A 57,671-nucleotide genomic window follows, 5' to 3' on the forward strand; every position below is an offset into this window, starting at 1 on the left:
GCTGCAGCCAAAGGCAAATACCGAGCTTAGCTACCTGGCGGTGATCGACCGGACGGACGAGATCACGCTGACGCAGGTGAACTGGACGGATGTCGATTATTACGTCTATCCGAAGAAGGAAACGCCGGTCATCGGGGTGCCGATCCAGGGCGAGGCTTGGAAGGGCAGCGACACCGCGATAACCGACCAAGCCGCCGTGAAGAAATGGTCCGAGTCCTTCAAGATCCCGGGGCTTGTCTCGCCGGTACAGTACACGCCTGTGACAATCAACAAGGAATCGACAGCGGAAGGCACCGTGTACGTCGTGCAGCTGCTGGCCTACAATCCGACGGATAAGCGCGAGAGCGTGCCGGAGTTCAGCCTCGACGGCAAAGGCGGCGGTAAAGTGTTCAGCGGCTCGAGAGTGGAGAAGGACGCGGTGGTGCTGGAGGGGAAAGCTGAGAAGTATATCCATTACGCGATCCCGACGGATCAGGATACCGTCCTGCAAAGCCTGAACCTGCTGACGCCGGAAACGTTCGCAGAGGCCGGCGCGGCCGGCGTCTCCGTGCTGAATTACAAGGTGGGCCGGCTCAATATCCTGCTGCCGGGAGAAGCGCCGGGCACCAGCTTTACGGCCTATACGCTAGGCGCTCCAATCCGCTTCGACGAGCGCAGCCAGCTGATCCATCCGGACTTGTCGGTATCGGTTATCGAATACTACCTGCACGAGAACACGGAGGACGGCAACAAAAACGTCACGGCTAAGTTCAAATTGACGAACAAGTCGTCGAAGCCGCTCGCAGTACCGGTCTTCCAGGCGGATCTGGTCAGCAAAGACGGCTATGAGTATGCGGGAAGCCGTCAGCAGATCCAGACGGCCTCGGTGCTGCCAAGCTCCTCGCTGACAGTGAGCTATTCCTTCACGCTGCCGGTGTCGGAGAAGGGCGAAGGGTTAGTGCTGAAGGTGCAGGATGCCGTCACGGCAGCGCCTTACAAAACGACGATCGCAGCGGTATCGACCGGCTTGCAGGAGGCGAATAAGGACGAGTGGAGCCTGTACCCGTTCACCGTGAAGGTCAAGAACTGGACGCTGAACTCGGATTATGGTCAAGCTACGCAGTATCAATACGTGTACCGGCTGAAGCTTGATCTGGACATCACCCGGGACGAGCAGGTGCAGCTGGATGCCTCCTTCCCGAACCTGCTGGTCGAGCTGTACGATTCCTACGACCGTCTGGTCGGAACCGGCCGCGCAAATCTGTACGGCTCAAGCCGGCTGGTGAACGGGGACAACATCATCTCGCTTACAGGGGCTTCCGACAACTTGGATGTCCATCATCAGGTTCGGATCTACGAAGTATTCGCAACCCCTACGGGCGAAGCGAAGCGTCTGCTTACGCAGTACAATCAATAGGCTGTCATATTCGCAGGCTGCTTGTGGCGGAATATAATTTTAGAGTATAATATTTCTACTTATGAGCAAGGGAGTTGATATAGATGGCAATGATCGATTGCCGGATTGGCACGGCCTCATGCAAAGCCTGCTTTAGAGGCGATACTTTGCATGGGCGTATCCAGAAGCACACCTAATCGCCCAACCGACTATATCGTTTCTAATAACATGGCTTTGCACCTTATAGCATGATAAAAAAATAAGGGGCTGAACGCCAATGTGTGTACCATTTATTAGAAACCATCAGTATAACTTAATCAAAAAGCAAGCCGACTCCCTGCTGCATGCGCTCCGGACGATTGCTGATCCGAAAGTGCTGGGGTCTGTCCGATCTAGTGTGGAGTCCAAGATCCAAGAGCTGTTTCCGGATGCTGCGGACAGTCAGAGGCAGCTGCTTCAAGGCGTTACTGTGTTGGAGACGGCCGATGACTTTCAGAAGTATCTGAAAGGATTAGAGGCATACCTGGTAGAATTCCCGGCTGTAACGCCTAAACAGCTCCAGAAGCTGTTTCCCAAGAACAAGAAGCTGAAGCTGCCCGATCTATCGAATGTTGACTTTCGCTATGTCACTTATCTGAGCTGGTACGATATAGCTGTCAATAAATTGTTCATGGTTTATTCCGTGAATGGGCAAATGATCGGTATAGAAGGCAGGATTACGCCTACCCATAAAAAAGGCTTTTGTTTTCTATGCAATCGGCACGAAGAGCTTGCTATGTTCTCGGCTATATCCAGAAAAAGAACGGCACATGCTTCGCCTGATTATTATAAGGCGATAGGAAACTATCTATGTTTGGATAGTGGGAAATGCAACAGAAATATTACGAATATTACCGCATTAGATACCTTTATCGGACATGTGCTTGGATAAGCTATAGCGCCAAAAAAACCATTGAACCTATGCGAGTAGGCTCAATGGTTTTTCTATGTTTGGATCGACCGCTCAGCGAAGCCGGATGATTCTCTGGCTCAGCTGCGAGCCAGCTCCTGGCGAACGATCGGTGCCACCCGGGTTCCAAGTAATTCGATGGCACGCAGCACTTCGCGATGCGGCATGGTGCCGACATTGACATGGAGAAAAAAGCGGGTAATTCCCAGATTTTTGCGGAGCAAAAGGATCTTCTCCGCTACATATTCGGGATCGCCCACATACAGGGCTCCGCGCAGACTGCGGGCGGCATCGAAGGTGGCGCGGCTGTAAGGCTGTCCCCAGCCCCGTTCCCGCCCGATAACGTTCATCTGAGCCTGAGTAGGGGGGAAGAACAGATCGGCAGCCTGCTCGGACGTATCGGCGACGAATCCGTGCGAATGTGTTGCAATTTCCAGCTTCTCGGGATCGTGTCCGGCGCGTGCGGCAGCCTCCTTGTACAGCTTGACCAGCGGAGCAAAGCTCTCAGGCATGCCGCCGATAATGGCGAAGGCAATGGGAAGGCCCAGAACTCCGGCTCTAATAGCCGATTGTGGATTCCCGCCGCTTGCCATCCAGACCGGCAGCGGCTCTTGGACAGATCGCGGATACACCGGAAGGTCATGGATAGGGGCGCGATGCCGTCCAGACCAGGTCACCTTCTCCGCTGCTCGGATGGCGAGCAGGAGGTCGAGCTTTTCTTCGAATAATTCATCATAATCCTCCAAGCTGTATCCGAACAGAGGGAATGATTCAATAAATGAACCGCGGCCTGCCATAATCTCGGCCCGGCCATTCGATAGACCGTCAAGCGTGGAGAAGGCTTGATACACACGAACCGGATCGTCCGAGGACAAGACGGTAACCGCACTCGTTAATCTTATCCGCTTGGTCATGGCTGCGGCCGCTGCCAATACGACAGCGGGCGATGAGCCTGCATAATCAGCCCGATGATGCTCCCCGATTCCATACACATCCAGGCCTACCTGATCGGCTAGGACGATCTCCTCAACCGCATGGCGCAGCCGCTCGGCATGGCTGATGACTTCTCCTGTTGCTGGATCTGCTGTAGTCTCCAGGAAGGTACTGATTCCGATTTCGATCTTGGCAGACTTGTTGGCCATTCTAATAACCCCTCCTTCATTACCTACATTCTACTCATTTTTTTATTGTTTCTCAACTTTAGTAAGCAAATATTAGGCATATGGGCACTTGATAACAGGCGATATGCTCCTTCGGTCATCGTTCTGGTCATTGCGAGATGGAGCATCGTGTTGTATACTTCGTTAAGCGAGAATCAATAGGAACGGATTCATCATGGAGGCAGCACGAACATGTCCAAAAACAAACGAAACGATATTCTTGAAGCTGCGCTGCACTTATTTGCCGACAGGGGCTATGATGGCACCACGGTGCCTGCTATTGCTGATGCAGCGCAAGTAGGGGCAGGTACGATTTACCGGTATTTCGAAACTAAAGAGGAACTGGTAAACTCCCTATTCCAGGAAAGCGTCCAGCAGTTATCCAATGCCCTGCTGACCGGCGCACCTGCGGATCCGGGGGCGATTCGCGAGCGTTACGATCATATCTTCAACCAAATGTGTGAGTTTGCTGCATACCGGGGAAGGACGCTTGCCTTTATCGATTCCCATTCGGGGGCTCCCTTCTTAAATACCGAGAGCCGGGAGTCATTTGATCGGTTTTTGAGCCTGATTCGGGAAGTTCTGGAGGAAGGTAAACGTCTAGGGATCATATGCCCATTACCGTCCGATGTACTGATTGCTATCGTTTACGGAGCGATGGTCAAGCTATTTAATGTCATGGGGCGGGGAGTAGTCGAACAGACGCCTGAATTATTCGCCCAAGTTCAGGAATGCTGCTGGAATGCTATTCGTGTTCACTAAGCCTTAATGCACAAAAAGGAAAGCTGCCTGGTTAAAGGTAGCTTTCTATTTTTATATGAATATACGTTGTAACTAACGTTTGTCGTTTTTTCTATCAAAAAAATAATTGATCAAGAACATTCCACCTAAACCTAAAGGGACAACAGTAATAAAGTAGTACATGTTTTTTGGAACACCGAGCTTATTACCAAAATAGGTAAGGATAAATAACCATAACGCAAGAGTAATGGTATTTGCCAAAGTTCTCATTTAGAAATCAAGCCACCTATTATTAGAATTAAAGTCCCTAGAGTCAAGTTATGGAGCAATTCTCAAACCGACTCATGAATTCCACTGGTTTATTATTCCTGCGTTGCGGATAACCTATATACAAGTATGCAATTTGGTATAGGGAGGCTTTGGCATGGAACATCTCGTTGTTTTAATCAGAAGTTTTTCGGCCTTTTTAATCCTACTGGTCATTGCGAGGGTATTGGGAAAGCAAACCCTCTCCAATATGAACTTCCACGAATTCGTAACGGCCGTCATATTAGGAGCTACGGCAGCTAACTTTGCATTTAACGAGAAAATAAAGGTTGTTCATCTATTAATAGCCCTGGCTGTCTTTACATTTACTTCTTATGTGTTATCCAAGCTTTTTTTGAAATTCAGAACATTTAAGATGTGGACCGAGGGAACGCCCACCGTTCTCATAGAAGGAGGGCTTATTCTGGAAAATAATTTGAAGAAAAATAATATGACACTGGATTCTTTGAACCAACAGCTTCGCCAGAGAGACATTTTTAATATAGAGGATGTGGAGTACGCCCTCCTAGAGATTAACGGAAAATTATCTGTTCAAAAGAAAAAGGAACTGCAAACCGTGACGTTAAAAGACCTGAAATTGAATGCAGGCAAAGCCATACAGTTCCCAATCGAGCTTGTAATCGACGGGCAGCTTTTGATCGAAAGTTTAAAGTCCAACCATATTTCCGAATCCTGGCTGATGTCCCAGCTCAAGGTGCGCGGCAAAAAGTTAGAGGACGTATTCTATGCCGTAAAAGGCAGCAATGGCCAGCTTTATGTGGATGATTATCGGGATAATATTCAGCATCCAATTGATGTAGAATAGCTTTGGTTTCCGCAAACAGCTACCTGAGATTCAACGTGATCAGCTTAGAAATGGCCGCGCTCATCGTTACACTCCCCTTAGGTACAAATTCGACCCGCATATAATATGAATTTCCCCAGTAAGAAGATACTTGATCCAAGTGTGTCTCCTCCCAACGTTAGTTAATAGAGTCGAGTTCCAATTGTATCTCAGATACAGCCGCACGGATGGAAGGTGGCAGAACCCCTGCCAGAAAAGGAGCCAAACAGCGTTTTCGTTATGGCTCTTTTTTAAACGTCGATACGGTCACATCGGAAGCCCCGGCAATCTCTATCAAATATTTACCGTACAAGCGTGTCATATCCTAATTTTCATGTTACATTTATATAGGTCATTATATCTTACATGCAAAAGGAGAAGTAGGCATCTTGAAGAAGAAACATATAGCAGCCCTTTCGTTGCTGCTGGGGACGCTTGCCGTCGGCTCTTCCGTCTCGGCGGTCGACGTATCGGGCACAACCGTACATATTCAATTCCAGGATCGGCAGTTATCCGCCGAGGTAGACAGCAGCGAGATTCCGCTTGGGGCGCCGGCTGAAATTGTGGATGGAAGCTTCTATGTTCCGATCCGCTGGCTTGCCGATCAGCTAGGAATGGAAGCAATTTGGCATGAGGGACGCCGGGCAGTCGGACTCACGACAGCTCAGGCTTATTTGGAGTGGGATCTGGAGCGCGGGAAAGCTTCGGTGAACGGTTCTTCGATAGACTTGGAGGAGGCGGCTATCGTGCGCGATGGGTCGCTGCTGGTCAAGCTCAGCTGGGCAGCCCCCTATATGGGCATCCGGTATGAGTATTTGCCGGGACCGAGCAGGGTTGTCTTAACGTATGAAACACCGACGGATTCAGCCTATCGCGAATCGACATACCCCGGGGATACGCAGCCTAATTCGCGTCCTATCACGATATTTGCAACCGACAAGGCTTCTTATCGAATAGGCGAGCCTATCCAGTATATCGATCTTAGCTATGACGCCGATGCCGAAGGCTTGCCGGAATACCGGTGGACCGGCAAGGAGGACGCTTTCTTCCGGCCGGGTACCTATGCGGTGACGCTGGAAGCAAGGGATCGGCATGGCAATTGGAGCAGTCCGTACACCCGCCATATTCAAGTGTCGGACGAAAGCTACTTGAGCGAAGCCGAGTATCCCTGGTACACAAGTCCAGTGGGAACTCTGATAAAGAGCACATCGGAAGCCTGGAAGGATGCTTCAGAGAAGGCCGTTCCGCTGACTTCGCTAGTCACCCGCTCCAGCTACCGTCAGCGGGTAGTCAGCGGTGAGAATCACAGGATTCTAGAGACGGGACTGCTGAAGAGGCAAACGGTGAACGGACATGCTCGATTGCTGTCCCATCATAGCAATGGGCTCGGGAAGCCTGTCGAGCTCAAGGTCATCGCCTATAATCCCTCAACCACGCAAAATCGGACCGTGCGCGTCACCGGAGCGGGGGAGCTTGAGCCGACTCTGCTCCACCGTACACTGGCGAAAGTGGCCGTGACGGACTTTATGACTCGACAAACGGACGAACCGGCCTTGGATATCGCGCCGGGACAGACGCTCGAGCTGGGCAGCTACAAGCTGGAGCCGGGACAAGGTATGGCAAGCTTCAAGGATATGACAACAGACGGAACGGTGGAAATCGGATTTGTCGCTGCTATCGAGGGGGAAGCCGGTGCTATTTTCCGCGATCTCTCGAAGCTTGTCTCCGAGCAGAAGGCGCCCGAGGAAGGGAGCCTGGATTCTGAGGTCCGACTGGATCTTATTACGGACGGGAACAACCTCAAGTCCGTATCTTCTTGGTCCCCTGAGAAAAAGGCCGCTACTGACTTCGGCTTGGGTCATACCATCCACTATAACGACCCTCGGCCCGTCGCAATCGCGCTGCATGTGAAGGACGGTCATGCCGATGGGATCGTCAAAGTGGACGGCATCGTCGTTCCGCTGCCGCAAGGAGGCTTGACGGACCAGGATGGCGCGTTCGTCGCTGCGCGGACGACCGGCCTGGAGTCCTCCGTCCACATCGAGTGGATGGCGGCCCCCGGAAACAGCAGCCCGGTTGAATGGATCATTTATCCTCTGCAGGATAAAAAGTAGACTCGGAGAACCACGTCAAGCAAAGACAGAAAGGACCTGCTTACATGAAGCTATATGTACGACCTTTATTATCCGCATTTTGCGCCCTGTGCTTACTGGGAGCCTCGATCGGACAGGCTGCTGCCGCAGCCGTACCCGAAGCAACGAATCTGCTGCTTTATCCCGGATCGTCGTCCGTTTATGTGGACGGCTTCAAGACGGAAGCAGCGCTTCCGCCAATTGAAAGAGAGAGTCGCGTTTACTTGCCGGCTGCGGAGCTGGAGCCATGGCTCGGACTTCCTGTGAACTGGGAGGAAGAGAAGGGAGCCGTGCAGATTACGACCCCCAAAGCATTTCTGGAGCTAACCCCGGCCGATCAGACCTTATATGTAAATGGTGCGGCACAGCCATGGGGAGAGGAGGCAATGCTTGAGAGCGACCGGCTATATATCGCATTGGCGTTTCTGGAACGCTACGTTTCCTTCCGCAGCCGCATCGATGAAGAATCCCGTCGTGTGGATCTGAGCTATATCCGTAGTTCAACGGATCCTTCGTTGTTTGCGAACGATACGATGCCGAACATGAAGCCGATCGCCAAGTTTGCCGTAGACCGCGAATATTATCGCATCGGCGAGCCTATCCGCTATATGGACCTTAGCTATGATCCGAAAGGCGGCAAGCTGGAGGATGTAAAATGGACGGGGAATGCCCAAGCTATTTTCGTTCCGGGGCTGTATAAAGTATCTCTTGAGGTAACCGACAGCCTGGGACAAGTCAGCGAGACGTTCTCCCGCAACATACTCGTGAAGGACCAGCCCTATCTGGATGAATTCGAGTACCACGTACATCATAAGCCCGTCGGCACTTATGTAAGGGAAGAGGAAGAAGTGCTGAGAGCCTACTTGCGTGGCATCCCTCAGCTCAATCGAAAAGAGAGGAAGCCGGAGGACCGCCCCTTGCTCGTCAGCGACAGTCCCGAAACCTTCACGGAAAAAGGAATGCTGTACCGGGACAAGGTCAATGGGAAAGGGCGGCTTTATGCCGATCATGTGAACGGCACCGACCGGAAGATGAAATTCGCCATCATCGCGCATAACCCGGACAATACGCGCAGCGTCACGATCAAGACGACTAATCAAGGCGAGGTTTATCCGTCGATCTATGCGAACCTTATCGGCAATGAAGCGACGATTGAATTTCTGCAGGGCGGACAACGCGAAGAGACGATGAGCCTTCAGCCAGGCGAGTCCGCTTACTACCGAACGATGCCTGACTTTTATCCCGGTCAAGGCGTCAATGTGATGTATGATGTCGAGACGAACGGGGAGGTCGTGTTCACGTTCGTAGCCATGGAGCAGAAGGATGGGCTGGAGGAGGCCGCTCTATATCCGGCTTTGCCTTACAGCGGCAATGTCCGGGGCACATTCACCGGCTCCGAGGTGTTGTGGGAGATGGTCGCTTCTTCTGTAAAGGTGCCGACTAGCTTTGCGATCGGCGACGGAACGTCGGATGTGTTTGTCTCAGGCCGAGACGCCTTCGAGAAGAAGTCATCGATTAATCTAGGCAATTATGGAGTCGTATACCAGATTCAGATCAAAGCCCCTCCGAGAATGTCCGTGCTCATCCTGCCGCGCGGCGGCGTGTTTAAAGGACCGTTTAAGGTTGACGGAAAAATCGTGCAAACTCCGCCATCGGGAGTCATGATGGACTATCAGGGCTACACGATTATTGCGCGGACGAACGGGACGGAGCCGTCGCTGAATTTAGAGTTTTCGCCCGCTGCGGGCTCGGCTTTTCCTATCGACGTTATTTTATACCCGCTAGAGTAGAGGGACTAGCCAGTCTATGATTAAAAGATACGCCAAGCCAGGATATAACCGGCTTGGCTTTTTTTGGATCTTCACGGTCGATGCGAGGTCAGTGAATACTTAACATAATAAAATTTATGTCTACTTATTGCATCTATAAAATAAGTAATGTCATTAATGATTAGCTACATTAATTATAAATCATATACAAGATTGCCGATCCAGCAACTGTATCTGCACCATAGCCACCCTACGGGAATAAGGTGATACTGGGCCCGTGTCAACCATCAGGGCTTAACGAAACGGCAGCGGGGGACGTGTGCGCTATGAAATGGAAGGATTGTGTCGGACGATATAACAGCATCATCAGCCTGGGAAACAACTGCCAAGTAGCCCACCAGCTAAACAGACTCGGACTGCGCCAAGCGGCAGGTCCCCTTGACTGGTTTTCATCGGATTCCACGCCAGGACTGATCCAACTGCTGCAGAATCGGTTTAGAGGGTTGATGGATTTCAAGAGTCTGCAGCTAGTTGACCGAACGTACGAATGCTACGTAATCAGAGATCAGGTTTACGATATCGTCTCCTACCACGATTTCCCACTCTATCTTGAACGTTGGTGGGAGGCTTACCCTGCCTTCAAGGAGAAGGTCGACAGGCGTATTCACCGCTTCTGGCATTTGATTCACAACAAACCCGTTCTCTTCATCCGGACCGAAACAAGTCTGGAGGAGGCCAAGCAGTTGAAGGCGGCGCTGGATACGCTGGTCAAGGGGGGATACCGGCTGCTGATCATGAACCCCTCTCATCCGATGGCCAGGGTTGTAGATGAAGAGTGGAGCTTGAGAGATGTTTGCTGCGTAACGGTGCCGCGGGGGCAGGACTGGAGAGGCTCAGATGATGCGTGGAACCTTGTCATGAGCGGCTTTTCTTTGCAGCGGTCGCAAGTTAAGACAAGCCAGTTTTACATGTGAATCCTTTCCTGTCGCCTTACAGCATATAGCGAATAGCGGATAACAGCATCAGCACAGCGATCCCGAAGCAAAGCCGCATCAGCCATTTGTCCTGACGGTCGAAGACACTCATGACGGTTCTCCTTTCACATAGCTGGCATTGAAGATAAAGGTTCGAAGCAGCAGCACAAGAGAAGGGATCAGCAGCAGCAGCCCAGCGACAAACGATACGACCAGCGCCCGACCCATGACGGGATTGGTGAGGCTTCCGGATAGCGTCAGATACGGGTAAAGCAAATAGGGCAGGTGGGAGGCTCCATACCCGAAGAAGGCAAAAGCAAACTGCAGCATTACCAGCACAAATGCGGTTCCATAATAGGTACGTCGGCTAATGAGCCAGATAGCCAGGATAAAGCTGAGAAGAGAGAGGCCGAACATCCACCATAACTCGAGCGTGTTCTGAAAATGTTCCCGGTTATGGTTGCGAAGCGCGATGAAGACAAAGAGACTGGAAATAATCGTGGGAATGGCTCCCCATATCGAGAAAGAGCGCAGCCATTCGCGCGCCTTGCTGTCCTTCGCACGATCCGCATAATACGTCAGGAAGGTCGAGCTGATGAACAGCACGCTCGATCCGGCTAGCAGAACGACCGCCCAGGAGTAGGCGCTAAAGAACAGCTCCTCCATCCGTAATTCCACGGTATTCCCCTGAACGGATAAAAATCCGCCCTCCGATATGGTGAATACGGTCGATAATGCGGCGGGTATCAGCAGGCCCGTGGCGCCATATGCGAACAGATACAGGCTGCTCGACCTGGAGCCGTAATTGGCGAAGGCGTAGAATGAGCCTCGGATGGCAAGCAGAATGAGCGCTATGCTTCCGGGGATTAGCAGAGCCGTTCCGTAATAATAGGCGGTTTCCGGGAAGAATCCGACAATGCCGATGTAGAAAAAAACGAGAAACACATTGGTAACCTCCCAGACGGGAGACAAATACCGGGAAATGACAGGCGCGATCACGGTTTCGATACCTAATACTCGGCCGAAATAAGCATAAAATCCAGCCCCGAAATCGATGGAGGCCACGATCAAGTATCCGTACAGAAATACCCAAAGCACGGTGATCCCAAGCAGTTCGAGCGACATGCGGGTCCCTCCTATAGGATGATTCTCCGTTCTTCCAGCTCCAGCTCCGCGGGCTTATTGCGGAACAAACGGCTGAGAACGGATGTGCTGATGATGGCAAGCAGCAAATATAAGGCGGCAAACATCCAGAATGTAACGCCGACATGGGGGTGAGTTGTCGCTGCCTCCGACACGCGCATATACCCCCTCAGTATCCATGGCTGCCTGCCAACCTCGGCATAGAACCACCCCAGCTCGATCGCGAGCAAGGACAAGGGACCGCCTGCTGTGATGCCATAAAGCATCCAGCGATTATAGGCATTGTACCGCTTCATCCGCATAAGGATGAAGAACAGCAGCGGAATGGCCAACAAGTAGAAGCCGATGCCTACCATGGAATCAAACAAATAATGGACATATAGAGGAGGCCAGTCCTCCTTCGGAAAATCGTTCAGGCCGATCACGGTTCCGTTCGGATCGTGCGTGGCCAGAAGACTAAGCGCCCATGGGAGATGCAGCGCTCCTGTTATCTCCAGCGTCTCCGGGTCCAGGCGGCCGCCAATCACGAGAGGAGCCTGGCTCCCGGTTTCAAAATGCCATTCGGCCGCGGCAAGTTTCTCAGGCTGCTCCTCCGCTAGAAAAACGGCCGAGCTATCGCCGATCCAGATCGTGGCTGCGGCGAGAATCAATCCGGTAGCCATATTGAAACGGATGGATTTCTTGTAATAGTCATGGTTTCGCCTTCTAAGCAGCGCGAATGCGGCAATCATGGCCAGCAGAAAGGCAGCGGTTAAATAAGCCGAGGACAGCACGTGAGCTACTTTGGAGGGCGTAGCGGGATTGAACATGGCCGCGAGCGGATCGAGATGGGTCAGCTTTCCATCCTCCAGCGTAAAGCCTTGCGGCGTATTCATAAACGCATTGACCATCGTAATAAAAAGCGCGGAAGCCGATGATCCCAAGATGATCGGAAGCGTCAGCAGCCAATGATAGTAGGGGTTCGAGAACCGGTCCCAGGTATACAGGTAGATCCCGAGGAAAATAGCTTCAAAGAAAAAGGCGAAGGTTTCTAAAAAGAGCGGCAGCGAGATCACATTACCCGCAAACCGCATGAATTCCGGCCATAACAAACTTAGCTGCAGACCGATGCACGTACCGGTCACGACACCGACGGCCACCGTGATGACATAACCCCGAGTCCATCTACGCGCCATAAGCGTGTAGTGGGGATCTTGCTTACGGATTCCGAGCCATTCGGCAAAGGATATAAAAATGGGCAGACCGACCCCCACTGTGGCGAACACAATATGAAAGGCAAGCGTCATTTCCGTCAAGCCCCGGCTCCAGTCCAGCGTATTCAACTTAATCCCTCCAGCCCAGGAGTTAATGATATCCAACATTTCTCTTGATTTAATATTCCTTCCACCACCCAAATCTATTCAGCTCCAAATGGTATGAGGAATTCGGGAGAGGAGGGCTTATCGTTATCCGTCGGATAGGTGAACATACGACTGATCTTGACGGTATCTATCCTATGCTGCAATATTTAGTATAAAATCCATCTATCATGCAGCATCATCCGAGTGCGATTCGAATGAAGGAAGAATGGGGAAAGAGGAATTTACTCATGGCGACGTGGTTTCTTATTATTATCTATTTGGCATTTATCAGCTTGGGGATTCCTGACTCCCTGCTTGGAGCCGCATGGCCAGTCATGCATACTGAATTCGGGGTTTCCTTCGAATCGGCTGGACTGTTGTCCATGATTACGGCAGGCGGAACAATCCTATCGAGCCTGGCTAGCGGCAGTGTCATCCAAAAATATGGAACAGGCCGAGTTACGTTAATCAGCTGCTGCTTGACCGCTTGTGCTTTGCTGGGCTTCTCCCTGTCGCCTTCTCTGTTGTGGCTTGCTGTACTGGCGGTTCCTCTCGGCATCGGGGCCGGGGCGGTAGATGCCGGGCTCAATCATTTTGTGGCAACTCATTATAAGGCGCATCATATGAACTGGCTGCATTGTTTCTGGGGAGTAGGGGCGACGCTGGGTCCCATCATCATGTCCACCTACATAGCAGATCAGCAGTCCTGGAGAGACGGTTATTCGGCAGTTGCGATCATCCAATTCAGTTTCGTGATCGTATTGTTAGTTACTCTTCCGTTGTGGGGGCGGGTTGCCTCCCTTCAGCAGTCCACCCGGAGTTCAACATCTGCCGGGAATACGGATGCAGGCGGAGGATCCAAGGAAGAGATCAGTACTAAGAATCCGCTACGGATGCGTGGCGTCAAGGCTACCCTCGCGGTGTTTTTATTTTACTGCGGGATTGAATCGACCGTTGGCTTATGGGGAGCCAGCTATTTAGTCGGGGACAAGCAGGTATCGGCGGAAACAGCGGCGGTCTGGGTTGCTTGCTACTTTGGCGGCATTACAGCAGGCCGGTTTATGACCGGCTTTGCGACTATGAAGGTAAGCAACCGCGTGTTGATTCGGGCCGGTCAGATTATCATCATAGCCGGGGGATTGCTTCTGTCGCTTCCTCTGCCTGCCGCGGTATCGCTTATTGGTTTTATTTTTATCGGCCTGGGGCTTGCTCCGATATTCCCTGGTTTGCTTCATGAAACTCCGGCACGGTTCGGCCAAGCGAACTCGGCCAAGCTTATGGGCTACCAGATGGCCGTGGCTTATACGGGAAGCACCTTTCTTCCCCCAGTATTTGGGGTCTTTGCTTCGCAGACCAGCATCGGCATGCTGCCGATCGTCGTCTTGATATTTGTCATGGTTATGCTCCTTTGTTCGGAGCGGGTAAACCGGCTCATCGAGCATCGGACATCGGGGGGATAATTGCCTCAGTTCGCGTTGTATTACAAAAATGTAACTTTAAGCAAAAAAATGTAACGACAACAAATAGATAGAAGACCAGCGAAATCATATAATGAGGAAGACATTTGAATCAAAACAATGGATGATGGAGTTGAGGCTGTGATGAGAATGGTCGAGGTGTCTGAAGTTACAAAGCAGTACGGCGATACGACTAGCTCTTACCGGGCATTAAAAGGAGTAACTCTTGATTTTGACGCCGGTGAATTTGTCGGAATCATGGGGCCCTCGGGCTCAGGAAAAACAACACTATTGAACATTATGTCTACGATTGATAGAGCAACCTCGGGTAAGATAAACATTGACGGCATTGATATTACGTTGATCAAGGACAAGGAATTGGCCAAATTCCGCAGAGATACCATAGGATTTGTATTTCAGGCATTTAATTTGCTTGATAATATGACCATCAGGGATAATATCGCACTTCCGTTAACGTTGAATAATGTAAAGCTCAATGTCATTATGGCTAAAATGACGGAGTTGACGCAATTGCTTGGTATTTACGAGCAATTGGACAAATATCCGTACGAATTATCCGGAGGGCAAAAACAGCGGGCGGCGATTTGCCGGGCCTTGATCACATCGCCTAAAGTCATTTTTGCCGATGAACCGACCGGGGCGCTTGATTCGAAATCCTCCTCGGAGGTTCTCGAGTGTTTTAAAAACGTAAATAGAAAGCTCTCCACAACGATTATCATGGTCACCCATGACGCCGTTGCCGCCAGCTATTGTGATCGGGTCATGTTCCTGAAAGACGGTCGGATACACGGACGCTTGGAAAGCGAAGGCAACAAACAAGATTTGTTTAAGAAGGTGCTAGACATGCTCGCCGTCATGGGGGGGACGAGTCATGAATTCGTTTAAAATTGCCTACAAGCTCCTGACTAACAATCTCAGAATTTACGGGCTGTATGTGATCGTATTGGTCGTTACAGTAGCCACTTATTATAACTTCGTGGCCATTCAGTATAACGATACGTTTGTGCAGTTAACACAGCGACTGCAATCTGCTGTAGTTGCGAGCATGACCTCGGGCTTTGTTTTGATGTGTACCGTCGTATTCTTTATGTGGCATGCGAATGGATTCTTCTTTAAGCAGCGACAGAAGGAAACCGGCATCTACATGCTAATGGGAATCAGCTCCTCCAAGATCGGAAGAGTTTTCGCTATTGAAAGCATGCTGCTCGGCGGATTATCGATGGTGGTTGGCTTGACGGTGGGCGTTATGTTTTCCAAGCTCTTCTTCATGCTTCTCGGAAAGGCCATGTCTCTGGAAGTTGAAATTCCCTTTACGATATCCTTCAAGGCTATGATTCAGCTGGTGATCGTGTTCGGTCTGATCTTCGCGCTGTTGGGGCGTAAAAACTACAACGAAGTGAAAAAAAGCCGGTTGATCGATATGATTCATGCCACGAAAGCGAAGCCGGCCGTACCGCAATTGAATTATGTGAAAGGAATTCTTGGCGTAGTGTGTATCGCAGTCGGATACCTGGTCGCTCTCACTTTCCTCCGGTGGAACTTGGATCTGCTGTTTGCCGCAATGACCACTTTGGTGCTAGTAAGCGCCGGCACCTACTTTTTCTTCGGCAGCTGTTTAACCATTATGTTTAAAAAATTACTCAAATCCAAGCAAATGGTTTACAAAGATGTCAGGCTCGTGAGCATTAGCAACCTTTTCTTCCGCTTAAAGGCGAATTACCGAAGCTTGGCAATGACCGCTATTTTGGCTGCAGCGACCGTAACGGCGTTTAGCATAAGTCTGGCCTTTAAGCAGTACGCAGAGGATCATAAGCTGATAGAAGCTCCGTACAGCATTACGTATGCAAGCAGCGATCCAGACATCAAGGACAAGGTCAGGCAAGCGATTGAAGCTACGGACCATCAACTGATCGGATGGAATGAACTTCGTCTTCTTCCGATCAAAACCGAGTACGCAAGTCACATCAGGATTGATCCTCAGAACGAAGCGATTCTGATCAGCTATTCTCAGCTTCAACGAACCCTTGAATTTTTAGAATACAAAAACTTTGAGAAACTGCTCCGTGAAATGGAGCCCCAATCGAATGAAATCGTGTTTTTGTTTAGTGCCAGAACGATGGCATCTCCGGTGCGGGTACATGGCGAAGAGGTGAAAATAAATGGGGAACCCTATAGGGTAAAAGAGGCGCGCCAGGTTCCAATCACAGGCAATGTTGATCGTTTCGGGAACAAGAACATCTATGTTTTGCCAGATAAAGATTATACGAAGCTTCAGACCAACCATGATGAAACTTTGCTTCATGGCATTCGAATCTCCGATCAGGAAAACAGCGAAGCCCTTGTCCAATCGCTTGCAGCGATTGTACCCGGAGGTAAGGTGAACGGGAGCATCAATCAGTATGTACAAGAATACTATGCGCTGGGGACTTTCTTCTTTTTGGGCTCCATCATGTCCATCGTATTCATGATGGCTACGTTTAGCACCATCTATTTCAAAATCCTAAGCGATGCCTTTACGGACAAAGAACAATATACGATACTTAAGAAGATAGGGATGAGTGAAGCGGAAGTCGGACGGTCGGTATACATGCAGGTTGGAATCGCGTTTATCTTGCCTGTGCTTGTAGGAATTGCTCATAGTATGGTAGCAATGTCGATGCTGGAAGTGATCATGAGTGTGCAGTTTGTTACGCAAATGTTGTACAGCATAGGAATTTTCGTAGTAGTGATGATCGCTTTTTATGTTGGATTAAGTAAGAATTATACGAGAATGGTTTATACGGAAGCTTCAAGAACATAGGATGAATACAACCGGACCTCCAAGGAGGCCGGTTATTTTTGTTGTTTATTCGGCATAAATCGACTTCTAATCGTATAACTACGGACCCAATATACTTGGCAAATCAGGGGTTGTTACCTTTTTCCTATTTACCAATATTTAATTATTATTGTATCCTTAACCAATGAAATAGATGTAAAATGTTTTACTCTTTTCCAATACTTAGGATGTCCTTATCGAAATCAACTGTATGTAATCGTAACGAACTCAAAAGGGGGCTTGGCTTTGACATTAACAGAAGCTATTCTGCGAAAATACACGGAAGATCGGAAAAAGATTACTTTTGTCAAAAAACAAGGTGAAGAAAAAGAAGTTACCTATGTCGAGCTCCTACAATCGAGTTCCCGGATTCTAGGTTTCTTGCAAAGCAAAGGAATCCGATATGGGGATGAGCTCGTGTTCCAGCTGAATGATAACGAGGATTTTATTCATATGTTCTGGGCCGGCATCCTGGGGGGGATGGTCCCGGTGCCGGTGACGTCTGGAAGCAATGATGAGCATAAGCTTAAATTTTTCAAAATATGGAATCGGTTAAACAATCCTTATTTATTATGTGATACGGAGCAGTACCAAAGCTTGCTGAGCTATGCGGAACGAGCGGGAATTGACGCCAGTTATTTATCAGAAAAAATGATAAATATCACGGAAGTGTACAACTGGGATACAGAGGGAACTATCCATGCGAGCAGGCCGGAGGATATTGCGTTTATTCAGTTTTCGTCAGGCTCAACGGGAGACCCAAAAGGGGTTGTGCTGAAGCATTGTAATCTTCTGGCCAACCTGGAGGGGCTTGCTGATTCTATCCAAATCGACCCAACCGACAAACTGATTACCTGGCTTCCCTTGACGCATGACATGGGCATTATCGGCTGCCACTTAATGCCGCTGCTGGCCAATATTGATCAGGTACAAATCCAGACGAACGATTTTATCCGCAGACCTACGATTTGGCTGGAGAAGGCGACCAAGCATCAATCCACCTTGATGTTCACCCCTAATTTCGGCTGCCGATTTATCCTGAAATATCTGCAAAAGTATGCTGACAAAACGTATGACTTGTCACACGTACGAAAAATCATCAATGGAGCAGAGCCGATTTCGCCCGATCTATGTGAAGCGTTCTTAACAAAGATGAGCGAATACAAAATGAGCCGCGATGTGATGGCTACCGGATTCGGATTGGCAGAAGCTTCCCTGGTCGTGACTCTTCCTAAACCAAGAGAGCCGATCAGAACTTATTACATTGACAGACAGCATATGAGTATTGGGCAGGAAGTGCGTTATTTGGATCATAAGCATGCTCCGCATGCAGCGGCCTTTGTAGACCTTGGATATCCGATCAAGCATACGAGTGTAAGGATATCGAACCCGGAACGGGAGCCTCTTCCCGATCATACCGTCGGTTTTATTGAAATTCATGGAATCAACGTAACAAGCGGATATTACAACAATGAAGAAAAGACAAAAGAAGTCCTAAGCGAAGACGGCTGGCTGAATACCGGTGACTTAGGGTTTATGAACGAAGGCAGACTCGTGGTGATCGGAAGATATAAAGACGTCTTATTTTTAAACGGTCAAAATTATTATGCTCATGATTTGGAACGGATCGCGATCGAAGAAGCGGGCGTCCCATTAAGCGAAGCGGAAGTTGCGATAGGGGGTGCGCAAAATTACAGCAGCCAAACGGAAGAAGTCGTAGCTTTTGTGAAATATTCCAAAAAGCTTGAAGACTTCTTGAGGGTAGAAAGCAATATTAAAAAGGGGGTCAACTTACGTGCAGGAATCCAGGTTGCCCATGTGATTCCCATCAGGCAAATTCCTAAGACCACGAGCGGCAAGGTTCAACGCTTTCAATTAGTGGAACGGTTTGAGGCGGGGGAATTTACATCGATCATTCAGGAATTAGCTCAAATCAAGCGGCTTAGGCAAGTTCAGGAGCAAGAGCAGCTTAGCGAAATTGAGAGGCAGATCGTTACCATCTGCAAGGAGTATCTGGAGGATGTTGCTCCGGGTGTATACGACAATTTTTTTGAGCTCGGCTTGAGTTCGATCCAGCTCAATCAAATAACCTCCAGGCTGCAGGAGATCCATGGAGATAAGGTTAAGGCGGCCGATTTCTACGCGAACTCGACCATCAGAGAGTTGGCGAGCTATATTGCGAATGGAAATGCGCGGAAGCAGGAGCGTGTGCGGAATGAGGGGAATGTCAACGTGCATTCCGATCACGTGGCGATTATAGGTATTTCCGTTAAACTCCCTCAAGCCGATACGCCGGACGATTTCTGGCAAACGATCGTTACGGGGACGGAAACCGTGCAAAATTTCCCGGAAAACCGCAAAGCTGATCTGTCGGACTATCTGGCTTTGGAAGGATATAAGGCAGGCAATTACCGATTTCACAAAGCTTCGTATATAAACGAGATCGATACGTTTGATTATCATTACTTCAAAATCCTTCCTGTAGAAGCCATTGCAATGTCGCCCGCACAACGATTGTTTCTGGAAACGGCAGCTAAGGCGATCGAAGATGCGGGTTATGGGGGAAAGCGTCTGAATGGGACACGAACGGGCGTGTATGTCGGTTACATCGGAGATATGGACGGTCATAAGTATCAGCGGATTCTTTCACGATCCAAGGATGAAAGTACGCCTACCGGATATTTATCCTCCAATATAGCGGGAAGAGTCTCGCATCTATTTAATCTAAAGGGCCCCGCTCTCATGGTCGATACGGCGTGCTCCTCCTCACTTGTTGCGCTCGATCTTGCTTGCTCAGGGATCCGGAGCGGCCAATGCGAACAGGCGATTGCAGGAGGAATTCGCCTAAAAACCGTGCCGATAGACGATGGCTTTCAAGCGGGGTTTGAGTCGGCGGACGGCAGATCTAGGCCTTTCGATTCAAGCGGCAGCGGAACAGGCGAAGGGGAAGGGGTGGTCGCCCTATTGATCAAGCGCCTAAGTGCTGCTATCCGGGATAAAGACCCCGTATATGCGGTGATCAAAGGGAGTGCCGTCAATCACGATGGAGGATCCGTCGGCTTGGCTATGCCGAATCCAGCCGCCCATACCGAGGCGATTTCGGAGGCGCTTCGTCAGGCGAATGTGGACCCGTCCACCATTAGCTATGTAGAGGCGCAAGGTACCGGAACATTAACGGGCGATACGATTGAGGTGAAGGGGCTGACTGACGCCTACGCCGCCCATACGGACAGCACCCAGTACTGTTCGATCGGCTCGGTACGTGCCAACATTGGACATTTATATGAAGCGTCCGGACTTTCGAGCGTTGTGAAATGCTGCCTGATGCTGAAGCATAAACAAATACCGCCTCTTGCCAATTTTGCTGAGGCTAACCCTCAAATCAACTTTGAACAGTCGCCGTTTTATATTTCTCTAAACGCTGCATATTGGCAGCCCATCCATGGGATCCGAAGATGCGCCGTCAACAATTTCGGATTTTCAGGCACTAATGCCCATGTCATTCTGGAGGAATATGCCGAGACTGCAGCCGAACGAGACAAAACCCAGCATAAGGCCTTTTTATTCACGTTAAGCGCGAAAAATAAAACGTTGCTCAGCAAACTTATCAAACGATATATTCGCCATCTGCAGTGTAATTCGGAATTGCATCTGGAGGACATTTGTTACACCGTGAATGCAGCGCGCGACCATCATGAATATCGGACAGCGGTTCTTGCTTATACGACAGGGGAGCTGGTAGAGAAGCTGCAAAAATTTGATAACAAAACCAACATCCGCGACCAGCTGTTTTATGGGGTGCACAGGAAGGTGCGTTCCTCAAACCCGACTAAGAATATAGGCGAGCTGAATGAGAACGATTTGATGCTGCTATCCAACCAGGGCAACCAATTATTATCCGAACTGGATCATAAAGACCGCGAAAGCCATCTGGGACGAATTGCACAACTATACACGAGGGGCGCGAATCTCGCATGGGATTGCTTGTACGATACACAGCGGACAAGACGGCTTCATCTCCCTACATATGAATTTGACAAACTAAAATGCTGGCCAAGCTTTGAGCCTGCTTCCTATGCAAGCAATCGTGAACACGCTGAAGTCGGTTTGATTTAAAAATCGGGAGGAGTCATGCCTCATGAGTACTGCGTCCTACCAGGAAACAATAAGCCGGCTAATCAACATCGTGTCGGCCGTTACCAAGCTTAAAGAAGAAGACATCGACATTCATGAAAATTTGGTGGAGACCGGAATCGACTCGATCGTTTTTACCAAAATCAAAGCCGCGCTAATCCGTCATTTTACCGTTGATATCTCGTTTTCCCAGCTTTATGAGGAGCTTACGGATCTCCATCACATAGCGTTACATATCGTTAATACTTCACGAGATCACTTACAGGTCTCAGATCCGAAGCCTGGGCCTGCTGCGGTGAAAGCATATGCAGAAATCTCTGCTGCAGCAGCCTGCGATCAACCGAAGGGGCTTGTATCCGCACATGAAGATACGGTTCACCAAAGACGAGAGCAAATCAAAATGCTCGCTTTCGAAGCGGCAAATCGATCCGTGTACAACACGTCTAAGCTTCCCTTGTCCCAAGAGCAAGTCAATATCCTGGTGCAAGGGGAGATGTCGGGTAGCGGCGCCGCATTTAACGAAGCGCTCGCATTCCGAATCACTGGTAATGTTCGGCCAGACTTACTGCAGGAAAGCATTCAACGGATTGTCGGACGGCATGAAGCACTGAGAAGTACGATTGATGCGAAGCATAGAACGCAAACGGTTCACCAGACGATCGCAGCTCAGGTTGAAACTTTGACGGCACGCGATCAAGCGCATTGCAACAACCTGCTACATGAAGTGATACGCAAGGAATTCGATTTATCCGGACCCCTTTTCCGCGCAGCTTTCATTCGGGAAAAGGATGCTGTCTCCGTTTTCGTATTCGTGATTCATCATTTGATCGCGGACGGTTGGTCTATCGGGGTTCTATTCAACGAACTCATTGAAATCTATAACAGTTTGTGCCACGGTACGAATCCCTTACTTGAGACGCCAGTGCCATTCAGACATTATCCGATCATTAGGCAGGAATGGATGGGGGCTTATCAACGTGACGGATCGCAGCCATTGGAGGAAAATGGAAGGCTGTCTTCAATCTCTCCTTACATGGATGTAGCAACCGATTTCCATGTACGGACGAAGCAGTATACAGGCGGAAGACTCGAATTTTCGGAACCCGGACAGACGCTCCAAGCATTAAGAAGAGTATCGGCCCAAGACCGCACAAGCTTATTCAACACGATGACATCGGTGTTCCTTGCATTCCTGCACAAGATTACCGGGAACCGGGACATTTCATTTGGCGTCCCATTCGCAGGCCAAAATCTGATAGGCGCCGAAGCTTTGGTAGGCAATTGTGTCGAAATGATAGGAATTCGTACGAGTGTGGAAGCATCTGATAACCTAAAGCTGCTTTCTGACAAAGTGCAAGAAACGGTGAGGCTCATCGAAGAGGTCGGATACTTTCACCAGAAGCATGCGGAGCAAAGCTACAACGTTGTGTTTAACCTTATTCGAGGGCTTTCCAACGAGACTTTCCATCAAACCGAAATGGAATACGTTCCGCTTCCCATAGCCGGGAGCAAGTATGATCTGTTCGTAAGCCTATTCGAGTTCCGCAACGAGCTTATCATAAGGTTTGATTATAATAAAGGGTTGCTGTCGGAAGATACGGTTTCGAGATGGGCAGCCTACTTCAAACAATTGGTGAAAGCAAGGATTTCCAATAGCGTGGAACCCGTTACCGAATTGGCAATGGTTCCCTCGGAAGAGATCGAGCGGATCCTTGAGCATTATACCGATATGAAACATGATGATATATGCACACAATTAAAATTGAATCCTGCTGATTACGGGATACTACCAGGCAGCGATGCTAAAGCTTTCGTGCTCGACCGGGAGATGCGGCATGCGGGAATTGGCATTGCAGGCGAAATCTACGTTGGACCGACGGAACTCGAATTCTATCATACGAATTTGCGTGGAAGATGGCTGGAGAATGGCGAGCTGCAAGTGCTGGGGGAAGAGGAGCAAGAGCTTTGGATCAAAGGTCGGCGGGTCAGCCTACATGTGATCGAGGAAAGCTTGAGAAGCATTTCGCTTATTGCACAGGCGTCATGCCAGTATGTCGAAGCACAATCCGAGCTGCTGGCGTATGTCGTTTCCGAACAGCAGCTGACAGATGCAGGCGAAATCGTGTCTGCGTTACGGGGCACATTGCCCTCCTATATGATACCGGTGCAGTTCATTCAAGTGGACGATATCGAATCCAGAGCGAATCCGCGAACGATCGGATATGATTCGCAGCTCACGCAAACCGAACAGCAAGTACTCCGTCATTGGAAAGAGATTTTAAATGTAAGTACAGCGGGCATCGAGGACGACTTTTTCCATCTGGGCGGAAATTCAATCAAGGCGATGAGGCTGGCCGCCGTCATTCAGCAAGAGTTCAAAATCAACATTCAGATCAAAAGCTTGTTCGAACAACCGACGGTCAAGCATCTTTCCGCATTGCTCGATTCCGCTACTCCGGTCGAGAGGGGGATGCCGGGCAGAGCTGATCTTCCGTCGGAGCATCGAGACCATTACCCGGCTTCCTCCGCCCAAAAGCGGCTGTATGCGCTTCATCAGCTCCAGCCGGAAAGCTTGAATTACAATTTGGTCGCTATGATCGAAATTGAGGGCTCCTTGAATGTTCGTGCTCTGGAGAATGCCTTGAATCAAGTGATCGATAAGCAGGAATCGCTTAGGACTTACTTTGCAGAAGCGAATGGAACGGTTTTGCAGAAAATCGCTCCAGACTTCCGGCTGCCACTGCTTATGGAGGAGAAACCGGCAAACAAGGAAGCAAAGCGATATATCCAGGAACAAGCGGCAAACTGGGTCCGGCCATTTGATTTGAACCGTTTTCCGCTACTGCGCGTGAAGCTGCTGAAGCTGGAGGAAACCCGGCATGTCCTGCTGGTAAACACGCATCATATCGTTTTTGACGGAGCCAGCGCGGATATATTCGCTCAAGATCTCTTGTCCGCTTATGAAGGGTCACAGCTGCCTTCGCTGCATGTTTCGTACAAAGATTATGTCTATGAGTGCGAGCAGTACAGATCGGAAGAGGAAACCCGCAAACAGGAGCAATACTGGCTTGGCGTGTTTCAGGATGAACTTCCGGTTCTTCAGCTTCGGACCGATTTCCGCAGGCCGTCGATCCAGACGTTCAACGGAAGCCACCTTTCATTTTCATTCTCTGAGGAAATTTCTCGCGAAGTGAATCGTTTATGCCGGGAGCATCATGTGACACCCTATATGTTCTTCCTGGCCTGCATCACCTTGCTATTGTCCAAATATACGGGCCAAGAGGATATCGTCATCGGCACGGCGACCTGGGGCAGGAAGCATATCGATCATCAAGACATCATCGGAATGTTTGTGAACACGATTCCTATGCGTAATGCTCCGGTTTCGATGAAAACATGGAGTCAGTTTTTGCAGGAAGTTAAGATCAATACATTAAACGCCTTGGAGCATGCCGAATATCCGTTTGAGGATTTGCTCAATTTGCTTCAAGTTCCGAGGGACATCAGTCGCAATCCTTTGTTTGATGTTTTGTTTACGTATCAAAATCGTCAACAAACTCGGGTTCAAGGCTCCACGATCGATCTGCGCTGCCAGGAAATCAAGACGGAAAGCTCGAAGGCCGATCTCTTTTTTGAAGTGTATGAGGAAGAAACGTATCTCTGCAATATCGAGTTCAATACGGATCTGTTTCAATTGGACACGATGGAGCGGATGGCCCTGCACTGGCGGAATCTGGTTGAGCAGCTTGTACAGCATGCAGGCAGCAAGCTGCATGAGCTTGAAATGATCGGCGTGGAAGAAAGGCATGAGCTGCTGTACGGTAGAAACAATACAAGGGTATCGTATCCGGAAAACCGAACGATCCATCAGTTGTTCGAAGAACAAGCAAGACGTACTCCCGATCGCATTGCCGTAGCTTACGAGAACGTCCAGTTGTCCTATCGGCAGCTAGAAGAACGGTCGAATCAATTGGCCTCGTGGTTGAGAAGCCAAGGTGTGCAAGCGGAAACGATCGTAGGGATCATGCTGGAGCGTTCCGTAGAAATGATCGTTGCTATACTCGCTGTGCTGAAGGCGGGAGGCGCCTATTTACCGATCGACATCAAGCTGCCGAAAGACAGGATCGACTATATGCTTCAGGATTCCAAGCTCGGTTTCCTGATTACAACAGGCGAGTTGTCCAGCAGCGCGTCATTTGCGGGGATTACGGTTGACGTGCACGATGAACAGATTTCCGGCTGGTCTATTGCCCCATTGGAAGCTATCAATCAAAGCCGGGATCTGGCTTATATTATTTATACATCAGGAACGACCGGGAACCCCAAAGGCGTGATGGTCGAGCATAATCAGGTCGTTCGGCTTTTGTTTAACGATGATATGCCGTTTGATTTTACCGAGAACGATGTGTGGACGAACTTTCATTCCATTTGCTTTGATTTTTCCGTATGGGAGATGTACGGCGCTTTATTGTATGGAGGCAAGCTGGTCATTGTGCCGGAGTCTGCAACACAAGATTTCGAAAGCTACTTGGCCTTGCTGAAAAAGGAACGGGTAACGGTCCTAAACCAAACGCCGAGCGCCTTCTATAACTTACTGAACCTTGAGGTACAGACAGCTGATGAGCAGCTCCAATTGCGCTACATCATCTTCGGCGGTGAAGCGTTGAAGCCGAGAATGCTTCATCCGTGGAAAGAGAAGTATCCAAACACGCTGTTAATCAACATGTACGGAATTACTGAAACAACCGTTCATGTGACCTATAAGGAAATCGGGTTGCAGGAAATTACAAGCGGAATCAGCAATATCGGCAAAGCAATCCCTACCCTGACCACCTACGTGATGGACGAGCATTTGAAGATCCAACCCGTTGGCGTACCGGGCGAGCTATGTGTCGGCGGCGAGGGTGTTGCCAGAGGTTATTTGCACCGGGATGAGCTGACCCAAATGCGGTTTGTGGACCATCCGTACAAAGAGCGGGAACGGATTTACCGTTCGGGCGACTTAGTCCGAATGCTGCCCAGCGGCGAAATGGAGTATTTGGGGCGGATCGATCATCAAGTGAAAATCAGAGGCTTCCGCATTGAACTTGGCGAGATTGAAAACCGTTTGCTTAGCCACCCTCACATTGAAGATGCCGTTGTGCTGGCCAAGGAAGATAAACACCAGCAAACGTACTTATGTGCGTATTTGGTAAGCCATGCAGAAGTTGATCTGCCTGGGATCAAGGCACATCTCAAGCAAGCTTTGCCCGATTACATGATTCCTTCGTACTTTGTTCAGCTGGATGTTCTTCCACTGACAAGCAACGGAAAGATAAACCGGAACGTTCTTCCGGAGCCGGACGTCCGGATGCTGGTCACAACAGCATATGAGGCTCCGCACAACGCGCTTCAGCAAAAGCTGGCTTCGATCTGGAGCGAATCGTTAGACGTGGAAAACGTCGGAATCAACGACAACTTCTTTGAACTTGGCGGACATTCCTTAAAAGCGACTGCGGTAATTAGTAACATTCATAACGCCTTCAAGGTCAAAATCCCCTTAAAGCAGTTGTTCCAGAAACCGACAATTCGCGAGCTCAGCGCCTTGATCGAATCATCCAGCCAAGCTGATGATGCGCCGATTGAGCCTTGCAAGGAACAGGATGTTTATGAAACATCGTCCATTCAAAAAAGGTTGTATTCCGTGCAGCAGCGTGACCCCTTAAGTACGGCATACAACATGCCTGGCGTGTTTCAATTGCGGGAGGATGCGGACCCGGCTCGTATAGAACGGGCTCTGCAGAAGCTGGTAAGCCGGCACGAGGCGCTGCGTACTTCCTTTGTAACGCAGAATGGCGAGATCATGCAGCACATCGAGTCGTCTGTCGCATGGCAGTTGACGGTTAGGGAGGAACACGAATCCGGTTCGGGTGCGGCTGCGCTGCACTTTATCAGACCGTTTGATCTCAATCAGGCACCGCTTTTCCGGGCGGAGTTTGTAAAGTCTTCACAAGGGGAGCACTACCTGCTGATCGATATGCACCATATCATTTGCGATGGACTATCCCTTCAGATATTTATGGATGAATTGGCTCAGCTCTATAAGGGAACCGAACTGCACGCGCTGCGGATTCAATATAAGGATTATGCTGCGTGGCAGAATCAGCGACTCGGTACGGAAGAAATGAAAGCGATGGAGTCCTATTGGCTGCATGAGTTTCAGGATAACGTGCCGGTATTGCAACTCCCTTACGATTATGCACGTCCTGCCGTCCAGAGCTTTGATGGGAGTACGATCAGCTTCCACATTGAGGAACCGGCGACCCAGCAGCTTCGCCAGCTCGCCAAGGATCAGGACTGCACGCTGCATCTAGTTCTCCTATCCGCCTTCTACATCCTGTTGGCTAAATACAGCGGCCAGGAAGATATTGTAATTGGCGTTCCTGCTGCAGGACGGACAAGAGCTGAGCTGCAACCGGTCATGGGGATGTTTATCAATACGCTAGCCTTGAGGAACCGTCCTCATGGAGACAAGCACTTTATCGATTTTTTACACGAAGTTAAGGATAACTCGCTGCAGGCCTATGAGCATGAGAGCTATCCGTTTGATCTACTATTGGAAAAGCTGAATCTGACGAGAGATCGAAGCCGCAACCCGCTATTTGATGTCATGTTTGACATGTATAGCGTTCATACGCCGGAGCAGGCGAATTCAGGGTCAAGCGGACTTATACTGAAGCCGTGTAAAATGAACAGTCCCATCGCCAAGTTCGATCTTAATTTACATGTGCTGGAAACGGGGAGCGGACTGGAAGTAAGCCTTGAATTTTGCACCAAGCTGTTTCAAGAGCAAACGGCTGAAAGAATGGCAGAGCATTATTCCGAGATTCTGCGGCATATTGGCCGCAACAGCAGCCCGCGTATTTCACAGATCGAGATGATCGGTCTTGCTGAGAAGAAGACGATACTTCAACAGTTCAGCGGGTTTGAACCGGATCGTTCGAGCAAGCGAATGATCCACGAACGATTCGAGGAGCAAGCGAGCCGCACGCCGGATCAGATCGCTGTCATCTCGGGAGAGAATCGGCTCACGTACCAGGAGCTGAATGTGAAAGCGAACCGGCTGGCACACCGGCTGCAATCGCAGGGTGTCGGCCCAAACACGCTGGTCGGCGTCTGCCTGGAGCGCAGCGTCGAGCTCGCTGCCGCATTGCTATCCGTGCTGAAGGCCGGCGGCGCTTATGTGCCGCTTGACCCGGCGCTTCCGCAAGAACGGCTCGGGTACATGACGGAGCGTGCCGGCTTGAAGACGATCGTGACTACGACTGATTGGGCGGCAAAGTTGCCTCAGACAGAAGACTTGCGGATCGTTTGTCTGGATGATGCTGAGATCGGGTTAGACAAGGAGCCGGAACACAACCCCTGCAGTGAGGCGACAGATGAGCATCTGATGTACGTGATCTATACGTCAGGCTCAACAGGGAAACCGAAAGGAGCGTCCGTTTTCCGGTCCGGCTTTGCAAACCTGCTGCACTGGTATACCGGCGAGTTCGGAATGTCGGAATCGGACCGTTTGCTGTTAATTTCGTCGCCGAGCTTCGACCTTACGCAAAAAAGCTTGTTTGCTCCGCTTGTAACGGGTGGACAATTGGTGCTGCTTTCCTCGGGTCCTTACGTGGCGAGCGAGGTCGTCTCTCTGGTAAAGCGACACAACATTACACTAATCAATGGAACTCCTATCGCCTTTTATCCGCTTCTGGACGAAACGGCGGTAGAGGATTACCGAAGCTTAGGCTCGCTTCGGTACGTTTTTCTTGGCGGAGAGCCGATTGCCGCCGATAAGCTTGTCCCTTGGGCAGCATCTGCCCTCTGCCGGGCCGAAGTAGTCAATACGTACGGGCCTACGGAATGCACAGACGTAACGGTTTATAGCCGTCTGACCGACTTGCCGGCCTTGGCTGGAAAGCCGGTGCCGATTGGCCGTCCGGTACCTGGAACACGAACTTACCTGGTGAATCCGGAGCTCGGACTTGTTCCTATCGGTTTACCTGGCGAGCTGTGCATTGCCGGAGTACAGGTCGGGGGCGGATATATCGGCGATCCGGAGCTTACCGCTGAGAAATTCGTGGTCAACCCTTACGGAGAAGACCGGGCTAGCGTGCTATACCGCACCGGAGACCTGGCGAGATATATGCCGGACGGCACGATTGAATACTTGGGCCGAATCGATCACCAGGTTAAGCTGCGCGGCTACCGGATCGAGCCGGCTGAAATCGAAGCGGCACTGCGAGAAGTAGAGAACGTTAGGGACGCGTATGTGATGGTGTCAGGCGATCAACCGGAGCATGAACTGCTTATCGCCTATGTGGTTGCTGATATACAGGATGCGGCAAAGGAGCTTCACCTGGGAAAATGGCGGGCACAGTGGCGCAATGAGCTGCGTCAGAAGCTTCCTGTATACATGGTTCCTTCGGCTTTCGTTATCCTGGAACAATTCCCGCTGTCACCGAACGGCAAAATCGACCGCAAATCGCTCCCGGCTCCGGACATTCATGCGATGACGGAGAGCGAGTACGAAGCACCGCGCAATGAAGCCGAAGAAAGATTGGTTGAGGTTTGCAGCGATGTTCTTCGGGCAAAGTCGGTAGGGATCAGCGCGAATTTCTTCGATCTGGGTGGAGATTCGATCAAGGCGATTCGTATTGTGTCCAAGCTTCAAAAGTACGGTTATAAATTGGATGTAAAGCAAATTTTCGAGGACGGGACCTTGGGCGCTTTGGCGGCCAAAATGAAGAAAAATGAGCTTTCTGTCAATCAAGAAACGGTCGTTGGCCAGGCAGAGCTTATTCCCATTCAGAGGATGTTCTTTGATAGAGACTTGACTGACCGCCATCACTGGAACCAGGCTGTCATGCTTTTCAGTCAAAATCAGTTTCAGGAGCTTGCGATTCGGCAAGTTTTCCGGCAGCTTGTCATCCATCATGACGCTCTTCGAATGGTGTATCGTCGCGATGACGAACGGATTGTCCAATATAATCGGGGAATCGGAGAGGATTCATCACTCTTTGCTTTACGGATGTATGATTACCGCGGTCAAGATGACTATGAATTACAAATCCAAACCGTCTGCAATAAACTGCAAAGCAGCATCAACCTGGAAGAAGGCCCTTTGGTTCAGCTCGGGCTGTTCCGCACGGATGAAGGGGATCACCTGCTGATAGCCATTCATCATCTGGTCATCGACGGCGTATCTTGGCGTATTTTGCTGGAGGACTTTACGGTAGGATACCGGCAGGTCATGAATGGCGAAGCCATTACGTTCCAAGAGAAGACGAACTCCTTCCAGGAATGGGGCTCCTATTTGCAAGAGCAGCTTGATGCCCCTTCCTGGCAAGAAGAACTGGCATATTGGAGTCAGGTTGAGAAAGCTGACATCCTTCCATTGCCGTTTGATTCGATAGGTTCCGAGGAAGACAATAAGCTCAAATACGCCCATGACATTCAGGTGCAGTTTAGCAAGGAAGAAAGCGAAGATTTGCTGAAGCATGTGAATGGGGCATATAACACGGATATTAATGATCTTTTGTTGACGGCCTTGGGCTTATGCGTTCGTGATTGGACTTCGGAAGAACAAATTCTTATCAATCTAGAAGGGCACGGAAGAGAAATTCAGGGAAGAGTAGGGCCGGTCAGCCGCCTGAATGTAAGCCGGACCATCGGCTGGTTTACGGCACAATATCCCTTGGTTCTTACCATGAAGGAGCAGGAGTTATCCGAGTCGATCATGCAGGTCAAAGAAACGCTGCGGCGCGTACCGAACAAAGGAGTCGGCTTCGGCATTCTCCGATACATGGACGGCAGCCGGGCATGGAAGCTGGCTGAACCGCAAATCAGCTTTAATTACTTGGGTCAGTTTGACGGCGAGCTGAATAATGATTTGTTCGAGTTGTCCCGCTTATCGCCTGGAAACAGCATGAGCCTGGAAGGTGAACGAGTTCACGAAATCGATATTAACGGGATGATGGCTGGCCAGCAGTTGAGCTTCACGTTCTCATACAATACGAGAAGGTACAACGAGAGCACTATGCTTCAACTGGGGAGCGGCTTTAAGAATCGGTTGCTGGAGATTATCTATCATTGCAAACGGCAGGCATCGCCTCAATACACGCCATCCGATTTTTCGGATCCTTCCTTGACTTGGGACGAGCTTCGCATGCTGCAAAAGAAATATGAGGTAGACAACCGCCTGAAAATAGCCGATGTTTATCCGCTGTCTCCGATGCAGGAAGGCATGCTATTCCTTTCGCTGTTAGACCGTCGATCTGCCGCCTATTTTGAACAAACGAGCTACATGATTCATGGGCAGCTTGACCTGGAGCTGGTGGGAAAAAGCTTCAGCAAGTTGGTGGAGCGTTACGATTTGCTACGATCCGTGTTCGTTCACCTTCGACTCGAGCGGCCAAGACAGCTCGTGCTCGCTGAGCGCCAAACGAATGTTTATTTCGAAGATTTATCACATTTGAACGAGGAAGCCCGGCAAGAGCGCATCCGGCAATTTGAGCTGGAAGACCGGACCAACGTATTTTCGTTAAGCGAAGATCTCCTATTTAGGCTGTCCGTGCTTAGGCTTGCCTCTCAGCAGTATAAAGTCATTTGGAGTTCGCATCATGTGCTGATTGACGGATGGAGCACCTGGATCTTACTGAAGGAATTTTTCGATTTGTATGCCAAGCTCAAACATGGAGAGCCTTTGCCTGTTCTCAAGCCCAAGCGGCACGTCGAATACATCCGCTGGCTGAAGCGGCAGGATCATGCGAAAGCAAAGGCATACTGGGAGTCCTGCCTAGAAGCGTACGAGTCCACGGCCAAGCTTCCCGAATCAGGGAAATCAGGCGGAAGCGAGTATGTATGGGGCCGGTTGGACTTCCAGATCGGCAGCGTCCAAACGGAACTTCTACAGCAAATCGCCCAACGCACTCAAACGACAATGAACACAATCATCCAAGCCGTCTGGGGCGTACTGCTTCAAAAACTGAACTATTCGTCTGATGTTGTTTTCGGCTGCGTTGTTTCCGGCCGGAACGCGGGTCTGGACGGAGTGGACGAAATCGTCGGCCTATTGATCAATACGATTCCGGTGCGCGTCCAAAGCAGCACGGAAAGCCGGTTTGTCGACCTGCTGCAAGCCGTCCAGCAGCAAGCGTTACAATCTGCCGAATTTGATTATTATCCGTTGGCGGAGATTCAAGCCGCCAGCGCATTAAAAGACAAACTGATTCACAACAAGATTACGTTCCAGAACTATTACGTCGATGAGAGCTTCAGAAGCGCGGATTTCCGCGAAAAGCTGGGCTTTAGCGTTCAGGATTTTGATGGGCATGAGCAAACGAATTTTGATTTCAATGTGAAGATCATTCCAAGCGAAAAACTGGACGTTTCGTTTACTTATAACGAAGCCGTTTATAGTCTGGAAGATGTAGAAGCTATTCAGCGATATTTTACCCATGTGATCGAGACAGTGGCCGCCCATGCGGAAATTCAGGTTTCAGAGCTCGAGCTGCCGAATGAAAAAGAGAAACAGTTTATTCTTCATAACTTCAATGAAACGAAGGTGAATTATCCGCAGGATTTGACGTTTACGCAATTGTTCGAAGCTCAGGCAGCAACCAAGCCTGATCAGCTTGCGGTTGTGTTCGGCAGCCGGCAGTTGACTTACCGCGAGCTGAACGAGAAGTCCAACCAGCTGGCGCGAACGCTGCGGACGAGGGGGGCAGGGGTTGACACGATTGTCGGCTTAATGGCGGAGCCTTCCCTTGAGCTGATCATTGGCATTTTGGGCATTCTGAAGTCGGGAGCCGCTTATCTGCCTATTGATCCGAACCATCCGGGAGAACGGATCGACTTTATGCTGGCCGATGCAGCCGTTCAGATTCTGGTGACAGCCGGTGTGGATGCGAACCGGCATACCGGCTTTGGCGGGCTTGTCCTTCATTTGAACGATCCGAATTTGCTTTCCGGAGATAGCGGCAATCCGGAGATGGTCCACCATCCATCAAGCTTGGCTTACGTCATTTATACGTCAGGCACGACGGGCCAATCGAAGGGCGTTCAAATTCAGCATTCCAGCTTAGTTAACTACTGCTTCGGCATGATTGAGAAAGCTGAGATTCGGCAGGATGATTCGACGGCTTTGCTGTCTTCCTACGCCTTCGACCTTGGTTATACTGCGATCTATACCGCGCTTGTCAGCGGCATTCCGCTGCATATGCTCACAGAGGAGACCTATAAAGACCCGAACGCACTTGTTTCGTATGCAGCCGAGCACTGCACCTATGTGAAGATGACGCCTTCGCTATTCCATCTTCTTCTGCAGGGAGAAGGCGTAGAGCGGCTGGCGGAAAAGAGCCGTTTGCGTCTGATTATCCTAGGCGGCGAGCCGGTGAGCCTGAAGGATATTGAGCAAATGTACGAGTTTGATCGTCTCGGACGGATTCAGTTAATGAACCACTACGGACCGACGGAAGCCACCATAGGATGTGTGGCGGGTATGATTCCGCGAAAGCCATCTGAACGCATACGTGGAGTGATCGGCAAGCCGCTGCCCAATCAACAGGTGTACATTGTAGACCCTCACGGAAAGCTGCTGCCGGTCGGAGTTGCCGGAGAGCTATGCGTCGCAGGGGCCGGGCTGGCACGGAGCTATTTGAACAGGAACGAGTTAAGTGCCGCGAAGTTCACGGATCATCCTTTTGTACCGGGAGAGCGGATGTACCGGACCGGCGACTTGGCGAAGTGGACTGCAAACGGAGAAATCATATTCCTTGGCCGCATCGACAATCAGGTGAAAATTCGGGGGTACCGGATCGAGCCGGAAGAAATCGAAGCGAAGCTGCAACAGCATCCGCAGGTGAAGGAAGCCGCCGTCTTATGCCGGGAAAGTGCGAAGGGCGAGAAGGTATTGGCCGCTTATGCGGTAGGAAACGGCGATGTGACAGCCCTTGAGCTTCGCAGCTACTTGAAGGAAAATCTTCCTTCTTACATGGTCCCATCAACTGTCACTTTGCTGGAGCGGATGCCGCTGACGAGGAACGGGAAATTAAACCGCAGCGCACTGCCGGAGCCGGATTTAAGCGGAACTGTGGAAGGGGAATACGAAGCGCCCAGAACGGAGACCGAGGCAAAGCTGGCCGAAGTGTGGCGCGAAGTGCTGAGTGTGGAGCGAGTTGGCATTCGGGATAGCTTCTTCGACCTGGGAGGCCACTCTTTGAAAGCGACCGTGCTCATTAGCAAAATCCACAAAGAACTGAACGTCGAAGTTCCGCTTAAAGAGTTGTTTCAAGGCCAGACGATTGAAGCGATGAGTCGATATATCGAGAACAGCGAGCAAAATCTGTATAAATCGATTCCACCATGTGATCCGCAGCCGTTCTATGAGACTTCTTCTGCCCAAAGACGGATGTACCTGATTCAGCAGCTTGAACAAGGGACCGTCTACAATATGCCCGTCATGTTAGAAGTAGGCGGTGAACTGGATGCCCAGCGTATCGAAGAAGCGTTTCAGGCGCTCGTTCGAAGACATGAGGCGCTGAGAACTTCCTTCCACAGTCTAGACGGCCGTATTGTGCAGCGAATACAGCCTGAAATCGAATTTAAGCTTGAACGGCAGCTTAATGTCGAACAAGACTTGGAAGCCGGGTTCCAGGCATTCGTACGGCCCTTCGATATGGAGAAAGCGCCTTTGTTCCGCGCAGCGCTCGTTACAAGCGGAGGCAGAACGTATTTATGGGCGGATATGCACCATATCATCAGTGACGGAGTTTCCATCCGGCTGTTAATGAAGCAATTTTTGGATGTATGCCATGGAAAGCCGTTGGAACCGCTCCGCATTCAATACAAAGACTTTGCGGCGTGGCAGAACAAGCTTTTCCAATTCGATGCCATGAGAAAGCAGGAAGCTTACTGGGTCGGGCAATTCCAGGATGAACTCCCGGTATTAAGCTTGCCTTACGACTTCAAACGGCCTGCTATGCAAAGCTTTGAGGGGAGCGTATTAAACTATTCGTTGGATGAAACATTGACCGAGGGTTTGAGAGAACTTGCCCGGACAACAGGCGCTACCTTGCAAATGGTTCTTTTATCGGCTTTCTACATTTTGTTATCCAAATACAGCGGCCAGGAAGATATTATCATTGGAATCCCGGTAGCCGGAAGGCCTCATGCCGATCTGCAAAATCTGATAGGGATGTTCGTCAATACGCTGCCGTTGCGCAATAAGCCAGCAGGCGAATTACGATTCATTGAATTCTTGGAGCAAGTCAAGGAACATTCGCTGCTTGCCTACGAGAACCAAAACTATCCATTTGAAGAGCTGTTGGAACAGGTTGAGGTGAAGCGTGATCTTGGCAGAAATCCGTTATTTGATGTCATGTTCAGCATGAGCTATGACGATGCCGTGCGTGCAGCTGCAGCCTCGGGAGCTTCCCTGAAGCTGGTTCCGGTTGACGGGGGCATATCCAAATTCGATGTATCCCTGCTTGCCGTGGAGCAAGAGAAAACTATTCAGTACAACATCGAATACTGCACCCGACTGTTTCGCGCGGACACCGTCAATCGGATCGGCCTTGCCTACAAGGAACTGCTGAGTCGCCTTATACGAAATCCCGAGGAGCAGCTATCCGGAATTGATGTCATGACCCAAGCGGAACAGTATCTGTTGCGGCATGTGTTTAACGATACGGAAATGGACTATCCGAGAGAGAAAATGCTGCAGCAATTGTTTGAGGAGCAGGCTGAGGCGGAGCCGAATCGGGTCGCCGTGGTGTTTGACGACACCAGCTTGACCTACCGCGAACTCAACGAGAAGGCGAACCGGCTCGCGCGCGTACTGCAAAGCGAAGGAGTGAGCGCAGAAACGAGAGTCGGGCTCCTGATCGAACGATCGCTGGAGATGATTGTCGGCGTTCTGGCCATTCTCAAAGCAGGCGGCGCGTATGTGCCCATCGATCCGAGCCATCCGAAGGAGCGGATCGCGTACATGCTGGAGGATGCGCAAATCCGCGTGCTGGCGACATCTGATAAGCTCGCTAGCGGGCTTATAGGGAATGCGTCTGAGAAGGCGGACGAAAAAGCTGCCGGAGATTTGCCCGGAAGACTGGTCTTTACTGGCCGTGTGCTGGACATCTCCGATGCGGCGCTGTACGAAGGGCCAGGGGAAAGCGGAAACCTAGACTTCCAGAAGTCGAGCGACCAACTGGCATATATCCTCTACACATCCGGTTCCACCGGCAATCCGAAGGGCGTCATGGTTGAACACCGGCAGGTGAACAATTTCATTCATGCGATTGTTCGCGCAACGGAGCTGGACCGCTGCGATAGCATCCTTTGCCTGACCACCATCTCCTTCGATATTTTTGGGCTGGAGACGCTCGTCCCGCTGACGCATGGCATGAAGGTGGTCCTGACGAGCGAAGAAGAGGGCAACGACGGTGCTGCGCTGGCGGCTTTGCTTGCCAAGCAGCAGGTGCAGACGATGCAAACCACGCCGTCCCGGTTCAAGCTGCTGCTGGAGGAGCCGGCGTTTGCACAAGCGCTCAGCGGTTTGGATACCGTGCTGGTCGGAGGAGAAGAGCTGCCGGCGGCGCTGTGGCAGCAGCTTCGCTCCTACGAACAGCTGAACGTATATAACGTATACGGTCCGACGGAAACGACGATCTGGTCGACCGCCAAGCACATGCGGGGAGAGGAAGTCGGCTTGACGATCGGCGGACCGATCGGGAACACACACATTTTTATGATGGATAGGCATGGCGGGCTGGCTCCGATTGGGGTGCCAGGAGAGCTGTGCATTGCAGGCGAAGGCGTAGCGCGGGGATACTGGGGCCGCGAGGAATTGACGGCGGAGAAATTTGGGAAGCATCCGTTTGTCGAGGGGCAGCGGATGTACCGGACGGGCGACTTGGCACGCTGGCTGCCAAACGGAGAGATTGAATTCCTGGGCAGGATCGACAACCAGGTGAAAATCCGTGGCCACCGGATTGAGCTGGGCGAGATCGAGACCCGGCTGGCGCGGCATGACGCGGTCAAAGAAGCCGTAGTGATCGCAAGAGAAGTCGAGGGGCAGCAGGAGCTGTGCGCGTACGTGGTCGGCCGTGAAGGTGCGGCCATCGACCAGACTGAGCTGAAGCGGCACTTGAAGGAAGGCCTGCCGGCCTACATGATCCCGAGCTGGTTCGTGGAGCTGGACAGTATTCCGCTGACGAATAACGGCAAGGTGAACCGCAAAGCGCTGCCTGCGCCGGACCCGGTTTCGCGGGCAGGCGGCGAGTATGAAGCGCCGCGCAATGAGACTGAAGAAACGCTGGCGCGCATCTGGAGCCAGGTGCTGCATGCCGAAGCGGTCGGCGTGCATGACCATTTCTTCGATCTGGGCGGACATTCGCTGAAGGCAACGGTGATGGCGGGCGAAATCCACAAGCAGCTGCAAGTCAAGATACCGCTGCGGGAGCTGTTCCAGCGCCCGACGATCCGGGAGCTCGGGGAGTACATCGAGCAAAGCCTGACTCGGGACGTAACAGGAAGCGGCTTGACAAGAAACGGCTTTGCGAGAATCGAACGCTGCGAGGAGCAGGCGTGTTACGAAGCGTCGTCAGCGCAAAAACGGATGTATACGGTGCAGCAGCTGGACAAGCAGAGCACGGCCTATAACATGCCCGGCGTATACGAGCTGGAAGGGAAGGTAGACCCGGCCCGCATCGAAGCTGCGCTGCAAGCGCTCGTGCAGCGGCACGAGGTGCTGCGGACGAGCTTTGCAATCCAGGACGGGGAGATTGTGCAGCGAGTCGAAGCGGAGCTGATCTTGAAGCTGTCGCTGCAAGTGGACGAAGGCCTGAGCATCAAGAAAGCGGCCGCGCGGTTTGTGCAGCCGTTCGATCTGGAGCAAGCGCCGCTGCTGCGGGCAGAGCTGACAAGAAGCGAAGGGAAAACGTACCTGCTGATCGACATGCATCATATTATTGCGGACGGCTTTTCGGTGAGCATCCTGATGAAGGAATTCGTCATGCTGTACAACGGGGAGCAGCTGGAGGAGCCGCGTCTGCAGTACAAGGATTTTGCCGCCTGGCACAACAAGCAGCTGCGCTCAGGCGAGCTGGAGAAGGAAGAAGCGTACTGGCTGCGGGAATTTGGGGACGGGGTGCCGGCGCTGACGCTGAGGCATGACTATGAGCGAAAGGCAGTACCGGGCTTCGAGGGCGAGAAAATCCGGTTCGCGCTGGGAGAAGAAGCGACGCGAGGCTTGCGCACGGTGGCGAAGGAACACGAAAGCACGATGACTATGATGCTGCTGTCGGTGTTCACGATCTTACTGTCGAAGTACAGCGGACAGGAGGACATCGTTGTCGGGATGCCGGTCGCGGGAAGGTCGCATGCAGATTTGCAGCCGGTCGTCGGGATGTTTGTGAACACGCTGGCGCTGCGAACCCGTCCGCAGGGCGGGATCACGTACCGCGCCTACCTGGAGCAGGTCAGGAACACGGCGCTGCGCGCGTATGACCACCAGAACTTCCAGCTGGAAGAATTGATCGACAAGCTAAACGTTCGCAGGGAGCCGGGCCGAAATCCTTTGTTCGATGTCATGCTGGATATGTCGGGCCTGGAAGAAGTTCCGGCAATCGCATTAGACGGACTTTTGCTCAAGCACGTCCGAACGGACTCCAATATATCCAAGTTCGACCTTACTTTAAAAGCTTATGAGACTGAGAGCGGCATCGAAATGACCTTCGAATATGCAACCTCGTTATTCAAGAAAGAAACGATTGGTCGCGCAATCGAGCATGTCCGATTAATTAGCGATGAAATCGTAAAGAATCCGGATACGCTGCTAAATCAGATCAGCTTATTTAATCAGACTGAACAAGAGGCCATGGCTGCAATTCAGGGAGAAGTACAACAGCTGAGAAGCTCCTCGTTCAGTTTTTAATCGGCAGACATGTATGAAACGAAGTGCAAATCTGCCTTCTTCCGTTCGAACCGGCCGGTATTCCGGCCGGATTCGGCTGAAGATAGGACAAAAGGGTGATGAATGATGATGATCCGACCGGAGGAAACGATATCACCGGAAACCAGAGTCGACCGATCTGGCGAATACTGGAAAAACCTAGCGTTGACAGATGTGGATCGGGTGGCCGTACCTCACGATTTCTTTTCCGGGGGCAAATACGAGAAACAGCTCTTAACCTATTCGATCGACGGGGCGTTGTTCGAACAGTTGAACGCTTTGGCCCGCCAACAGGACCTGCCTCTTTTCGTGGTGTTTCTGACTGCACTTTACATAGAATTGTACAAATACAGCAACCAGGAAGCCTATGTGATCGGGATTCCGCCTTATGCGGGGTCTGCGAAAGAGGACCTTCCTCTCCACAACGCCATACTTCCGGTAAAGAGCGGAATCCATCGCGATATGACTGTCAGGCAGCTGCTGCAAGCTGTACAAGAGCATGTGTTAGTGACCTATGAAAACCAATTCTGCGATGTGCAGCAGATAATGAGTAACGCCGGCATCCGCCAAGATCTCATGGAGCTGCCTGCCGCTTCCATTGCTTTCAACACCTTGCACAACCCCGTGGATGTCGATGCGATATGCGCATCCTCCGGAAACCAAGTAACCGTATGTCTGGACAAACAGCAACAGTCCCTGGAACTAAAGCTCGTTTATAATGCCAAACTATATCACAAAGAGACCATCCGGCTTTTTCTTGCCAGATATATCAATATCATTACTGACACCGTCTCCGATCTGGAATTGTGCATCGGGACGATCGATATGATCTCTGAAGAAGAAAAGCAGCAAATTCTGTATGCGTTTAATGACACTTCCGCCGACTATCCGAACCACACAACGGTGCAGCAGCTGTTTGAAGATCAGGTGGCACAAACACCTGATCGGGTTGCGGTCGTTTGCGGAAACGAGAGCTTAACGTACCGAACGCTGAACGGGAAGGCGAACCAGCTTGCCCGGCTGCTTCAAACCAATGGCGTTAAGAACGATCAAGTCGTCGCGATTATGACACATGGCTCTTTGGAGCTTATTATCGGGATCTTGGCGGTATTAAAAGCAGGAGGCGCCTACGTTCCGATCGACGTCAGTTATCCGAAGGAACGGAAGGAATACATGCTTCGCCACTCAGGCGCCAGCCTCGTACTATCCACCCTGGAGCAGATGGGGGAGCTTTCGTTTGAGGGAAGCTTCCTTGATCTGAACGATCATCAGCTTTTTACAGGCGATTCCAGCAATGTACCGTTGTCCGCATCTCCGCGGAATCTGGCATACGTTATTTATACATCCGGCAGCACGGGAAATCCGAAAGGAGTCATGATTGAACACCGCTCCTTGATCAATTATATAAGCTATTGCCAGAAAACCTACAACGGTGACTATCCGTTGTTCAGTTCGATCTCATTCGATTTGACCGTTACGTCGATTTATGTTCCTCTCTTATCCGGACATCAAGTGAAGGTTTACGATACGAACAATAAGCTGGCTTTCATCTCCATTGTAGAGGAACAAGTGGACGTCATGAAGCTGACGCCGGCTCATTTGAGCGTGATCAGCGGGCTGCCAGTCAAGGAGCCTGCCCTATCCAAATTTATCGTCGGGGGCGAGGAGCTATCCTACCCGCTGACGGATCGTATTTACCGTAAGTTTAACGGAAAGGTGGATATCTTTAACGAATATGGACCTACGGAAGCGACCGTAGGTTGCATTGTCTACAAGTACAAGCCGAAGGAGCAGTGGGAAAAAACGCTGCCGATCGGCGTGCCGATCCACAATACAAGAATTTATATTCTCAACGAGCAGCGTCAAATCGCGCCAATTGGCGTCGTAGGCGACCTATGGATTGCTGGAGACGGGCTGGCCCGGGGATATTGGAACAATCCGGGTGCTACCGCTGAGAAGTTTGTCGACGATCCGTTTCGACCAGGCGAGATGATGTACCGCAGCGGCGACATTGCAAGATGGCTGCCCGATGGGAATATTGAATTTTTCGGAAGAGTCGACAATCAGGTGAAGATCCGCGGCTTTCGGATCGAGCTTGGAGAAATTGAAGCAAGATTGCTCGGTCATCCGGATGTGAAAGAAGCCGTCGTCCTTGCCAGGGAAAACGAGCAGAACGAAAAATATTTGTCTGCCTATCTCGTCTTGAGGCCCGGCGCGAGCATATCGGACATCCGAGCTTATTTAAAATCAAATTTGCCTGATTACATGATTCCTCCATACTTGACAAAGCTGGCGCAGATGCCACTCACGAGCAACGGCAAAATCGACCGGAAGTCGCTCCCGGAGCCTGATCTTAACAGCCAAAGAGCAGATGATTACGAGGCTCCAAGAAATGAAGTGGAGGCGAAACTGGCCGATATCTGGTCCGAGGTGCTGGGCGCAGCGAATATTGGAATTACCGATAATTTCTTCGATTTGGGCGGAGATTCCATTAAGGCGATTCGAGTCGTTTCCAAACTTCAAAAATTCGGCTACAAGCTGGAAGTTAAAGAGCTGTTCAGCCACAGCAGCATTAAAGAAGTCAGTGATAAGGTCATCAAGAAGCTGGGCGGCGCCGGTCAAGAAGCCGTTACCGGACAATCGACGCTCACACCGATTCAATCCATGTTCTTCCGGCAGCAGCTCACCGATCAGCACCACTGGAACCAGTCCGTCATGCTGTACAGCCGTGCCCGGCTGCAGGAGGATCTGCTTCGAACCGTCTTTACTCAGATCGTCATCCATCATGATGCACTGAGAATGGTATATCGCACAGAGCATAACCAAATTACACAATTTAATCGGGATACTTCCGGAGAACTGTTCGATTTCAGGGTATTCGACTACCGTAACGAGGAAAGCCCGGAGGAACAAATCCTCGGCCAATGCCAGCTGCTGCAAAGCAGCATAAGCTTGGAGCATGGTCCGCTCGTAAAAGCAGGCTTGTTCCAAACGAAAGAAGGAGACCATCTGATGATCGCGATACACCATCTCGTTGTGGATGGCGTGTCGTGGCGAATTTTGCTCGAGGATTTGACGTTGGGCTACGAGCAGGCCCTTAGCGGCGAGCCTGTTGTGTTTCAGGAGAAGACCGGCTCCTTTCAAGCATGGGCGGCTTACTTGCAGCAGCTGGCGGACAGCGATCTGCTTCAGGAGGAACAGGCGTATTGGGATCGTATTCATGAAGCTGCTTGCCATCCGCTGCCTGTTGATCAGCCGCTCAGCAAAGCTGCCGGCAAGGTGGCCGATCAACGTCAGGTCTCCTGGGAATTGAGCCCGGAGCTCACCGACGATTTGGTCAAGCGGGCGAACCGGGCGTACAATACGGACATTCCCACTCTATTGTTGACGGCATTGGGGCTTGCCATCCAGGCATGGACCGGTGAAGAGCAGATTCTTGTCAATATGGAAGGACACGGAAGGGAAACGCCGGAGGGAGAGTTCGACAGCAGCCGCACCGTCGGCTGGTTTACGACACATTATCCGGTTCTTCTGACTATGGCGCCTTCCTCAAGTATTGCTTATGCCGTTAAACATGTGAAAGAAACGCTGAAGCAAATTCCGCATAAAGGGATCGGCTATGGGGTGCTCCATTACCTCGGCAAGCCGAAAAATTGGAACATCAAGCCTCAAATCAGCTTCAATTATTTAGGACATTATGATGCAGAACTGCAAAACGATAGATTCGAGCTGTCCGGCTTGTCCCCCGGTCCTTCGGTCAGTTTACATGCAGAGCCGCTTTATCAGCTTGATATGATCGGGGAAATATCGAATCAAAGGCTAAAAATGGCCTTGAACTATGACAGCCTACAGTACAAGGACAGTACCATTGAGCATCTCGCCGAGTCATTTATAGGTACCCTCGAGGCGATTGTCCAGCACTGTCTCCATCTGGATCTCCCCGAGCGGACCCCATCGGATTATTCGGCCGGGGATTTGGATCTGGAAGAGCTGGACGCCTTGAAAGCAAAGTACGAAGGCTCCATGAACCTTCGCATCCGAGACATTTATCCTTTGACCCCCATGCAGGAAGGCATGCTGTTTCATTCCCTGATCGATAAGGAATCCGGTGCTTATGTGGAACAAAGGTGCTTCACGATAAAAGGTCGGCTTGACGCAGCGTTATTCGAAGAAAGCTTCGGGCTGCTAATCCAGCGATACGACATTTTACAAGCGCTTATCGTTCATGAAGGACTAAAAAGCCCGAAACAAATCATTGTCGAGAATATGCGGATAAACTTCCGTTATGAAGATCTAAGCGCTATGCCGAGCCAAACGCGAGCGGACGTGGCGGCAGCTTTGGAGATAGCGGATCGAAAACGAGGGTTTCAGCTCAGTGAGGAAGCGTTACTCCGTGCTTCTGTATTCAAAATGAAAGAGGACGAATACAGAGTCGTTTGGAGTTGGCATCACATGATTATGGACGGCTGGTGCAGCGGGATCGTCCTGCATGATTTTTTCACCATCTATGCGGGACTTAAGGAGCGCCGCGACATCGCTTTGAAGGAGCCTGCGCCTTACGCCGCCTACATCCAGTGGCTGCAAAACCAACCAAAAAGCCGGGCAAAGCGGTACTGGGAACGTTATGTCGAAGGATATGAGAATGTTGCTCAAATTCCCGGCCATTCTATCCCGGGCAACAACCCGTCGATCGACAGAGGGAAGCTCGTATTTACGATCGACAAAGAGATGACGGAAGCGCTGGCCAGCCTCGGCAAAAAGGCGCAGGTGACGCTTAACACGGTAACTCAAGCCGTCTGGGGACTGTTGCTGCAAAAGAATACCAACACGAACGATGTGGTGTTCGGCTCGGTTGTGTCCGGTCGGAATGCGGAAGTGGATCGGATCGAGGAGATGGTGGGGCTGTTCATCAACACGATCCCGGTGCGGGTGAAAACGGATGCGGACACCCGGTTTACCGGGCTGCTGCAAAGGATGCAGCAGGACTCGCTGCACGCCTCCAAGTACGACTATTATCCGTTGGCGGATATTCAGTCTTTATCGGAAGTGAAGCGGAAGCTGGTCAATCACATCGTCATTTTCCAAAACTATTATGCTCAGGACCAGGTTCGAAGCATCGAAGCGGATGTGGGCTTGACAATCCACGATGTCGAGGTGTACGAGCAAACGAACTATGACCTGGATGTCATGATCGTCCCGCGCGACGAGTTGACTGTCATGCTTTCGTACAACAAAGCGGTTTACACCGAGCAGCAGGTGGAGACGGTGAAGCAGCAATTTCTGAACATCGTACGGAGCATCGTCCGGGAGCCGGACATTCGCACGGCGCAAATCGGGATCGTGACGGAAGCCGAGGAGCATCTGTTGCGGTATGTGTTTAACGATACGGAAATGGACTATCCGAGAGAGAAAACGCTGCAGCAATTGTTTGAGGAGCAGGCTGAGGCGGAGCCGGAACGGGTCGCCGTGTTGTTTGGCGACGCTAGCTTGACGTATAGGGAGCTCAACGATAAGGCGAACCGGCTCGCGCGCGTGCTGCATAGCGAGGGAGTGGGGGCAGAAACGAGAGTCGGGCTCTTGATCGAGCGGTCGCTGGAGATGATCGTCGGCATACTGGCCATTCTCAAAGCAGGCGGCGCGTATGTGCCGATCGATCCGAGCCATCCGAAGGAGCGGATCGCGTACATGCTGGAGGATGCACAGATCCGGGTGCTGGCGACATCTGGCAAGCTGGCTGGCGAGCTTATAGGAATGCTGGCCTTTACCGGCCGCGTGTTGGACATCACCGATGCGGCTCTGTACGAAGGGCTGGAGGAACCTGGAAATCTGGACATCGAGCGGTCAAGCGACCAACTGGCGTATATCCTCTACACGTCCGGTTCCACTGGCAATCCGAAGGGCGTCATGGTTGAGCACCGGCAGGTGAACAATTTCATTCATGCGATCGTTCGCGCAACGGAGCTGGACCGCTGCGACAGCATCCTGTGCCTGACCACCATCTCCTTCGATATATTCGGGCTGGAGACGCTCGTCCCGCTGACGCATGGCATGAAGGTGGTCCTGACGAGTGAAGAAGAGGGCAACGACGGTGCTGCGCTGGCGGCTCTGCTTGCCAAGCAGCAGGTGCAGGCGATGCAAACCACGCCGTCCCGGTTCAAGCTGCTGCTGGAGGAGCCGGCGTTTGCACAGGCACTCAGCGGTCTGGACACCGTGCTGGTCGGAGGAGAAGAGCTGCCGGCGGCGCTGTGGCAGCAGCTTCGCTCCTACGAACAGCTGAACGTATATAACGTATACGGTCCGACGGAAACGACGATCTGGTCGACCGCCAAGCACATGCGGGGAGAGGAAGTCGGCTTGACGATCGGCGGACCGATCGGGAACACGCACATTTTTATGATGGATAGGCATGGCCGGCTGGCTCCGATTGGGGTGCCAGGAGAGCTGTGCATTGCAGGCGAAGGCGTAGCGCGGGGATACTGGGGCCACGAGGAATTGACGGCGGAGAAATTTGGGAAGCATCCGTTTGTCGAGGGGCAGCGGATGTACCGGACGGGCGACTTGGCACGCTGGCTGCCAAGCGGAGAGATTGAATTCCTGGGCCGGATCGACAACCAGGTGAAAATCCGTGGCCACCGGATTGAGCTGGGCGAAATCGAGACCCGGCTGGCGCGGCATGACGTGGTCAAAGAAGCCGTAGTGATCGCTCGGGCGGTCAAGGGGCAGCAGGAGCTGTGCGCGTACGTGGTTTGTCGTGAGGGCGCGGCAATCGACCAGAGCGAGCTGAAGCGGTACTTGAAGGAAAGCCTGCCGGCCTACATGATCCCGAGCTGGTTCGTGGAGATGGAGGGTATTCCGCTGACGAATAACGGCAAGGTGAACCGCAAAGCGCTGCCGGCGCCGGAATTAAGTGCGCGGGCAGGCAGCGAGTATGAAGCGCCGAGAACAGAAACCGAAAAGAAACTCGCCAAAGTGTGGAGTGAAGTATTAGGCGTTCAACGCGTCGGTGTTCACGATAGCTTCCTCGATTTGGGCGGAGACTCCATCAAAGCGATCCGAATTGTTTCCAAGCTGAGAAAGCATGGATTACGTTTGGACATCAGCGCGCTTTTTCAGCAGGAGAGCCTTCAACAAATCAGTTCTGCCATCACGCTGAATGCATCTGAGATCGAATCCGGTAATGATGATCGAATCCGACAGACGCCTCTTGAAGACTGGACATATGGTTTAAGCGTAGAAGAGCTGAGGGTCGTTAAGGAGAAATACGAAGGCGAACAGGCCTGCTTCATTCAAGCCATTTATCCGTTAACCCCGATGCAGGAAGGCATGCTGTTTCACGCGTTATGGGACAGTAAATCGGGCGCTTATTTTGATCAAAAATCGTTTATCGCCGAAGGTGAGCTCGACATCGGTTTGTTTCAGATTAGCTTTGACCAGCTAGTTGAGCGCTATGATAGTTTGCGAACAGCTATCGAACATGAACGGGTGAAAACGCCAAAACAAATCATCCTTGCCGGCAGAAAAGCAAGCTTCCGGTACGAGGACCTCAGCGCGCTGAAGGAAACGGATCGGGCCGGCTATTTGGAGGATTTCGAAGCCGAAGACAGGGAACGAGGATTTGATCTTTGCGAGGACAGTTTAATCCGCATGAGCGTGTTCAAGCTCGACCGCGAAAGATACAAGGTCATGGTAAGCTCGCACCATATAGTTTTGGATGGCTGGTGCAGAGGCATTATTCTTCAAGATTTCTTGATGATCTACAGCGCGTTGAGCAACGGTCATCGTCTTTCTTTGCAAGAACCGGCGTCTTATGCCTCCTACATCCAGTGGTTAGAGCGGCAGTCCAAAGAAGAGGCCAAGGAGTATTGGCAGGCTTATGTGGAAGGGTATGAAACGATTGCTCAGCTTCCACTGCAAGCTGATGCTGGCGGTGACAGATTTGAGAAAGGGAAGCTCGTATTTACGATCGACAAAGAGATGACGGAAGCGCTGCTCAGCCTCGGCAAAAAGGCGCAGGTGACGTTAAACACGGTAACGCAAGCTGTCTGGGGACTGTTGCTGCAAAAGAATACCAACACGGACGATGTGGTGTTCGGCTCGGTTGTGTCCGGTCGAAATGCGGAAGTGGATCGGATCGAGGAGATGGTGGGGCTGTTCATCAACACGATCCCGGTGCGGGTGAAAACGGATGCGGACACCCGGTTTACCGGGCTGCTGCAAAGGATGCAGCAGGACGCGCTGCACGCCTCCAAGTACGACTATTATCCGTTGGCGGATATTCAGTCTTTATCGGAAGTGAAGCGGAAGCTGGTCAATCACATCGTCATTTTCCAAAACTATTATGCACAGGACGAGGTTCGAAGCATCGAAGCGAATGTGGGCTTGACGATCCACAACGTCGAGGTGCAGGAGCAAACGAACTATGACCTGGATGTCATGATCGTTCCGCGCGACGAGCTGACGGTCATGCTTTCGTACAACAAAGCGGTTTACACCGAGCAGCAGGTGGAGACGGTGAAGCAGCAATTTCTGAACATCGTACGGAGCGTCGTCCGGGATCCGGACATTCGCACGGCGCAAATCGGGATCGTGACGGAAGCCGAGGAGCATCTGCTGCGGCACGTGTTTAACGATACGGAAATGGACTATCCGAGAGAGAAAACGCTGCAGCAATTGTTTGAGGAGCAGGCAGAGGCGGAGCCGGAACGGGTCGCCGTGGTGTTTGGCGACGCCAGTTTGACGTACCGCGAGCTCAACGACAAAGCGAACCGGCTCGCACGTGTGCTGCATTGCGAAGGAGTGGGGGCAGAAACGAGAGTCGGGCTCTTGATCGAGCGGTCGCCGGAGATGATCGTCGGCGTTCTGGCCATTCTCAAGGCAGGTGGAGCGTATGTGCCGATCGATCCGAGCCATCCGAGGGAGCGGATCGCGTACATGCTGGAGGATGCACAAATCCGCGTGCTGGCGACATCTGCCAAGCTGACTGGAGAGCTTATAGGGAAGCTGGCCTTTACCGGCCGCGTGTTGGACATCACCGATGCGGCGCTGTACGAAGGGCCAGGGGAAAGCGGAAACCTAGACTTCCAGCAGTCAAGCGACCAACTGGCGTATATCCTCTACACGTCCGGTTCCACCGGCAATCCGAAGGGCGTCATGGTTGAACATCGGCAGGTGAACAATTTCATTCATGCGATTGTTCGCGCAACAGAGCTGGACCGCTGCGACAGCATCCTGTGCCTGACCACCATCTCCTTCGATATATTCGGGCTGGAGACGCTAGTCCCGCTGACGCATGGCATGAAGGTTGTCCTGACGAGCGAAGAAGAGGGCAACGACGGCTCCTTATTAGCGGCTCTGCTTGCCAAGCAGCAGGTGCAGGCGATGCAAACCACCCCGTCTCGGTTCAAGCTGCTGCTGGAGGAGCCAGCGTTCGCACAAGCGCTCAGCGGTCTGGACACAGTGCTGGTCGGAGGAGAAGAGCTGCCGGCGGCGCTGTGGCAGCAGCTTCGCTCCTACGAACAGCTGAACGTATATAACGTATACGGTCCGACGGAAACGACGATCTGGTCGACCGCCAAGCATATGCGGGGAGAGGAAGTCGGCTTGACGATCGGCGGACCGATCGGGAACACGCACATTTTTATGATGGACAGGCATGGCGGGCTGGTACCGATCGGAGTGCCCGGGGAGCTGTGCATTGCAGGCGAAGGCGTAGCGCGGGGATACTGGGACCGCGAGGAATTGACGGCGGAGAAATTTGGGAAGCATCCGTTTGTCGAGGGGCAGCGGATGTATCGAACGGGCGACCTGGCGCGCTGGCTGCCAAGCGGCGAGATTGAATTCCTGGGTCGAATCGACAACCAAGTGAAAATCCGGGGGCATCGGATTGAGCTGGGCGAGATCGAGACCCGGTTGGCGCGGCATGACACGGTCAAAGAAGCCGTGGTGATCGCAAGAGAAGTCGAGGGACAGCAGGAGCTGTGCGCCTACGTGGTCGGCCGTGAGGGTGTGGCAATCGATCAGACTGAGCTGAAGCGGCACCTGAAGGAAAGCCTTCCGGCCTACATGATCCCGAGCTGGTTCGTGGAGCTGGATAATATTCCGCTGACGAATAACGGCAAGGTGAACCGCAAAGCGCTGCCGGCACCGGACCCGGTTTCTCGGGCAGGCGGCGAGTATGAAGCGCCGCGCAATGAGACTGAAGAAACATTGGCGCGTATCTGGTGCCAGGTGCTGCATGCCGAAACGGTCGGCGTGCATGACCATTTCTTCGATCTGGGCGGACATTCGCTGAAGGCGACGGTGATGGCGGGCGAAATCCACAAGCAGCTGCAAGTCAAGATACCGCTGCGGGAGCTGTTCCAGCGCCCGACGATCCGGGAACTTGGGGAGTACATTGAACAAAGTCTGACTGGAGACGTAACGGGAAGCGGCTTAATAAGAAACGACTTTGCAGGAATCGAGCGCTGCGAGGAGCAGGCGTGGTACGAAGCGTCGTCAGCGCAAAAACGGATGTATACGGTGCAGCAGCTGGACAAGCAGAGCACGGCCTACAACATGCCCGGCGTGTACGAGCTGGAAGGGCAAGCGGACCCGGCCCGCATCGAAGCTGCGCTGCAAGCGCTCGTGCAGCGGCACGAGGCGCTGCGGACGAGCTTTGCGATCCAGGACGGGGAGATTGTGCAGCGAGTCGAAGCGGAGCTAACCTTGAAGCTGGCGCTGCAAGCGGATGAAGGTCTAAGCATCAAGGAAGCGGCCGCGCGGTTTGTGCAGCCGTTCGATCTGGAGCAAGCGCCACTGCTGCGGGCGGAGCTGAGAAGAAGCGAAGGGAAAACGTATCTGCTAATCGACATGCATCATATTATTGCGGACGGCGTCTCCGTAAGCACCATCCTGATGAAGGAATTCGTCAAGCTGTACAACGGGGAACAGCTGGAGGAGCCGCGTCTGCAGTACAAGGATTTTGCCGCCTGGCACAACAAGCAGCTGCGCTCAGGCGAGCTGGAGAAGGAAGAAGCGTACTGGCTGCGCGAATTCGGGGACGAGGTGCCGACGCTGACGCTGAGGCATGACTACGAGCGAGAGGCAGTACCGGGCTTCGAGGGCGAGAAAATCCGGTTCGCGCTGGGAGAAGAAGCGACGCGGGGCTTGCGCGCAGTGGCGAAGGAGCAGGAAAGCACGATGACGATGGTGCTGCTGTCGGTGTTTACGATCTTGCTGTCGAAGTACAGCGGACAGGAGGACATCGTTGTCGGGATGCCGGTCGCGGGAAGGCCGCATACAGATTTGCAGCCGGTGGTCGGGATGTTTGTGAACACACTGGCGCTGCGGACCCGTCCGCAGGGCGGGATCACGTACCGCGCCTACCTGGAAGCGGTCAAGAACACGGCACTCCGCGCGTATGACCACCAGAACTTCCAGCTGGAAGAATTGATCGACAAGCTGAACGTTCGCAGGGAGCCAGGCCGAAATCCATTGTTCGATGTCATGTTCAATATGAACAACATCATAGACGATGAGGTGGGGCATGAGCTGGACGGATTTAGCCTTAAGTCCATTTCCCTGGACGACCGCCTGACCAAAGTTGACCTAAGCATATCCGGGTATGAAACTTCTCTGAACATCGTGCTCCATTTGACATACAGCACCAGGCTCTTCAAGCGACAAAGAATGGAGAGAGCCATTGAAGATTTCATGCTGATCGTCGGTGTCATTTGCAGGAATTCTCATGTCTTACTGAAAGAAATAGATCTTCTGAGCGACGAGGAAAAGAATGCGCTGCTGCAAGAGAAAGAAGAAGTCCACCGCTTGCTAAGCACTGAGTTTGACTTTTAGGACCACTCAAGTAGACGGATAGAGTTAGGGCCATCCATTGACTTAACTCTATCCGTTTCCGCTTCGCAGATTGAAGGACGGAGGTTTGCTATGGAAACCAAGAAAGATACGGATCTTTTGAATGATAATCGTACGGCTTCCTCTTTGTACTGGACTAGCCTGCTGCAGGAGGAGGTTCACATAACCGGGATAAGCTATGATTTTATCTCGGGACGAGGCTATCAAAAGGCTGAAACCATGATTGCCTTTGAGCCCGGCCTAAGTCAGTCTTTACAAGCAATTGCCAAGAACAATGACCTGCTCCTGTACGTCATATTTCTGGCAGCTTTGGATGTCACCTTATACAAATATACGGGCCAGGAAGAACGGTTCATCGGCATGCCCGTATACAGCTCAGGCAAGATCAAAAATAGTGCTGTATCAAACCGCTTGCTCCCCTATCGGACAAAATTCAACGCTGATTTTACGGTCAAGCAGCTATTGAAAGCAACCCAGCAGCATGTGCTGGAAGCCTATGAAAATCAATACGTCGATGTGGACCGGTTGCTGCGAAATTCACAAGCGTTTGGTTCTGTAATGGATATCACACCGATTTGTTTAACGATGAGCAGCATCCATACCGACGACGATATCGATTTTATTTGCAGCTCGAGAAACAATGAACTCAGTTTGTGCCTATACCAATTAGACAACGGGAGCTTTGAAGCTGCGGCCGTCTATAATGCCAATCTCTTTAAGCTGGAGACGATTGAGCTCTTTGGAAGCCGATATGTATCGGTACTCCGTCAAATGCTGAACGGGTTGGATCAACAGGTCTTGCAAATCAGTGCCTTATCTGATCAGGAAAGAACGCAGCTGCTGTACGATTTTACAAACACGAGCACCGAATATCAGGGGCAAAATAAAACCCTGCAGCAGCTCTTTGAAGCTCAAGCCGAACAGACGCCCGACTTGACGGCGATCCGGTTTGAGAATAAGACGGTGACTTACCGGGAAATAAACGAACGTTCGAATGCTCTCGCCAAGCGATTGCAAGCAGAAGGCGTTAAGCCGGAGATGATCGTCGGAATGCTGCTTGAGCGTTCCGTCGAAATGGTCGTTGGCATACTAGGCATCCTGAAGGCCGGCGGCGCTTATCTGCCTATCGATCCGAAAAATCCTAAAGAACGAATTGCCTATATACTGGAGGATGCCGGGGCGCAGCTTCTTTTTACAACCAACAACCTAACCACTGATCTGCCCTTCAAAGGAACTATTCTGGATGCGGAAGACACGTCCTTATATGAAGGAGACGCAAGCCCCGTCAAACCTACGGCGGAGCCTGGTCGTTTGGCTTACGTCATATACACCTCGGGAACAACGGGAACGCCCAAAGGGGTCATGGTCGAGCATGGGGCGCTCAGCTTAACTTTGTTGTGGGATCGGGAAGCGTTCGATTACAACAGCGGCGCTGTTTCTCTTCCCATTTTGAATTACGCGTTTGACGGATTTATTACGCAATTATTTGCGCCCTTAATTTCCGGCAGCCAAGTCATACTGCTCCAACGCGATGAGATGACAGATCCGTATGCCATCAGTAAGTACATAAAGCATGTTTCGGTAACCCACTATATCAGCGTGCCCTCGATATACCTAACTGTCGCGGAGCACTTGAATCCGAAGGATGTCCAGCATCTCCGTTTCGTAACTTTAGCTGGCGAAGAGCTTCCAGTGAAATCGATTGAGTATACGAAGCGGCTGAATCCCAGCATCGAAATAATCAACCGGTATGGTCCTTCCGAGAACACGGTGGACACGACGGTCTTCCGGAATGCTGAGCGCAGTGAGTCTATTCTAATCGGCAAACCGGTCCCTAATACAAAAGTATTCATTGTTGATAAGCACCATGAGCTTGTACCCATCAACGTGCCGGGTGAATTATGTATCGGCGGGGATCGCTTGGCACGGGGATACTTGAATCGACCTGATTTGACGAAAGAAAAATTCATCGCAAGCCCGTTCGAACCCGGGAAAAAAATGTACAAAACCGGCGACCTGGCCAGATGGCTGCCCGACGGCAATATCGAATTCCTGGGCAGAATCGACAGCCAGGTGAAGATCAGGGGAATTCGCATTGAACTCCGGGAGATTGAAAACCGACTGCTCAGCCATCCGAATCTCAAAGAGGCGGTCGTTCTGATTAAGGAAAACGAACGACAGGAGAAATACATAGCGGCTTACATCGTAGGAACCGAAGCAACCGAAATCGATCCGGTCTCTCTTAAGTCGTTTTTGAGAGAAGCTTTGCCTGAATATATGGTGCCGGCCTTCGTCATTCAACTGGATCGCATGCCGCTAACCTCTAATGGCAAGATCGATCGGCGGACGCTGCCGAATCCGGATTTTCACGCAGCCGGCGGGCAACCGTATCGTGCTCCGCGTAACGAGACGGAACAGCAGTTGGCCGGCCTCTGGAGTGACGTATTGGGCGAGGAGCGTGTTGGAATCCACGATAATTTCTTCGATTTGGGCGGACATTCGCTTAAGGCGACCATCCTGATCAGCAATCTCCATAAGCAGATGAATAACAAGCTGACGCTGAAGGACTTGTTTCATAATCCGACTATTGCAGAGCTTTCCAGAATCATTGCCGCGAATGCAGAGAGTGCGGAACCGGCTCTTTACGAAACGATTGAGCCGTGCGAGAGCCAGGATAGCTACGAAGCTTCATCTGCCCAAAAGCGCATATATTTGCTGCAACAATTGGATAAGGGCATCGTCTACAACATGCCGGTCGTTTGTGAGGTGGAGGGCGAGATCCAAGCGGAATGTCTGGAGTCGGCTTTTCAACTGCTGATCCGCCGTCATGAATCGCTCCGAACCTCCTTCGAGAACAGAAACGGCGTTATCTTGCAAAACATTCATTCCGACGTGAGTTTTAAGCTGGAGAAAAGAGACGTGCATGGAGCCGGATGGGAAGAGCAGATCAGAGCGTTTGTTCGTACATTTGACTTGGGTCATGCCCCGCTGCTCAGAGTCGAGTTAATTCGCCATAAGGAGCGGACGTATCTGCTGGTCGATATGCACCATATCATTAGCGACGGCGTTTCCATGAAGCTTCTTCTTAAGGAATTTATGGAGCTGTACCAAGACAAGAAGCTGGAGGAGCTTCGCATTCAATACAAAGATTATGCCGCTTGGCAGCATAATCTGATGCATACCGATGAGATGGAGCGGCAAAGGACGTACTGGATCGAACAATTTTCAGGTGAGTTACCTGTTTTGAACCTGCCATGCGACTATGAAAGGCCCATCCTGCAAAGCTTTGAAGGGGACCGGATCGACTTTTCGCTTCCTGAAAAAATGACGGAGCAGGTCAGAAGGCTTGCCCGCGAAGCTGGCGCCACCACCCAGATGGTGATGCTCTCCGCATTCCACATCCTATTGTCCAAGTATAGCGGTCAAGATGATATTGTAATTGGTAGTCCGGTCTCGGGAAGGACGCATGCCGATCTGCAAGGCATCATCGGGATGTTCGTCAATACGTTAGCCCTGCGGAACCGTTCGGATGGCGAGAAGCGCTATTTTGACTTTTTGAAAGAAGTCAAAGAACATGCGCTGGAGGCATTTGTCCATGAAAGTTATCCATATGAAGCTCTGCTGGATCAGCTGCAGATCGCACGCGATCCGAGCCGCAACCCCTTGTTTGATGTCATGCTGAACATGGTCTATGCCGATGACGAAGCGAGAGTAGACATTTCAGGCTTTCGACTCAATCCCATTCCATTGGAAAACCGGCTCTCCAAGTTCGATCTGACTCTTCATGTGACGGAAAGCGAACATAAGTTGAGCTGCAGTATGGAGTACAGCACCAAATTGTTTCGATCGGATACAATTGCCCGCATGGGCCGGCATTTTCAGTATATCGTTACTCAAATATGCACGAATCGTGATGTTACTTTGTCTAGTATTGAGCTCCTGACTGAAACGGATAAATTGCAGATTCTCGAGAAATTCAATGATACGTTCACCGATTTTCCACGCAATCAGACGATCCATGCCCTGTTTGAAACGGCGGCCGCGCAAGCTCCTGACCAAATGGCCGTCGTCTATGGCTCGCAGTCAATGACGTATGGACAATTGAATGAGCGTGCGAATCGACTGGCTCATACGCTGCGAGGGCAAGGTGTACAAGCAGGGGATTCCATCGGTTTGATGACCGAACGCTCGCTGGATATGATCGTGGGCATTCTCGGCATATTGAAAGCGGGGGCAGCTTATGTTCCGCTTGATCCGGATAATCCGGAAGAACGAATCCGTTATATCATCGAAGACTCCGGCATTCATCTGCTGCTTACCCAAACGAGGTTGCAGGACCGTATGTCATTCGAGGGCCAGCGCCTTTTCCTTGACGAACCGCATATCTATGCAGAGGAAACAAGCAATCCTCCAGAATCGGTAACGTCAGATCAACTGGCTTATTTGATTTACACGTCAGGAACAACCGGGAACCCGAAGGGCAATATGACGACACACCGCAATATTGTCCGTGTAGTCAAAGAGACCAATTATTTGGAGCTAGACAGGGAAGACCGGCTGCTCCAGCTTTCCAGCTACGCGTTTGACGGCGCTACCTTTGAAATATTCGGGGCACTGCTGAACGGATCGATGCTGGTGCTCGTATCGAAAGAAACCTTTCTCGATATGGTGAAATTAGCTGACATTATTCAGCGCGATCGCATATCGGTGATGTTCATAACAACGGCATTATTCAATGCCCTTGTGGATGTTAATGCGGATGCGCTGCGCTCGGTTCGTAAAGTTTTGTTTGGCGGGGAGCGAGCTTCCATCCCTCACTTGCGTCGAGCGTATGAAACACTCGGACCGGGCAAGCTGGTGAATGTGTATGGCCCGACCGAAACGACCGTCTTTGCCACCTACTATCCGATCCAGGAGCCGATTCCCGGTCATATGATCAACATCCCGATCGGCAAGCCGATCAGCAACACAAGTGCTTATATTCTAGGAAAACGCGGGGAGTTGCTGCCTGTAGGCGTTTATGGGGAATTGGCGCTTGGCGGCGAGGGGGTTGCCAAAGGCTACCTGAATCGTCTGGACCTTACTGCAGACAAGTTCGTCTGCAATCCGTTTACTCCCGGCCAGCTAATGTATAAGAGCGGGGATATCGCCAGATGGCTGCCGGACGGCAACATTGAGTTTTTACAGAGAGCGGACAGTCAAATCAAAATACGCGGCTTCCGGGTAGAACTGGAGGAAATCGAGAGAAAGCTCGTCAGTTATCCTTCTATTCGCAGTGCAGTCGTCGTAGCTAAAGAAAATGACCGCCACGACAAATATTTATGCGCGTTTGTCACGGTCAGCGATACGTTTGTCAAATCGGACATTATTTCGTATTTGAAGCAGAGTCTGCCCGACTATATGGTGCCGTCGCTGTTGAAGCCTTTGGACCGTCTTCCCTTAACTCCGAACGGCAAGGTCGACAAACGGGCGCTGCCGGATATTTCGTTCGAGGAGCTCGCAGACGGAGCTTATGAACCTCCACGAACGTTGACCGAAGCGAAGCTGGTTGAGCTTTGGCAGAGCGTTCTCGGAGTCCCGCGGATAGGCACGGGTGATTATTTCTTTGAGCTGGGCGGACATTCCCTGAAAGCCGTGCTGCTGGTCGGTAAAATCCATCAAACCTTTCATAAAGAGGTGCCGTTCAAAGCATTTCTCGAAAATCCGACGATCCAAAGCATGGCGAGCTATTTAGACCAAAGCGCCGTCCGCCTGTATGAAGAAATACGCAAATGCGGAGAACAACCCTACTATAAGGCTTCCTCCGCGCAAAAACGAATCTATACGCTCCAACAATTCGAACCAGACAGCACCGCGTATCATATTCCGATTGCATTCGAATTGAGAGGTAAGATCGATAAAGAAAAGCTTGAATATGCGTTGTTCAGGCTTGTAGAAAGGCATGCTTCGCTTCGGACCTCCTTCGAGCTGCTGGATGGAGAGATTGTTCAAAAACGCCATGACCATGTTGATTTCAAACTGCAGGTTACAGCTATGCAGGATGGAGGCATAGAACAGGCGATAACCCGCTTCCTTCGTGTATTTTCCCTGCAGCAGGCACCGCTATTCCGGGCCGAGCTGGTCGAAAGTCCTGCCAACACGTATTTGCTCCTGGATATGCATCATATCGTTTCCGATGGAATGTCCGTCCAAATCTTAATGAAGGATTTTGCAGATCTGTTCCTCGGAAGATCCATGGAACCGCTGCGCATTCAATATCCGGATTATGCCGAATGGCAGCAGCAGGACCTCCAATCGGACAATATGAAGGCGCAGGAGCAGTACTGGATCGCCCAATTCCAAGGTGAGCTTCCGGTATTGAATCTTCCGTATGACTATGAGCGGCCTCTTGTGCAAAGCTTCGAGGGAAATACGATCAGCTTGAGGATGGACGAAGAAGCGACACTTGGTGTAAGAGAGCTTGCGAAGGAAAACGGAATGACGGTTCATATGGTGCTGCTGTCGGCTTTTTACATTCTTTTGTCCAAATACAGCGAGCAGGAAGATATCATCGTGGGTACCCCGGTGGCAGGACGGCCACACGCGGATTTGGAGCAAATGGTGGGGATGTTCGTCAATACCTTGGCCTTGCGTAGCCGCCCGGCCGGATCGAAGAGGTGCGCCGAGTTTATGCAGGAGGTCAAA

Annotated in this window: 18 protein-coding genes (1 of these 18 running past the window's edge); 14 read left to right on the top strand and 4 right to left on the bottom strand. The window is 51.4% G+C overall.

The window, feature by feature from the left end; translation table 11 throughout:
* Both GSF01_RS06825 and GSF01_RS06830 read left to right on the top strand, forming a co-directional pair.
* A partial coding sequence (locus GSF01_RS06825) for a hypothetical protein (protein ID WP_159882293.1) occupies positions 1 to 1,396 on the top strand: 1,396 nt, incomplete at its 5' end.
* 256 nt (positions 1,397 to 1,652) lie between these two features.
* Complete coding sequence (locus GSF01_RS06830; RefSeq protein WP_159882294.1) at positions 1,653 to 2,306, top strand: FusB/FusC family EF-G-binding protein; 654 nt, start codon at positions 1,653 to 1,655, stop codon at positions 2,304 to 2,306.
* A 98-nt stretch (positions 2,307 to 2,404) separates the two neighbouring features.
* Here the strand turns inward: GSF01_RS06830 and GSF01_RS06835 are convergent, their stop codons facing one another.
* Positions 2,405 to 3,466, bottom strand: a complete 1,062-nt coding sequence (locus tag GSF01_RS06835; protein WP_159882295.1) for an LLM class flavin-dependent oxidoreductase — start codon at positions 3,464 to 3,466, stop codon at positions 2,405 to 2,407.
* Between the two features lie 210 nt (positions 3,467 to 3,676).
* Between GSF01_RS06835 and GSF01_RS06840 the strand changes: the two genes are divergently transcribed.
* Entirely contained in the window at positions 3,677 to 4,246 is a 570-nt protein-coding gene (locus GSF01_RS06840) for a TetR/AcrR family transcriptional regulator (protein ID WP_159882296.1), read from the top strand.
* 72 nt (positions 4,247 to 4,318) lie between these two features.
* Here the strand turns inward: GSF01_RS06840 and GSF01_RS06845 are convergent, their stop codons facing one another.
* The gene (locus GSF01_RS06845) at positions 4,319 to 4,495 is read right to left on the bottom strand and encodes a hypothetical protein (protein WP_159882297.1); all 177 of its coding nucleotides are present in this window, start codon (positions 4,493 to 4,495) and stop codon (positions 4,319 to 4,321) included.
* A gap of 154 nt (positions 4,496 to 4,649) precedes the next feature.
* Here GSF01_RS06845 and GSF01_RS06850 point away from each other — a divergent pair, with 154 nt between their 5' ends.
* The 4 genes from GSF01_RS06850 to GSF01_RS06865 all read left to right on the top strand — a co-directional run bounded on the left by GSF01_RS06850 (position 4,650) and on the right by GSF01_RS06865 (position 10,250).
* Entirely contained in the window at positions 4,650 to 5,357 is a 708-nt protein-coding gene (locus GSF01_RS06850; protein ID WP_159882298.1) for a DUF421 domain-containing protein, read from the top strand.
* A gap of 407 nt (positions 5,358 to 5,764) precedes the next feature.
* The gene (locus GSF01_RS06855; protein WP_159882299.1) at positions 5,765 to 7,489 is read left to right on the top strand and encodes a stalk domain-containing protein; all 1,725 of its coding nucleotides are present in this window, start codon (positions 5,765 to 5,767) and stop codon (positions 7,487 to 7,489) included.
* A gap of 44 nt (positions 7,490 to 7,533) precedes the next feature.
* Positions 7,534 to 9,297, top strand: coding sequence for a stalk domain-containing protein (locus tag GSF01_RS06860; RefSeq protein WP_159882300.1), 1,764 nt, complete (start codon positions 7,534 to 7,536; stop codon positions 9,295 to 9,297).
* A gap of 305 nt (positions 9,298 to 9,602) precedes the next feature.
* Complete coding sequence (locus GSF01_RS06865; protein WP_159882301.1) at positions 9,603 to 10,250, top strand: DUF1796 family putative cysteine peptidase; 648 nt, start codon at positions 9,603 to 9,605, stop codon at positions 10,248 to 10,250.
* A gap of 108 nt (positions 10,251 to 10,358) precedes the next feature.
* Here the strand turns inward: GSF01_RS06865 and GSF01_RS06870 are convergent, their stop codons facing one another.
* Positions 10,359 to 11,375 carry a cytochrome d ubiquinol oxidase subunit II gene (locus GSF01_RS06870; RefSeq protein WP_159882302.1) on the bottom strand — a complete coding sequence of 339 codons (1,017 nt, stop codon included), beginning with the start codon at positions 11,373 to 11,375 and terminating at the stop codon, positions 10,359 to 10,361.
* A gap of 11 nt (positions 11,376 to 11,386) precedes the next feature.
* Entirely contained in the window at positions 11,387 to 12,721 is a 1,335-nt protein-coding gene (locus tag GSF01_RS06875) for a cytochrome ubiquinol oxidase subunit I (RefSeq protein WP_159882461.1), read from the bottom strand.
* A gap of 260 nt (positions 12,722 to 12,981) precedes the next feature.
* On the opposite strand from GSF01_RS06875, the gene GSF01_RS06880 reads away from it, so the two are divergent.
* The 7 genes from GSF01_RS06880 to GSF01_RS06910 all read left to right on the top strand — a co-directional run.
* Positions 12,982 to 14,193 carry an MFS transporter gene (locus GSF01_RS06880; protein WP_159882303.1) on the top strand — a complete coding sequence of 404 codons (1,212 nt, stop codon included), beginning with the start codon at positions 12,982 to 12,984 and terminating at the stop codon, positions 14,191 to 14,193.
* A gap of 138 nt (positions 14,194 to 14,331) precedes the next feature.
* A complete protein-coding gene (locus GSF01_RS06885) occupies positions 14,332 to 15,096 on the top strand; it encodes an ABC transporter ATP-binding protein (RefSeq protein ID WP_407945747.1) in 765 nt (254 codons plus the stop codon).
* Complete coding sequence (locus GSF01_RS06890; protein WP_159882305.1) at positions 15,083 to 17,011, top strand: ABC transporter permease; 1,929 nt, start codon at positions 15,083 to 15,085, stop codon at positions 17,009 to 17,011. Before GSF01_RS06885 ends, GSF01_RS06890 begins: the two co-directional genes overlap by 14 nt.
* 264 nt (positions 17,012 to 17,275) lie before the next feature.
* Positions 17,276 to 21,145, top strand: a complete 3,870-nt coding sequence (locus GSF01_RS06895; protein WP_159882306.1) for a beta-ketoacyl synthase N-terminal-like domain-containing protein — start codon at positions 17,276 to 17,278, stop codon at positions 21,143 to 21,145.
* Positions 21,146 to 21,167: 22 nt separating this feature from the next.
* A complete protein-coding gene (locus tag GSF01_RS06900; protein ID WP_159882307.1) occupies positions 21,168 to 39,119 on the top strand; it encodes a non-ribosomal peptide synthetase in 17,952 nt (5,983 codons plus the stop codon).
* A gap of 102 nt (positions 39,120 to 39,221) precedes the next feature.
* The gene (locus tag GSF01_RS06905; protein WP_235941328.1) at positions 39,222 to 50,969 is read left to right on the top strand and encodes a non-ribosomal peptide synthetase; all 11,748 of its coding nucleotides are present in this window, start codon (positions 39,222 to 39,224) and stop codon (positions 50,967 to 50,969) included.
* 90 nt (positions 50,970 to 51,059) lie between these two features.
* Positions 51,060 to 57,671, top strand: partial view of a non-ribosomal peptide synthetase gene (locus tag GSF01_RS06910; protein ID WP_159882308.1) — the 5' portion only. Its footprint extends 6,114 nt past the window's final position; only the first 6,612 of its 12,726 coding nucleotides appear in the window; the start codon lies at positions 51,060 to 51,062; its stop codon lies off the right edge, out of view.

Origin of the sequence: Paenibacillus puerhi, assembly GCF_009846885.1 — a bacterium.
GTDB lineage: Bacteria > Bacillota > Bacilli > Paenibacillales > NBRC-103111 > Paenibacillus_G > Paenibacillus_G puerhi.

Coding starts and splice junctions, on each gene's coding strand:
- GSF01_RS06890 (WP_159882305.1), top strand. CDS start 15,083: ATGAATTCGTTTAAAATTGCCTACAAGCTCCTGACTAACAATCTCAGA.
- GSF01_RS06835 (WP_159882295.1), bottom strand. CDS start 3,466: ATGGCCAACAAGTCTGCCAAGATCGAAATCGGAATCAGTACCTTCCTG.
- GSF01_RS06845 (WP_159882297.1), bottom strand. CDS start 4,495: ATGAGAACTTTGGCAAATACCATTACTCTTGCGTTATGGTTATTTATC.
- GSF01_RS06840 (WP_159882296.1), top strand. CDS start 3,677: ATGTCCAAAAACAAACGAAACGATATTCTTGAAGCTGCGCTGCACTTA.
- GSF01_RS06865 (WP_159882301.1), top strand. CDS start 9,603: ATGAAATGGAAGGATTGTGTCGGACGATATAACAGCATCATCAGCCTG.
- GSF01_RS06870 (WP_159882302.1), bottom strand. CDS start 11,375: ATGTCGCTCGAACTGCTTGGGATCACCGTGCTTTGGGTATTTCTGTAC.
- GSF01_RS06900 (WP_159882307.1), top strand. CDS start 21,168: ATGAGTACTGCGTCCTACCAGGAAACAATAAGCCGGCTAATCAACATC.
- GSF01_RS06830 (WP_159882294.1), top strand. CDS start 1,653: ATGTGTGTACCATTTATTAGAAACCATCAGTATAACTTAATCAAAAAG.
- GSF01_RS06860 (WP_159882300.1), top strand. CDS start 7,534: ATGAAGCTATATGTACGACCTTTATTATCCGCATTTTGCGCCCTGTGC.
- GSF01_RS06850 (WP_159882298.1), top strand. CDS start 4,650: ATGGAACATCTCGTTGTTTTAATCAGAAGTTTTTCGGCCTTTTTAATC.
- GSF01_RS06880 (WP_159882303.1), top strand. CDS start 12,982: ATGGCGACGTGGTTTCTTATTATTATCTATTTGGCATTTATCAGCTTG.
- GSF01_RS06905 (WP_235941328.1), top strand. CDS start 39,222: ATGATGATGATCCGACCGGAGGAAACGATATCACCGGAAACCAGAGTC.